Origin of the sequence: Winslowiella arboricola (assembly GCF_025527015.1) — a bacterium.
Classification (GTDB): domain Bacteria; phylum Pseudomonadota; class Gammaproteobacteria; order Enterobacterales; family Enterobacteriaceae; genus Erwinia; species Erwinia arboricola.
This window is the reverse complement of sequence record NZ_JAODIM010000041.1, coordinates 345742-403412: the sequence shown is the minus strand read 5'-3', so window position 1 is coordinate 403412 and position 57671 is coordinate 345742. Positions and strand designations below refer to the sequence as shown.

Sequence of the window (57671 nt, the reverse complement as noted above, 5' to 3'; positions counted from 1 at the left end):
ACCTGTCTGCGTATGGTGGCCGGGCTGGTAGCGCCAACCACCGGCGATATCATGGTCGGCGGCCGGTCGATTATGGAAACGGCGGTGCACCGCCGGAATGTCGGCATGCTGTTTCAGAACTATGCGCTATTTCCGCATATGAATGTCGCCGAGAACATCGCCTTCGGCCTGAAGATGCGCGGTCTGTCGCGCAGTGATACCGCGCAGAAAGTGAAAAAAGCGCTGGATATGGTGCAGCTTGGACAGTATCACGATCGTCTGCCCGCCCAGCTCTCCGGCGGCCAGCAGCAGCGCGTTTCACTGGCGCGCGCGCTGGTAATCGAACCCGATATGTTGCTGCTGGATGAGCCGCTCGGCGCGCTGGATAAAAGCCTGCGCGAAAGCATGCAGCTGGAAATCCGTCAGTTACAGCAGCGGCTGGAACTGACCACTATTATGGTGACCCACGATCAGGATGAGGCGCTGACGATGGCCGATCAGATCGCGGTGATGCAGGGGGGGCGCCTTGAGCAGGTGGCTTCCGCCGCCGAGATTTACCAGAAACCGGCCACCGCGTTTGTCGCTGGCTTTATTGGCGCATCCAACTTTTTACCGGCGCGGGTGGTGCAGCGCCAGGCGGACAGCGTGCAGTTAATCTCGGCTTCCGGGGTGAATTTGTCGGTGGCGCATTGCCCGTCTGACGCTGAATCGGTGACGGTGACTCTGCGCCCGGAGGCGATTCGCCTGTCGCCTTATCAAAACGGCGCGCCATTACCCGGCCATAACGCGGTGACAGCGCGTATCTCGCAGGTGGTTTATCGCGGCTTTATGCTGCATTACAGCCTGAAGCTGGCGGGCGGTGAAGAGATGATGGTCTGGCAGCAAACCAACGGCAACGGCACGCTGCCGACGTTCAGTGTTGGCGAGCCGGTATTATTGCAGTGGGAGATGGCCAGTAACCATGTAATTGCGGCCTGACGGGCAGGCTGTTGCACCAGCGCGGTGCGGCAGCCGCAGATTCAGGCGGCGTTATTCTGCGTTAAGCCTTGATGTGAAAGCCTTATGGCTGAGTTGTCACCCCTGGCACTGTTATTGCAACAACCTGATTATATTTGGTTCTCAGGAAGTGGTTATGAATCTGCGTCGGCTGAAGTATTTTATTAAAATTGTAGATGTCGGAAGTCTGACACAAGCCGCCGATATCTTGCATATCGCCCAACCCGCGCTGAGCCAGCAACTGGCGACGCTGGAAGGGGAGGTGAATCAACAACTGCTGATCCGCACCAAGCGTGGTGTGACGCCCACCGAAGCCGGAAAAATACTCTATACCCATGCGCAGGCGATTTTGCGCCAGTGCGATCAGGCGCAGAGCGCCATTGATGGCTCGATGCTGGCGCTGTCCGGCAGCGTTTCCGTGGGACTGGCGCCGGGCACTGCCGCTCAGCAGCTGGCGTTGCCGCTGATGGAAGAGGTTCATCGCCAGCATCCGGGGATCGTACTCTATTTTAATGAGAATTTTGGTACTACCCTGAGTGAGCTGATTATGAATGGTCGCATGGATATGGCGGTGATCTATGGTAATCGCGAGATCCACGGCCTGCGCTTTATGCCGCTGATGAAAGAGAATCTCTGTTTCGTCTGCCCTGATAAGCTGGCCAGCCCGGCGAAGAGCATTACGCTGGCGGAAGTGGCGCGCTATGACCTGTTCCTGCCGCGCATCTATAACATTATGCGCAAAGTGGTGGACGATGCCTTTATCCATGAAGGTCTGGCCTATCGGGTGAAATGTGAAATTGAATCCCAGACTACGCTGAACGCGGCGCTGGCTGCCGGACTGGGTTGCACCATCATGCCGGAGTCTGCCGCGCTGGCGATGCTGAAAGCATCCAATGCGTGGATGGCCAAAATCGTCGAGCCGGAAGTGCAGGCGTCACTGTCATTCTGTATGTCGGATCATCTGCCGCTGTCGCAACCGGCGGAAGCGGTAAAAGCGATCCTGCTGGCGCTGATGTCAAAGCGCACGGTAGATAACCGACCACTGACCTTAGTGGGGTAATAAGTCTCCCTTATTACTGCAAAGCGAAACCCTCTTACCTGGCGCGGAGAATGACACGATAGAGTGTCATTAACACTTCGACAAACCTGACGTTTGTCAGTCTCTTCGGCGGGATAAATATGCAAAACAAATCATTAGCGTTACGCGATTTGCGTAAGATCGCACAAAAAATGCGTGCTTCGGGGCTGGGGTGCATTGAATTTGGCGGCGACAACTACCGTGTGCGCCTCGAATATGCGCCGCAAGCCGCGCAGCTGATGCCGATTACTGCCGGTGCCAGCGCGCCCGAAAGCCCGGTGCTGGCCGACAGCGCGGCGCTATGTGCGCCAATGCCCGGCACCGTGCTGTTGCAACATCCCGCCAATGGTCTGCCGTTTACCTCGCCAGGCGCTGAAGTGCAGAAAGACGCGATGCTGGCGCTGCTAAAAGTGGGTTTGATCTATTTACCGCTGCGCAGCCCGGTTACCGGCGTGGTGGAGTCGCTGCAGGTGGCGCAGGGAGAGTGCGTGGAATATGGCAGCGAAATTATGTTGTTACGCAACGCGGAGCTGGCGGCATGAAATATATCGATCTGAATGCTGATATTGGCGAAGGCTTTGGCGACTACCAGATTGCTAATGACGCCGCCCTGATGCCGCGCATCACCTCCGCCAATGTCGCCTGCGGTTTTCACGCGGGCGATGCGGTGATTATGGCGAATACCGTGGCGATGGCGAAGGAGAACCAGGTTGATCTCGGTGCGCATGTCGGCTTTCCCGATTTGATGGGGTTTGGTCGCCGCCGCATGCAGATTGAGCCTGAGGTGATGGCCCATTACGTCACCTATCAGCTTGGCGCCCTGTCGGCTTTTGCCGCCGCCGCCCGTTATCCGCTGACGCATATGAGTTTTCACGGCGCGCTGGGCAATATGGTGTCGGAAGACGCCGCGCTGGCGCAAGTGCTATTGCAGGCGGTGAAGCATTTCGACCCGAATATGATTATCAGCACCATGTCAGGCAATGCGGTTGAGCGTGCGGCGCGCGAGCTGGATCTGCCGGTGGTCTGCACCTTCCTCGCCGATCGCGCCTATGAAAGTAACGGTCTGCTGGTCAGCCGCGCGAAGCCGGGTGCGGTGATCCATGATATCGCGCAGGTTCGCGCCCGCGTGCGCCAGTTTCTAAGCGAGGGAACGGTACAAACCATTGATGGCGCAACCCTGACGGTAAATGCTTCCTCGATTCTGGTGCATGGCGATAACCCGGAATCCATCGCGCTGGTGGATATCCTGCGCGAGATTATCGCTGAACTGGCTATCCCGTTGCTGCCGCCATCACGCCAGCTGCGCCAGCATACATGGGAAAGCACGGTGTTATAAGTCACCCTTATCGCCTCACACCGTTTATGTCTTATACCGGTTGGGGATAACTGGATAAAGTCAGATTACAAATCCAAATCGGCAACAATAACTGAGCCGATGATCCATCTACAGGAGAGGCAAAATGCCATTTGCAGATTATAAAACCGCATTGGTTACCGGAGCATCAGCTGGAATGGGCGAAGCCATTGTTGAGCGCCTTTGTCAGGAAGGGATTACGGTGCATGCGGTGGCGCGCCGTGAAGAGCAATTAACCGCGCTGGCGGCACGCACCGGCTGTATTCCGCACGCCATTGATGTCAGCGATCTTGATGCCCTGACGCGTCTGTGCAAAGAAATTAAGGTCGATATCCTGGTGAATAACGCCGGTGTCTCGCGGCCGGGTTCTATTTTAGATGCCGATGAAGAAGCGATTGATACCCAGGTGGATGTCAATCTGCGCGCGGTGCTGCATCTTTGCCGCCTGCTGGTGCCAGGGATGATGGAACGCGACTGCGGCCATGTCATCAATATCACCTCGATTGCCGCTATCTATAACTTCAATGGCAACTCCATTTATCACGCCACTAAAGCGGGCGTCCATGCGCTTTCACGCCAGCTGCGCGTGGATTGCTATGGCAAGCGCGTGCGGATTACCGAAATTTGTCCGGGCCGCGTGGCGACTGAGATCTTCGGTAATGTGCTGGGCGACCAGGAAGAGGCGCGTCGCCGCTTTATCGATGGCTTTGAACTGCCGCAGGCGAAAGATATCGCTGACTGCGTCGCCTTTGCCCTGTCGGCGCCAGTGGCGGTGAATATCGGCAATATCGAGATTACGCCAACCTTGCAGGTGCCCGGTGGGCTTTCCACCATGCGTCCCGGCGATCGCGCTGAATAATCATGGTTAACCACAGAGGGGTGAAACGATGACACTCGATTTTAGTGCCGTCATGACCGGCCAGTTTGGGCAGATGATCGTCGATGGTACGGTAGTCACCCTGAAGCTTGCATTAGGATCCTGGCTGCTGGCGATGTTTATCGCTCTGTTGCTGGTGGTGATCCGCTTAACCGAGAAACGCACCGCGGTATGGCTGGTCAAGGCTTATGTCTCCTGGCATCGCAATGTGCCAACCCTGGTGCAGTTAATGGTGTGGTATTTCGCCATCCCGACCTTGTTACCGGAAGCGGCGCAGATGTGGATCAATGACTTCGACGCCGAATTCCTGTTCGCCATGTTTGCGCTGGGTCTGTGCCAGGCGGCCTATTTCTCGGAAGATATTCGCAGCGGTTTACGCGCCATTCCTGATGGTCAGAACGAAGCGGCGCGTGCGCTGGGCATGGGTTATGTACGCGCCATGCGCTCGGTGATTTTACCGCAGGGTATTCGCAATGCGCTGCCATCACTGCTGAACCATACGGTGTTGCTGTTTAAAAATACCAGTCTGGCGATGGTGATTGGTGTCGCCGAGTTAACCTATGTCACCCGCGATATTGAAAACAAAACCTTCCGCACCTTTGAGTCTTACCTGGTGGCATCCGTCGGCTATCTGTTCTTTTCACTGCTGTTGATGGCTGTCGGTGCGCTGCTGGCGCGTCACTTCCAGCGCGCTTACGCGAGGTAATCCGATGTCTGATATCTTCACGATTCTGCATGATAACGGCATGCTGTTTCTGATGGGGCAGTATCCGAACGGGGCGCTGGGCGGCATTCTCTGTACCCTGTTGATCTCATTGCTGGCGGTGCTGTTTGCCTTTCCGATTGGCGTATTGCTGGGTCTGGCGCGCCTGTCGCCGTATCGCTGGCTGAGCTGGCCGGCGGCATGCTGGGTGTATCTGCTGCGCGGTATCCCGTTGTTAATGGTGGTGTTCTGGACCTATTTCTGTGTGCCATTATTAATTGGCCACAATATCAGCGGCTTTACCACCATGCTCTGCACGCTGGTGATTTATGAGAGTGCGTATATTGCGGAGATCGTCCGCGGTGGCATTCAGGCGCTGCCGGGCGGGCAATATGAAGCCTCGCGCGCACTGGGCATGAGTTATATGAAAACGCTGCGGCTGGTGATTTTACCGCAGGCGCTGTACAACACGCTGCCAAGCCTGGTCAGCCAGTTAGTGTCGATTATTAAAGACAGCACGCTGGGCTACGTGATTAATGTGCCGGAGCTGACCTATGCCGCCAACCAGGTCAATAACCAGTTACTGACCAAACCTTTCCAGGTGTTTGCCATTGTGGCGATTGGTTATTACATCATCTGTTTCAGCCTTACCTGGCTGGCGAATAAACTTGAAGAACGTATTGCGCGTAAGCGTCGTAATGATGGCCCGGAAGGGAACACTGCGGCAAAAGCCATGCTACTGACCAATACTCAATCGCAATAAGGATCGATAATGAGACCAATGATATTGTTCAATCAGGTCAACAAGTGGTATGGCGAATACCAGGCACTGACCGATCTGAGTGCTGAAATTAAAAGTGGCGAAGTGGTGGTGGTTTGCGGCCCTTCAGGTTCCGGTAAGTCGACCTTAATTCGCACCGTTAATCGCCTTGAGCCAATTGAGCAAGGGCAGATCCTGTTTGATGGCATTGATATTCACGGCACCAGCACACGCCTGAATCAATTGCGTACCCGCATTGGTTTTGTGTTTCAGAGTTTCAACCTGTTCCCGCACGTCTCGGTGATTGAAAATATTATGATGTCGCCGATCAAAGTGCTGGGCGTAAAACGTTCCGAAGCGCGCAGCCACGCCGGTGAGTTACTGGAGCGTGTCGGCTTATCGCATAAGGCCGATGCTTATCCGGCGCAGTTATCCGGTGGTCAGCAGCAGCGCGTGGCGATTGCGCGGGCATTAGCGATGAAGCCGCCGGTGATGCTGTTTGATGAACCCACGTCGGCGCTCGATCCGGAAATGGTCGGTGAAGTGCTGAATGTGATGCGCGGTCTGGCGCAGGAAGGGATGACCATGATGTGCGTGACCCATGAGATGAACTTTGCCCGCGAAGTGGCGGACACTATCTGGTTTATGGATCAGGGGCAGATTCTGGAGAAAGCGGCGCCTGAGCGTTTCTTTACCAATCCACAGCATGAGCGTGCGAAGCGTTTTCTTAGCGATTTGCGCCAGCATTAAGCTTAGTTACAGCCAGTGCGATTGCATATCTCAGAAATATTCCAGGGGAGCCGTTCCCGGCTCCCGTATAATCGCCTATGGTGTAAACTATCAGCCCGGGCGGCGAGAACGCCGCCCCTGGATAAAGCCACGCCTTATGACAATAAATTAAAATCGGACAACAAGCAGATGGATATGCATAACGAAACGGAAAAAAAACTTCTGGATAGCGGATTTAGCGTAGATGAAGTGTTAAAAATAACACAGAGCATAAAGGACAGAGAGGTAGTGAATGATAGTAGTATAAACAAAGAGATCAATGCACTAAGTGGTTTTTTTAAAATGGTGATTGGTCTTTTTTTATTTATATTGATAATAATGTTTTTTGATTTGTTTATTTCAAATCAGTTATCTTTCCCGCAGGTGGCGATAAGATTAGTCGTTGCTGCTTTTATCCTTTTTGCCGCTAATTTAGTATTGCCGCTTAAATTGGGTATTAAAGCATTCAGGTATATGAAGCGGAATAAAAAAAATAAGATTTAATTATTTTAGTCATTGTTGTAAAGATCGCTGATGACTCTTATGGTGTTTCCCGCACCAATGATGTTGAGAGACAGGGCAGCTTTGCTCATGGTGTTTATTTTTCTGAAATAATCTGAGCTAACATAGTTATATAATCGCCAGGCTTCAGGTCTGAGGCTCAGGCTTAATATGCCATAAAAAGATGTAGCCATATCAACTGCATTGTATGCGATTAAACCAGATGAATGACTGAAACCAAAATAGTTAGCGGTTTTAATATAGGCTATTTTCATAAACCCTTCCGCTTCCTTATCTCCCATCAGCTTTTGCATGTTTTCAATAACTGTACTGGAACCATTAAGTACAATTATACTGGCAGTTTCAAGTAAGTCGTAACTTGCGGACTGCGCCAGGGCAGCGTAATATTGCCTGGTCCTTTCTCTTCCGCTGAAATAGATCTCCATAACTCCACTTCCTGTGTTGTTTGATCGGTTATTTGCAATGTAATATTGCATAAAGTGCATGTCTAATGATTTTTTAAAATAATTAGCTGGCGATGTTTCTATGCGTAATGTGATTATTTTTTTTGGGGTTAAAATTGGATGCAGCCAGTGCTGTTACATATCTCAGAAATATTCCACGGGAGCCGTTCCCGGCTCCCGTGGAACATCGGGCACGATGTTACCCCCAGGCACGGGCGGCGAGAACTCCGACCCTACGAAACCACGTGGTGTTTGTGCATAGCCAGTTTCATCGGATTAACAATTTAAATACAATAAATAAAATTGCATTATTTTAGGGCACCACATTAAGTTATTCACCAAATAAGTGCGGTGTTTGTTGTTTTTATGAAAATCCGTTAATTTTAAAAAATCGTTAATTTTGCTGTTAAATTTCGCATTTTATTTATTTTTCGGTTTTTTATTTCAATAAAAATGCTGAATGGCAGTTATTATCGCTAATTTATTGGCTGTGTTGACAATAACACAGCAATCATTAATATCGACTGAAAACGAGGGTTATATATTTAGTCTGTTTAATTAAAAATCCATTTAATTAATCTTTCTCCTTATCGGTGAGGGTAATAATGAATATCAAAAAGCCTTATTTATTATTTCTGGGAGATGCCCACGATCAGTTAGCTGCCAAGGTGGCGATTGGCATTAAACAATGGCATCCGGAATATTGTATTGGCCAGTACCGAATGGAAGGTTGTCATGCTGACTGCGATCTACCCGATATGGATATCGGCGCCGCGCGTGCCGCAGGGGCGCAAACGCTGGTGATTGGGGTGGCCAATCGTGGAGGCATTATCTCAGAACAGTGGATTACCGTTCTCAGCGCGGCGCTGGAAAGTGGTATGGATCTCGCGGCTGGCTTGCACAATCGGTTATCGGATGTACCGCAACTCAGGGAACTGGCGGCAAAACTGGGACGTTCACTGTTTGATGTACGCCATCCTGCGCAAACCTATCCAGTAGCGAACGGCCGCAAACGCAGCGGGAAACGCCTGTTACCGGTCGGCACCGATTGCTCCTGCGGCAAAATGTATACCGCGCTGGCCATCGAAAAAGAGATTCTGTCGCGCGGCGGTAACGCGACATTCCGTGCTACAGGGCAAACCGGGATTCTGATTAGCGGCGCCGGGGTCAGTATCGATGCGGTAGTGTCCGATTTTGTCGCCGGCGCCGTTGAAACGCTGGCGCCAGCCAGTGACGAAAACCACTGGGATGTGATTGAAGGTCAGGGTTCGCTGTTCCATCCCTCCTTTGCCGGGGTAACCGCCGGTATTATCCACGGCGCTCAGGCGGATGCGCTGGTGCTTTGTCATGAACCCACCCGTAAAACCATGCGCGGCGTTGAGTACCCGATCCCCGATTTAGCCGCCTGTATGGCGCTGAATCTGACCATGGCCAGGCTAACCAATCCACATGCGCGGTTTGTCGGTATCTCAGTGAATAGCGCCGCGCTAAATAAAGACGAAGCACTGCAATTCATGGCCGATCTTGAGCAGCAATTTGCGCTGCCGGTGGTGGATCCCTTCCGTCAGGGGGTGGGGCGTATTGTTGATCAACTGGGAGGGTTGTAATGCAACGTCTGGTTTATGTTGATGGCGAGTATGTTCAGGAGCATAACGCGAAGATATCGGTATTCGACCGGGGCTTTCTGTTTGCCGATGCGGTTTATGAAGTCACCGCAGTGGTGAATGGCAAACTGGCTGAGTTTGATGGTCACGTTGAGCGCCTGCAACGATCCTGCCGTGAACTCTCGCTGACGTTGCCGGTTACCCCGGCGGAACTGAAGAGCATTCACCTGGCGCTTATTGCGCAGAATAAGCTGACGGAAGGCGCGATTTACCTGCAGCTGAGCCGGGGCAATGCGGGCGATCGTGATTTTTACTTTCCCGGCGCAGAGGTTAAACCCACGCTGGTAATGTTTACCCAGGCGCGCGCCATTATTGATAATCCTAAAGCAGAAACCGGCCTGCGGGTGGTGACCTGCCCGGATATTCGCTGGCATCGCCGGGATATTAAAACGGTTGGCCTACTGGCGGCCTGTATGGCGAAAGAGTATGCCCATCATCATCATGCCGACGATGCTTTTATGGTCGAAGATGGCTTTATTACCGAGGGAAGTTCCTGCAACTGCTATATCGTGCTGCATGACAATACCGTGGTCACTCGTCCGTTGAGTCACGCTATTCTGCACGGAATTACCCGCCATTCGCTGCTAAAGCTCGCCGCCAGTAACCATATCAAACTGGAAGAACGCCTGTTTACGCCGCAGGAAGCCTTGCACGCCAAAGAGATCTTTATCAGCTCGGCGACGACTTTTGTATTACCGGTGGTGGCATTAGATGGCGTCACTATTGCTGATGGTAAACCGGGCGTGATCACTCGTCGTTTGCGTGAAATCTATATCAGTATGGTGGAGTAGCAGGTTGCTGTTTAACAAACGCAGAAAAGCAAAAAACCAGCCGGAGGCTGGTTTCTTTAAAGATGGTGCCCGAACCCGGAATCGAACCAGGGACACGGGGATTTTCAATCCCCTGCTCTACCGACTGAGCTATTCGGGCAACGGGGCGCATTAAACCGTAAAGGCCGTCTGGCGTCAACGGCTTTCTGTGAAAAACACGCCAACTGCCTGATTTTTATTCAGCCAGAGTGAATCTTAATCAGGTGAGGGCACCATTTTTGCGACACAGGGCAAAACGTAGCACATCTTCCGCCAGTTGCCGTGCGGTAGCGACATCCTGCACTTTACGTTTTACCAGCAGCCGGCTCAGGCAACCTTCCAGAATTAACTCCATCTGTTCCGCCACCAGCGCGGGATTATCCGTCTCCAGATCACTCAACAATTGATGGGTGTACTCCCAGGAGGCGCGTTTTTGCTGTTCGGCCAGCTGGTGAATCGGATGGTCGGTCTGTGGATAGAAACTGCAGGCGGCGATAAACAGACAGCCAGGAAAGCGGCCATTATTCACTGACTCTTCCAGTACCTTATAACGTGCCAATAGCTTATCTTCAGCATTTAGCGTTTCATCCAGCAGCAGCTGACGGCGCCAGCCATCGATCTGCTGACCATGAAAACGCAGGGCGTCGTACAGCAGGGCATTGCGATCGGGCCAGAAGCGCAGTAGCTGTTCTTCGCTAAGGTCCACGTCGCCAGCCAGCATCGTTAATGATGTGGTCGCTGCCAGTCCGTTCTGCTCAAGCACGTTTAGCGCATGCTCGAGTACTTGTTCACGTTGCAAGTGAAGCTCCTCTTGAATGCGTGTTTCTCATTTAGCGCGCGACTTTCTGCACATGGGCAGCAAAGGTAGCGGCATTCATATAACCCGTAATGCGTGAATCCGGGATCTCATTACCGTTGGCATCAAAAAAAAGGATAGTCGGTAATCCCAACACCTGTAAACGCTGCAGTAACGCGCTGTCATTGCTGCTGTTGCGCGTGACATCGGCTTGCAGCAGCTGTAGCGGCGCCAGGAAGCGCTGCACCTGAGGATCGCTGAAGGTGTACTTCTCAAACTCTTTACAGGCAACGCACCAGTCGGCATACAGATCGAGCATACTGACTTTAGCCTGATTGTTTTGCAGCGCATGACTCAACTCTGCGCTACTGGTGATGCGGGTGAAGTTAACATGTGCGGCGTTACTGGCACTCTGCGGCGCACCAAATGCCCAGTCCTGTAGCGGACGCACGCTGATCAGCGCCGCCAGCAGCAGCAGAAGCTGCAATGCTCGCAGCCAGCCTTTAGCTGAACGCAGACTGATAATAAATGCCCAGCCAAAGAACGCGACGCCCAGCAGGCTCCACAGACGTAATCCCCACGCTTCGCCTGTCACCCGCTCCAGTAAAAATACCGGTAGCGCCAGAATGACAAAGCCAAAAGCTTCTTTCACGGTTTGCATCCACGGGCCGCTTTTTGGCAGCAGTTTATTGCCAAACAACGTCACTACAATCAGCGGCAGTCCCATACCGAGGGCATACATATAGAGCGTTCCTGCCCCTGCCAGCATATTGCCGCTCTGGGCGATATACAGCAGGATGGCGCTCAGTGGCGCGGTGGTGCAGGGCGAGCAGATTAAACCCGCCAGCGCCCCCATCAGCAGTACGCCCGGTAGCGAGCCGCCTTGCTGGCGATTGCTCCACAACGTCAGGCGGGTTTGCAGCGCAGAAGGCAGCTGCAGGCTGAACAGGCCAAACATCGACAGCGCCAGCAATACAAACAGCGCCGACAGGCCGATCAGCACATAAGGATGTTGTAATGCCGCCTGAAAACGCAGCCCGGCGGCGGCGACCACCACGCCCATCAGGGTGTAGGTCAGCGCCATCCCCTGCACATACACCAGCGCCAGCGCCAGCAGACGCGCGAAGGAGAGGCGCTGGCTGCCGCCGAGAATAATCCCGGAGATCAGCGGATACATCGGCAGCACACAGGGGGTAAAGGCTACGCCGATACCAATCAGCAGTGCCCACAGCGGCGAGAAGGGCAGTTTGCTCACCGGCGCGATGCTGGCCGGTGCATGCTGGCTATTACCGGCGGCAGGCGCTGCGGTGCTTACCGCCACTTTGCTCAGCGGAATATCGCGGCTTTCCGGCGGATAACAGAAGCCGGCAGCGGCGCAGCCCTGATAAGTCACGCGCACCGTGGCATCGCCGTCGGCCTGTAACAGGGTCAGCGGCAGGGTGATATCGTCAGGATAGATCTCGGTTTTGCCGTAGAACTCATCCTCATGGGCTTTGCCGGGCGGCAAGGTATAAACCGCCAGCCGGGCGGCATGCGGCTCGATGGTAATCTGCTGGCGATACAGGTAGTAGCCGGGTTTTACCTGCCAGCTAAGCGTTAGCTGATTCGCTTGCTGACTGAAATCAAAAGCAAATGCCTGATTGACCGGCACAAACTGGCTGTTGCCCTGTTGTCCGAACAGCGAGGCATTGGCCTGCAGGCTGAACAGGCCAATGAACAGAATAAAAACTAACTTAACGATGCGCTGAGCCATGACAGGTATTCACTCTCTCCATGTTGTACGGGCAAAACCAGCAGTTCCGGCGTCTGGTAAGGATGTGCGGCTTTCAGTAAATCAATCAGCGCCTGCTGATGAGTGACATCACTTTTCAACAGCATCTGCACTTCGGCAGTCTGCTCGAGTTTACCTTCCCAGTAATAGAGTGAGGTGGCGCCAGGCAGCAGGGTGACACAGGCGGCAAGCTTAGCCGCCAGCGCCTGCTCGGCTAACTCCTGGGCACTATCTTCATCCGGTGCGGTGCAGAGCACCACCACAGCAGTGGACGGGTTCATAAGGCACTCCTTCAGTGATATCGGCAGACTATAACATGAGCGGTTTGCGCAGGCTTTTTCAGGATGTAAATAGCGGCGACGGATGTTCCCTCACCCGCGTTGTCGGGGAGGGAACAGGAAGGCGATGTTGTTTACAGAATAAGATGACCAAAAATAAAGCCAAACAACACCGACAGCGTAATCGCAATCACCCCGGGGATCAGGAATGAATGGTTAAACACGTATTTACCGATGCGCGTCGAGCCGGTGTCATCCATTTCAACCGCAGCCAGCAGTGTCGGGTAGGTCGGCAGCACAAACAGCGCCGATACCGCAGCAAAGGAGGCGACAGCAGTGACCGGCGACACGCCAAGCATCAGCGCCGCAGGCATCAGCGCTTTGGTGGTGGCAGCCTGGGAATAGAGCAGGGTGGAAGCGAAGAACAGCACCAGCGCCAGCATCCATGGCGAGTTATGCAGCAGCTCACCGGCGACGGTCTGAATATCGCTGATATGCGCTTTGACAAAGGTATCGCCCAGCCATGCCACGCCCAGCACGCAGATACAGGCGCTCATGCCGGATTTAAAGGTGCTGGCGCTGAGAATTTCACTGGTATCCACTTTGCAGCTCACGCAGATCAGCGTCGCCACGGTCAGCATAAACACCACAATTGCTTCGTTGCGCGGCAGCAGCGGATTGCTGATCAGACCAACGGTGTCGCTGATGGCGGTGGCATAAAAGATCACCGCGATGATACCGAGTAAGAACAGCAGCACCGAACGCTTCGCGCCGGGTTTTTCGCTAAATACGCTGGCGCCACGCAGCACCACTTCACCTTTCGCCACCCGGGCCTGATAGATCACGTCATCTTTCAGCTCCTGACCGAGGAAGTTGGTAATCAGCGCGGCAATAAAAATCGCCGCCATAGTGGAGGGGATCGCCACCGCCAGCAGCGCCAGGTAGCTGATGCCTTTTGGCTCGAGAATACCGGCAAAAAAGACTACCGCGGCGGAGATCGGTGAGGCCGTAATGGCGATCTGTGAGGCGACGACGGCGATCGACAGCGGTCGCGAAGGGCGTACACCTTGCTCCTTCGCCACTTCAGCAATCACCGGCAGAGTGGAAAACGCGGTATGGCCGGTTCCGGCCAGCAGGGTCATCAGATATGTCACCAGCGGCGCGAGAAAGGTGATATAGCGTGGATGGCGACGCAGCAGACGCTCGGCAAGGCTCACCAGATAATCCATCCCACCGGCGACCTGCATGGCAGCGATAGCAGCAATGACCGCCATAATAATTTCAATCACATCGAAGGGAATGGCGCCGGGATTAATCTGGCAGCCAAGCGTTAAAACCATGACGCCCAGCCCGCCAGCGAATCCAATGCCAATTCCGCCTAGTCTGGCCCCCAGATAAATGGCCAGCAGAACGATGAGCAGCTCAACTGTGATCATAGTGTGCTCCTTAAGGTTATTATTGATAACTAACCGTTAATAATTTGTAGGTTGCGCCAATGAAAAAGGCACGTCGTTCTGAGAACTGACGTGCCTTTAAAATGGCTAAGGGGGAGATGTTTTATTGTTCGTTTTCATCGGTATAGCGTTTGGCTTTGTAGGCCGGATGCATCAGGTTCTGGATCGAGAAAATATCGTCGAGTTCCGCTTCGGTCAGCAGACCGCGTTCCAGTACCACTTCACGCACGCTCTTACCGGTTTCCGCACAGATCTTACCGACGATGTCGCCGTTATGGTGGCCAATATAGGGATTCAGATAGGTCACGATGCCGATGGAGTTAAACACATAGGCTTCACACACCGCTTTATTGGCGGTAATGCCGTTGATGCATTTTTCCAGCAGGTTGTAGCAGGCGTTGGTCAGGATGTGGATTGACTCAAACATCGCCTGGCCGATCACTGGTTCCATGACGTTCAGCTGCAACTGACCGGCTTCTGACGCCATGGTGACGGTGATATCGTTGCCAATTACCTTAAAGCACACCTGGTTTACCACTTCCGGCACCACCGGGTTGACCTTGGCAGGCATAATCGACGAACCCGCCTGCAATTCCGGCAGGTTGATTTCATTCAGACCGGAACGTGGGCCGGAAGAGAGCAGGCGCAGGTCGTTACAAATTTTCGACAGTTTTACCGCCAGGCGTTTCAGCGAGGAGTGCACCATCACGTAAGCGCCACAGTCGGAGGTCGCTTCAATCAGGTCTTCCGCCGGTATGCAAGGCAGGTTACTGACTTCCGCCAGCTTCTGCACCGCCAGCTGCTGGTAGCCTTCCGGGGTGTTCAGGCGGGTGCCGATGGCGGTGGCGCCAAGGTTGACTTCCAGCAGCAGTTCCGCGGTGCGCAGAATACTGCGGATCTCTTCATTCAGCAGCACGTTAAATGCGTGGAATTCCTGTCCAAGGGTCATTGGCACCGCATCCTGCAACTGGGTGCGCCCCATTTTCAGCACCGATTCAAACTCCACGGCTTTACGCTGGAAACCTTCGCCTAACTGGCCGATGGCATCCAGTAACTTAAGGATCGAGCTGTAGACCGCAATACGAAAACCGGTAGGGTAAGCATCATTGGTCGACTGGCATTTGTTGACATGGTCGTTTGGGTTGAGGAACTGATAGTCACCTTTCTGATGGCCCATCAGCTCAAGGCCAATATTGGCCAGCACCTCATTGGTATTCATATTCACCGAGGTTCCGGCGCCGCCCTGATAAACATCAACCGGGAACTGATCCATACATTTGCCGTTATTCAGCACTTCATCACAAGCCTGAATAATGGTGTTGGCGATATTACGTGGAATGGTCTGAAGTTCCTTATTCGCCATTGCCGCTGCTTTTTTCACCATAACCATGCCGCGCACAAACTCAGGGATATCACTGATTTTGCTGTTACTGATATAGAAATTTTCAATCGCACGCAGAGTATGAACACCATAATAGGCATCAGCCGGAACTTCCCGCATGCCTAGCAGGTCTTCTTCGATACGAATGTTATGAGTCATGAGAACCTTCTTGTTATTGCTACCGGTTAAGGATCTATCCCGTAGAGTTATCTGTCTGCAACAATGACGCTCTTCGGGATAGATCCTCACAAACGATGTGATTATTTTGTCGTGGAATACCTGCACCGACATTTTATCCATTAACGGTCAGGCGAGCACGATCATATGCTGTTATGTCAGAATTGCCGCAATCCAGATCACTTTCCGGCAATTTACTAACGAGACGGTGTTAACAATATGTGATATTAGTCCCAAAAATAAGTCAGTACAGGAAATTCAACATATCAGGTTGAAAAAGGCGCTTCGCGCTACCATCTATTTGGATACGATCGCTGAGATCGCCATTTTCTGCCGTCACGCATGATGCGGGATGGCCTTACCGCCAGGAGATTACTGTGCGCTGGTTACCGTTATTAGTGTTTTTTCTGCTGGCCTGGATCGAAATTTCGCTGTTTATCCAGGTCGCCCATGTGATGGGCGTACTGCTCACCATGCTTCTGGTGGTCTTCACCTCCTGCATCGGCGTGTCGCTGGTGAAAAATCAGGGCGTGAAGAACTTTATGCTGATGCAGCAAAAGATGGCGGCGGGTGAAAGCCCGGCTGCCGAGATGATTAAAAGCGTGTCGCTGATTATCGCTGGCTTCCTGCTGCTGCTGCCCGGCTTCTTTACCGACTTTATCGGTTTGCTGCTGTTGCTGCCGCCGGTGCAGAAACACCTGACGATTAAACTGATGCCGCACTTGCGCGTCTGGCGCGGCCCGGGCGCAGGTCCTGACAGCGGACAGACGTTTGATGGTGAGTTTGAGCGTAAAGATGTCGACCGCATCGGACATGACGATCATAAAGATCGTTAACATTAACGATATCAATCATGGGTGGGGCTTACTCCACCCATTTTTTTTTACTACTTGCCGCGTAAATGGCCGATTATTCGCGTGAAAAGAAAAAAATTATTTTTTTACCCTTGAAAGCGAGTAGTTCTGGCCCTATCTCTTCCGTCACGAGGCCGAAGGCAAATTTGCGCGGCTTTCATCCCAAATTAGATTGGACTTCTCAAAGGAGAGCTATCACATGAAAATTCGTCCATTGCACGATCGTGTAATTGTTAAGCGTAAAGAAGTTGAATCCAAATCTGCTGGCGGCATCGTTCTGACCGGCTCTGCGGCCGCGAAATCGACCCGTGGTGAAGTTCTGGCGGTGGGCAATGGCCGCATCCTGGAAAGCGGTGACGTGAAGCCACTGGACGTGAAAGTGGGCGATGTGGTCATTTTCAATGAAGGCTACGGTGCGAAAACTGAAAAGATCGACAATGAAGACGTGTTGATCATCTCTGAAAGTGACATCCTGGCGATTATTGAAGCGTAATTCACGCGTAACTCACTTAACGAAACCAATTTTAAGGGAATTTTAAAAATGGCAGCTAAAGACGTAAAATTCGGTAATGACGCACGCGTAAAAATGCTGCGCGGCGTAAACGTACTGGCAGATGCAGTCAAAGTGACCCTGGGCCCGAAAGGCCGTAACGTGGTACTGGACAAATCTTTTGGTTCACCAACCATCACAAAAGATGGCGTTTCTGTTGCACGTGAAATCGAGCTGGAAGACAAGTTCGAAAACATGGGTGCGCAGATGGTGAAAGAAGTGGCCTCTAAAGCGAATGACGCTGCAGGCGACGGCACCACTACCGCTACCGTTCTGGCACAGTCCATCATTAACGAAGGCCTGAAAGCTGTTGCTGCTGGCATGAATCCAATGGATCTGAAGCGCGGCATCGATAAAGCAGTTATCGCTGCTGTTGAAGAGCTGAAAAAGCTGTCAGTTCCTTGCTCCGACTCTAAAGCTATCGCGCAGGTAGGTACTATCTCCGCTAACTCCGATGAAACCGTCGGGACTCTGATCGCTCAGGCGATGGAGAAAGTGGGCAAAGAAGGCGTGATCACCGTTGAAGAAGGCACCGGCCTGCAGGACGAGCTGGACGTGGTTGAAGGTATGCAGTTTGACCGTGGTTACCTTTCCCCGTACTTCATCAACAAGCCAGAAACCGGTTCAATCGAGCTGGAAACTCCGTTTATCCTGCTGGCTGACAAAAAAATCTCCAACATCCGTGAAATGCTGCCAGTACTGGAAGCCGTTGCGAAAGCGGGTAAACCACTGCTGATCATTGCTGAAGATGTTGAAGGCGAAGCACTGGCTACTCTGGTGGTTAACACCATGCGCGGCATCGTTAAAGTGGCTGCGGTTAAAGCACCGGGCTTCGGCGACCGTCGTAAAGCCATGCTGCAGGATATCGCTATCCTGACCGGCGGTACCGTTATCTCTGAAGAGATCGGTATGGAGCTGGAAAAAGCTGCGCTGGAAGATCTGGGCCAGGCAAAACGCGTAGTGATCAACAAAGACACCACCATCATCATTGATGGCGTGGGTGAAGAAGCCACTATCTCTGGTCGTGTATCGCAGATTCGTCAGCAGATCGAAGAAGCGACTTCTGACTACGACAAAGAAAAACTGCAGGAGCGCGTAGCGAAACTGGCAGGCGGCGTAGCCGTACTGAAAGTTGGCGCAGCCACTGAAGTTGAGATGAAAGAGAAGAAAGCACGCGTTGAAGATGCCCTGCACGCTACCCGTGCTGCGGTTGAAGAAGGCGTTGTTGCTGGTGGTGGCGTAGCGCTGGTGCGTGTTGCCTCTAAACTGACTGGCCTGGTCGGTCAGAACGAAGACCAGACTGTCGGTATCAAAGTTGCGCTGCGCGCCATGGAATCTCCACTGCGTCAGATCGTTTCTAACGCCGGTGAAGAGCCATCAGTCGTGACCAACAACGTGAAAGCGGGCGAAGGTAACTACGGTTACAACGCGCAGACCGAAGAGTACGGCGATATGATCGCATTCGGTATCCTTGACCCAACTAAAGTGACCCGTTCTGCACTGCAGTACGCTGCTTCTGTTGCTGGTCTGATGATCACTACCGAAGCGATGATTACCGACCTGCCAAAAGGCGACGCACCTGATTTAGGTGCTGGCGGCGGCATGGGCGGCATGGGCGGTATGGGCGGTATGATGTAACCCCCCCCACGCTCTGAAGCGAAACCCTCTGTCAGTAATGGCAGGGGGTTTTTCTTTTGCGGGGGAAAATAGTATAAGTAGTGGCGCAGTTGTGAAACTGGACGGATGAATTGGCAAGGGATGTTTAAGAAAACCCTCGGTTTTCTGGTACGCTTCTGCCTGACTCTGATGATAATAAATGGGGAATAAAATGCGGATTAACGTCTTGCTGGGACTCTCTGTCGCGGCGATGCTGCTGACAGGTTGTAGTAGCACTAAAGAGCTGGGCTCAGCTGGCCAACGCGTGACTTTTACCGATCAGCAACCAGCCAGTAGCTGTCAGCTGCTGGGTAATGTAACCGGATCACAGAGTAACTGGCTGAGTGGTTCTGGTGGCGAAGGCAGTTCACTGCGCGGCGCAGCTAACGATCTGCGTAACCGTGCGGCGGAAATGGGCGGCAATGTGATTTATGGTGCCACCAGCCCTACGCAGAATATGTGGTCCAGCTTTGCACCGCTGGATAGCAAAATGAGTGGCCAGGTTTATAAGTGCCCGTAACCCTGTCATGGGCAGCGGACGGCGAGAACGCCCCCCTGGATCAATAATCTGTAGGGGCGGCGTTCTCGCCGCCCGTGTTACAGATGTGCAGTTATGGTATTGACGGCGTTTGCGCCGCCCTTTTCAATGCACTATTCCTGACGTAGCTGCAAATCCAGCGGCGTTTTACTCGGTTCACCGCCAATCTCACGCGCCAGCTTCGGCACCAGATAACCCGATACCATCGCCAGCAACTCACGCACAATCGCCCGCGCTTCGTTATCCGGCACGTAAAAGTGCGCCGCGCCCTGAACTTTATCCAGCACATGCAGATAGTAGGGCAGCACACCGGCATCAAACAGCGCATTGCTCAGCGCCGCGAGCGTGCTGGCATTGTCATTTATGCCGCGCAGTAATACGCTCTGATTAAGCAGTGTGACGCCCGCGCGTTTCAGCATCTGCATGCCGTCACGCAGTTCATCGTCAATTTCCTGCGCGTGGTTGATATGGGTCACCAGCAGCACTTGCAGCCGCGATTGCGCCAGACGCTGACACAGACCTTCGGTAATACGCGCCGGGATCACTACCGGCAGGCGGCTGTGAATACGCAGGCGCTTCAGGTGCGGAATCGCCTCCAGCTGACTAATCAGCCAGTCCAGTTCATGATCTTTTGCCATCAGCGGGTCGCCGCCGGAAAAAATTATCTCGTCAAGTTCCGCATGCTGGCGTATATAGTCGATGGCGTTTTGCCAGTTACGCTTATTGCCCTGGTTATCCTGATAAGGGAAATGGCGGCGGAAGCAGTAGCGACAGTTAACCGCACAGCCACCTTTTACCAGCAGCAGCGCGCGGTTGTTATACTTATGCAACAGTCCCGGCACCACGCTGCTCTGCTCATCGAGCGGGTCAGTACTGTAACCTGGCGCATCGACAAACTCCTGCTGCGCAGTGAGAACTTGCAGTAATAGCGGATCCTGCGGATCGCCTTTTTTCATCCGCCAGACGAAGGCTCGTGGCACGCGCAGGGCGAAAAGCCGACGCGCGTCACGTCCTGCAACCAGCTCCGGGTGCGAATCCAGCGCTAAAAGTTGCAATAATTCATTCGGTTCAGTGATTACATCAGCAAGTTGCTGTAACCAACCTTCTCTGTCAGGGGTATTTAGGGTTACAATGTGTGCCATTTTTTTGGCTAAGTACCAGTATTAATATTAGAGGGCCTTTATGGCGACTTATTCTAGCAACGATTTCCGTCCCGGTCTTAAAATCATGTTCGAAGGCGAGCCTTACGCTATCGAATCCAGCGAATTTGTTAAACCTGGTAAAGGTCAGGCATTCGCTCGTGTAAAAATGCGTCGTCTGCTGACCGGTAGCCGCGTTGAGAAGACCTTTAAATCTACCGACTCCGCTGAAGGCGCTGACGTAGTAGATACCAACCTGAACTACCTGTACAACGACGGCGAATTCTACCACTTCATGCACCCTGAAACCTTCGAACAGCATCAGGTTGAAGAGAAGGCTGTCGGTGATGCGGCGAAATGGCTGCTGGATAATGCGGAATGTATCGTAACGCTGTGGAATGGTAAGCCGATTCAGGTTCTGCCGCCAAACTTCGTTGAACTGGAAATCATTGATACCGATCCAGGCCTGAAGGGTGATACCGCAGGAACCGGCGGCAAGCCAGCTAAGCTGTCTACCGGCGCAACGGTTAAAGTGCCACTGTTCGTACAGATTGGCGAAGTGATCAAAGTTGACACCCGCTCTGGCGAATATGTGTCACGCGTAAAATAAGATTGCTGAAGGGCGTACTATCGGTACGCCTCTCTTTTTCAATGTGAGAACCGGACGATGATTAAGTGCGCTAAATTGATCGCCATCGCGTTGTTGATGACTACCGCGCTTAGCGCCTGCAATACGTTCCATGGCTTTGGCCGCGATGTGGAACACCTTGGCGGCGCCATCTCCCGCGCAGGAAAATAATTTCCTCTGTTCTGAAAAATTTCCTTTTAACCGCATGTAGCAGGCAAAGTCGCGATTCAGCGCCTATGCTTATCGTGCTGTACTTAGACTTCTACTTAAAAGGAAATTGTTATGTTAAAGAAGAGTATTGCTGCAATTTTTTCCGTGCTAATCCTGTCCAGCCTGCTTTCTGCCTGTAACACCACGCGTGGCGTTGGCGAGGATGTTGAAGCCGGTGGTCAGGCAATTCAAAAAAGCACAAACTAATCCGTTGTACCGGTACGGCGTCTGCCGTACTGGTTATTCCCTCTCTTAGCGCTGCTCAACCCAGATTAACTTCTCGACCGGGAAATCCGCCTGGCGCGCTTTCTCGACCAGCTGCTGTTTAACCGTGCTGTCCAGCTGCGGTGTGCGCGACAAAATCCACAGATAATCACGATTCGGGCCACAGACCAGCGCATGCTGATAGTTGTCATCCAGCGCAATCACATTGTAGCCGCCATAGAACGGGCCAAAGAATGACACTTTCAGCGCCGCCCGCTGCGGTTCGCCGGTAAAGTACGCTTTGCCGACGCTCTCTTTCCATTGCTGTTTCTTAAGGTTAAAGCCGCGATTCACCACCTTCAGACCCCCATCCTCACGCTTGCTGTAAGTGGCGGTGACCTGTTCCAGCCCGCGTTCAAAGGGATGGTCGAGACGGGCGATCTCGTACCAGCGTCCGAGATAACGTTCAGCATCGAAGCCTTCAACCACGGAGACATTTTTCGGCGGGGTGGTGCTACAGGCGACAGAGAGCAGGGCGCCGGTAACGGCTACCAGTGTTTTCCACAGTTGCATAAGCTATTCCTTTACAGATGAATAGCTTGAGTATAGATGATGATTGCATTGCGGGCGGCGAGAACGCCGCCCCTACAGGAAACGGTGGTTTTTGTAGGGGCGGCGTTCTCGCCGCCCGTGTTGATGATTTGCACCGACCGCAAGGCGTTCTCGCCGCCCGCAGAGCTAAAGCGTCACTATACCAATCACCGTCACCACGCTAAGAATGGTCGCCAGCCCATAAAACAGCCATTTTCCGGCAGGCAGATGAATCTGCAAATCATGCATGCAGTGATGCAGACGGTGCAGGGCGCACCATATCGGCAGGACAATCATCAGCAGCATAAACAGGCGGCCAAACCACGACTGCGCAAACGCCAGCAGACGCGGGTAGTCGAGCGCGCCGTCGGGATAAGCGCCCAGCGGCAGCAGCACGCCAATGATCAGCAGCAACGCCGGGGTGGCAATAGCCGCCCACATGCCGCCAGCGCCAAACAGCCCCCAGAAAATCGGTTCATCAGAACGACGAGGTTGCGATTCCATGGTTATCTCCTTATGCAAACAGCGCGATGGCGATAATCGCCAGCGTAAACAGCAACATCACCAGCCAGAGCGCGATCACCACCGGCGCAGGTCCCATTTTTTCCCCTTTAATCACGATAATCGCCGCTTTCGGCGCCAGATCGAACCAGGTTTTGCTGTGCAGCAACGCGGCCAGCAGCGCGACAATATTCAGCAGTAACACCAGCGGATGTTGCAGAAAACCGACAAAAGTGGCCCAGCTTTCGGCGCCGTTTTTCAGCGCAAACAGACCGAAAATCAGTTCAATACTGAACCACAGTGCCGGGATGGCGGTGCCTTCGCGCAGCATATAGAAACGATAAAATCCCAGCTGTTGCCACCAGTTGCGCGGCATGCTGTGGACCCAGGGTTTACGTTTAGTGAGCATCGGATTCTCCTTATTGTGGCCTCAGCATGGCGATCATAAAGTCTTTGCTGCTCTCGACTTTGCCCTGTTGAATGGCGGCGGCGGGATCGACATGCTTCGGACAGACTTCCGAACAGAAGCCGACAAAGGTGCAGCGCCAGACGCCATTTTCGCCATTCAGCTGCGGCATGCGCTGCGCCTTACCTTTATCGCGGCTGTCGAGGTTATAGCGGTGCGCCAGCGTAATCGCCGCCGGGCCGATAAACTCCGGATTGAGTCCGAACTGCGGGCAGGCGGCATAACAGAGACCGCAGTTGATACAGCCGGAAAACTGATGGTATTTCGCCATCTGCGCCGGTGTCTGCTGATGCGCTCCCTGATCGGGCGTGCGGTCGTTGCCAATAATCCACGGCTTAATTGCTTCAAGGCTTTCGATAAAATGGGTCATATCGACCACCAGATCGCGCTCGACCGGAAAGTTAGCCAGCGGCTCCACTCTGATGCCGTGCGGGTAATCACGCAGAAAGGTTTTGCAGGCCAGCTTAGGCACGCGATCGACCATCATGCCGCAGGAGCCGCAAATCGCCATCCGGCAGGACCAGCGCCAGGAGAGGTCATACGCGAGGTTATCTTTGATATAGCCCAGCGCATCCAGCAGTGAGGTCTGCTCATCGTAAGGCACCTGATAGATCTCGTGACGCGGCACCCGATCCTGTTCCGGGTTATAGCGCTGGATGGTCACTGGCAGGGTTTTTATCTCAGACATGGTTCTGCTCCTTTTTATCTGCCGCATCGGCTTCCCCGCCATACATTCGCTTCGCTGGCGGTAAGCGGGTGATATTCACCGCGTCATACGCCATACGCGGCGCGCCGTCAGGGTTGTAAAAGGTCAGGCTATGCTTGAGGAAGTTATTGTCGTCACGTTCGGTACAGCCTTCATCGAGACGCTGATGCGCGCCGCGTGACTCTTTACGATTGATAGCGGAATGCGCCATACACTCCGCCACCTCCAGCCCGTGCGCCAGTTCAATGCTGTACAGCAGCTCGGTATTAAATACGCTGGAGCTGTCGCTGATACGCACCCGCCGGAAGCGTTGTTTCAGTTCGGCCAGCTTATCGACGGTTTTCTGCATCAGTTCCGGTGTGCGATAAATGCCGCAACCCTCTTCCATCGCCATACCCATCTCATCACGCAGCGTTGACCAGTTTTCGCTGCCCTGCTGATTGACCAGCCCGTATAAGCGTTGCTGAATATCACTGGCCTGCGCATCCAGCAGCACGCCGTTAGCCGCTCCGCTGCTTTGCGCACGCCGGGCGGCCTGCTCACCGGCGAGGCGGCCAAACACCACCAGCTCCGCCAGCGAGTTGGAACCCAGACGATTAGCGCCATGCAGGCCGACTGACGAACATTCGCCCACGGCAAACAGCCCCTGAATGCGAGTTTCACACTGCTGATTGGTTTCGATGCCGCCCATGGTGTAATGCGCGGTCGGGCGTACCGGGATCGGCGCACTAACCGGATCGACGCCGACATAGGCTTTGCTTAGCTCACAGATAAACGGCAGCCGCTCATGCAGCTTTTTCGCGCCAAGATGGCGTAAGTCGAGATACACCACATCGCCACGCGGCGTGGCGACGGTGCGTCCGGCGCGCCACTCATGCCAGAAAGCCTGCGACACTTTGTCGCGTGGCCCCAGCTCCATATATTTATTGCGGGGTTCACCCAGCGGCGTTTCCGGCCCCATACCGTAATCCTGCAGATAACGGTAGCCATCTTTATTGACCAGGATGCCGCCTTCGCCACGACAACCTTCAGTCATCAGGATGCCGGAACCCGGCAGGCCGGTAGGGTGATACTGCACAAACTCCATATCGCGCAGCGGCACGCCATGACGAAACGCCATGCCCATACCGTCGCCGGTAACAATGCTGCCATTGGTGTTATAGCGGTAGACGCGGCCGGCGCCGCCGGTGGCCAGCACTACGGCGCCAGCGCGGATCTGCACCAGGCTGCCTTCCATCATATTCATCGCCACTATTCCGCGCGCCTGGCCATCATCGACCAGCAGGTCGAGGACAAAATGCTCATCGAAGCGTCTGATTTGCGGGTACTTTAGTGAGGTCTGAAACAGGGTGTGCAGCATGTGGAAGCCGGTTTTGTCGGCGGCGAACCAGGTGCGTTCGATCTTCATGCCCCCAAAGCGACGCACATTGACGGAGCCATCGGCTTTGCGGCTCCACGGGCAACCCCACAGCTCCATCTGGATCATTTCACGCGGACAGTGGTTGACGAAGTAGTCGACCACATCCTGCTCACACAGCCAGTCGCCACCGGCAACGGTGTCGTGGAAATGGGAATCGAAACTGTCTTGTTGTTGCGTGACGGCGGCGGAGCCACCTTCAGCAGCCACGGTATGGCTGCGCATCGGATACACTTTTGATACCAGTGCAATGGTCAACTGTGGATTAGCTTCAGCTGCGGCAATCGCTGCACGTAGCCCGGCGCCACCGGCGCCCACTATCACCAAATCGGCATTAAAGGTTTGCACGGTTCCTCCCTGTTCAGGTCGATGTAATCGGAAATATCCACCGTAAAAGGCTCTTTTCACGGTAAATTAGCTGGTTAAAGCGTGGAAACTCTTCTTACGACGCGGGCAGTATAAGCCGGTAAAAAGAGGGGAGATTTGATGTGTTCGGCTATTTAGGCGGGAAAATGCACAGAAGTTTGTCTGTTTACCACGATACGGGTAGACTTCATCCCCCTGTTTGACTGAGGAGTAAACCCCATGAGCGATACGGCAAGCTGGCAGCCGAGCGCATCTATTGCCAATTTGTTGAAACGTGCAGCAATTATGGCTGAAATACGACGTTTCTTTGCCGATCGTGGCGTGCTGGAGGTTGAAACTCCGGCGATGAGTCAGGCAACGGTGACGGATATTCACCTGTTCCCGTTTCAGACGCGTTTTGTCGGACCGGGCGCCGCTGCCGGGCTGGATCTTTATCTGATGACCAGCCCGGAATACCATATGAAACGCCTGCTGGCGGCGGGCAGTGGCCCGATTTATCAGCTGTGCCGCAGCTTTCGTAATGAAGAGGCGGGGCGTCATCATAATCCGGAATTCACTATGCTGGAGTGGTATCGCCCGCACTACGATATGTACCGTCTGATGAATGAAGTTGACGATCTGATGCAGCAGGTGCTGGAGTGCGATAGTGCGGAAACCCTCTCATACCAGCAGGCATTTATTCGTCACCTGGAAGTGGATCCGTTATCGGCGGATAAAACCCAGCTGCGGGAAGTGGCGGCTAAGCTGGGCGTCGGCGATCTGGCAAACGCCGAAGAGGATCGCGATACGCTTCTGCAACTGCTGTTTATGCTGGGCGTGGAGCCGAAGATTGGTCAGGATAAACCGGCGTTTGTTTATCACTTCCCGGCCAGCCAGGCTGCGCTGGCGGAGATCAGCACCGAGGATCATCGGGTTGCGGAACGCTTTGAGGTCTACTATAAAGGCATTGAGCTGGCGAACGGTTTCCGTGAACTGACTGACAGTCGTGAACAGCGTCAGCGTTTTGAGCAGGATAATCGTCGGCGCGCGGCGCGCGGTTTACCGCAGCAGCCGATCGACACCAATCTGCTGGATGCGCTGGCGCATGGCATGCCGGACTGTTCAGGCGTGGCGTTGGGTGTGGATCGTCTGGTGATGCTGGCGTTAAAAGCTGAGCGTTTAAGTGATGTGCTGGCGTTTTCGGTCGATCGTTGCTAATCATAAGGGCGGCGTTTTCACCGCCGGGCGCCGAAACGGCGCCCCTGCAGCGGTTTCAGATATTCCGTCGTAGGGGCGGCGTTCTCGCCGCCCGTGCTGATATGATGGTTTGCACCGCCATCTTTTGTAATTAACAAAAACAAAAAACATTATCATTAATTAAAAAACTAAAAATCTTCCAACCTGCTGGTAACAATATTTTAAACTTTGCTCACTTTTTAATTATCATCAAGCAACAAAGTGCAGATTTAAAATGAATAAAGCAACAAAAATCCTCCCTGGGCTTACCTTATCAGCACTGCTGATTTGTTCAGCAACACACGCTGAAACCACACCACAGAAAACCGACGTACTGTTAGTTGGCGGCGGCATCATGAGTGCCTCGCTGGGAACCTGGTTAGAAGAACTGCAACCGGGCTGGAAACAAGTGATGGTCGAGAAGCTCGACGGCGTGGCGCTTGAGTCCTCCAATGGCTGGAACAATGCCGGCACCGGTCACTCCGCCAATATGGAACTCAACTACACTCCCGAGCGTCCGGACGGCAGCATTGATGTCAGCAAAGCGCTGGAGATCAACGAAGCCTTTATGATTTCCCGTCAGTTCTGGACCGCGCAGGTTAAAAACGGCGTGATGAACAACCCGCACTCCTTTATTAACTCAACGCCGCATATGAGTTTTGTCTGGGGCGATAAAAACGTCGATTATCTGACTAAGCGTTACGAAGCGCTGCAGAAAACCGCGCTGTTCCAGGGGATGAAATTCTCTACCGATCACCAGCAAATCCAGCAGTGGGCGCCACTGGTAATGGAAGGCCGTGATCCACAGCAGAAAGTGGCGGCAACCTGGACGCCGGTAGGTACTGACGTCAACTACGGTGAAATTACCCGTCAGCTGATTGGCAGCCTGAAGAAGAACAGCAACTTCACCCTGCAGACCTCTTCAGAAGTTACCGACTTTAAACGCAATAGCGATAACTCCTGGCATGTCACCATCAAAGATGGCAAAAGCGGCGAAGAACGCGCGATTGATGCAAAATATGTCTTTATTGGTGCAGGTGGCGGCGCGCTGAAGCTGCTGCAGAAAACCGGTATTCCTGAAGCTGATAACTATGCCGGCTTCCCGGTGGGCGGCTCCTTCCTGATGACCGAAAATCCGGCCATCACCAGCCGTCATTTGCAGAAAGTATATGGTCAGGCTTCAGTCGGCGCACCGCCGATGTCAGTACCGCATATCGATGCCCGCAATCTGGATGGCAAACGCGTGGTGCTGTTTGGACCATTCGCGACTTTCTCCACCAAATTCCTGAAAAACGGTTCGCTGTTTGATCTGCTGAGCACCACCACTACCAGCAACTTTATGCCAATGACCCATGTTGGTCTGGATAACTTTGATCTGGTTAAGTATCTGGTGGGTCAGGTGATGTTATCTGATGATGACCGCTTCGCTGCGCTGAAAGAGTACTATCCGGACGCGAAGAAAGAAGACTGGAAACTGATTCAGGCTGGTCAGCGTGTGCAGATTATAAAGAAAGATGCAGATAAAGGCGGTGTACTGAAGCTGGGTACCGAAATTGTTACCGACCAGCAGAAAACCGTGGCGGCATTGCTGGGCGCATCTCCGGGTGCTTCAACTGCCGCACCGATTGCGCTTAACGTAATGCAGAAGTTGTTCCCGGAAGAGTTCAAATCGCCAGAGTGGCAGAGCAAAATCCGTAAAATTATCCCGAGCTACGGTCAGAAGCTGAATGACAATGTTGGTCTGACACAGCAGGTCTGGGATGATACCGCAGCTACACTGGGACTGACCAAACCACCGGTTATCCAGATGACTGAGAAAGCAGCCGCAGCGCCGACTCAGGAAAAAACCACCAGCAGCCCACAGCACGATATGGCGCTGTAAGTTGTCCTCCCGCGCTGCTGCAACAGCAGCGCGGGAAGTTCTGCCGTTACAATCCCCCTGACTTAAAGTTCCTTGCCGCCGGAGAACCATTACTGGCCGGTGTTTTGCGTCCCAGCGTTTCCATACGCACCTGGAAAGGCGGGAACGGCATCTCAATACCATGCTCACGGAAACCGTGCAGAATCAGCTGATGCAGCTCATGACGCAATGGCATCCGGTGACCCATCTCCGCCGCGTGAATACGCAGTTCAAACAGCTGGATCCCCTGTTGCAGATCAACGAGGAACACTTCCGGCTGCGGCATATCCAGCACGTAAGTACAGCGCTCGGAGGCCTGTAGCAGGATATTGCTTACCTCTTCACTGTTTGCTGAAGCTGGCGCCGGAATGGTCAGCACCACGCGCGTTACCGAGTCAGACAGCGACCAGTTAACAAACTGCTCGGTGATAAAGGCCTTATTCGGCACGATAATCTCTTTGCGGTCCCAGTCGGTAATGGTGGTAGCGCGGGTATTGATACGGGTAATGCTGCCGGTTAAGTCGCGAATGGTAACGGTATCGCCGATACGAATCGGTTTCTCAAACAGAATAATCAGGCCGGAGATAAAGTTGGCGAAGATCTCCTGCAATCCAAAACCTAAACCAAAACCGAGCGCGGCCACCAGCCACTGCAATTTCGACCACTCAAGGCCGATCATTGAGAACACCGACATGCCGCCAATTAACAGCAACAGATATTTGGTCAGGGTGGTAATCGCATAACCGGTGCCGGGCGTTAAGTTCAGATGCTGCAACAGCGCCAGCTCCAGTAACGCGGGCATATTACGCACCAGCTGGGCGGTGATAATAATCACCAGAATGGCGATTAACACTGCGCCAAGGGTGATTGGCTCAATGCTTTCCACTCCCTGCACCGTGGTGCTGGCATCCCACAGTTTAATATTCTCAAGGAAGCCAAACGCGGAGTGGATCTCCGACCACAACACAATCACCGAAATCAGCGCGATAAGCGTCAGAATCGAACGCACCAGCCGCAGCGACTGGGCGCTAATCGCATCGAGATCAATCACCGGCTCATCAATCTCGACGCCATCGGCATTATGCGGCGGCGCCTCTTCTTCGCCACGGGCGCGATGGGCCAGCATATCGGCACGACGCTGACGGGCGCGGTCAAAGGCGATGCGACGGCGCTGAATCAGCATCCAGCGGCGGATAATATGGTAGATAATCAGCAGCAGGAACCAGATTGCCACTGAGGTTTCCAGCCTGGCCAGCAGCGCCTGCGCGGTGGCCAGATAACCAACACAGGAAGCCAGTGCGGCGAACAGCGGGATGCAGATCATCAGATTCCACAGAATCTTATTGATGATATTTTCGCTGTTGCCCTCTTTATCGAGATACAGCGGCAGTCCGGCGCGCTTCAGGCTGATGGTCACCAGGCTTAATGCACCGCAAATCAGCACAAAGCACAGGCGACCAAGCGTGGCAGAGAACTGGCGATCGTCCAGATTATCGAAGGCTATCAGCAACATAATCAGCGGCACAATAAAGCCAATCGACAGCGAGTAGTAACGCATCGCGCGCGCCACCCGCTGTTGCGGCCAGCGGAAATGCACCACAAACAGACCCTGCGGGCGGGCAAAGGCGGCGCTGATCATAAACGCCCACAGCACGGGCAGGGTGGCGGTAACGCCATCACCAATCGCCACGGCGATCGGATAAGGCCAGGCGTGCTGTAAGCCATAACCCAGCGCCGCCCATAGCACCGGCAGCGGCAGAGCGGCGATAATCGACCAGAAGACGGTGCGCACGGTCAGGCTGAACTGATCCTGCGTTACTTTACCGACGCGGCTGGTGGCCCGCTCAAGAAACGCATGGTAGTGACGCCGTGAACTGATACTGATACCGACCAGCAGCAGGGCGGCAAATATTGGCACCACCGTTTCACGGCTGGTAAACATCATTACAAACGCCCCGCCGAGCTGGCCGAGGGTATCCAGTGACAGCAGACGATTCAGGTCGTGCGCCAGATCGAACGGGAAACTCAAGTTGATCGGGCTGACATCGGCGGTCCAGAACAGATAGCGGTGGGTGGCCTCTTTAATTTCCGTCAGCGCGTCTTCCAGCTGGCTGTTGGCCACTTTCAGTTTGGTGACTTCGAGAATCAGAGTGTCAGAACCCGAGATCAGCGAGCCCAGCAGTTCACGCTGGGTACGCAGTTGCGCTTCCAGAATCCGCTTCTGCTCGCTGGTCAGTTCGGCGCCGTTTTCCTGCTTCTGCTGTCGAAGTTGCGACTGGCGGTTAAGCAGATCTTCGTAGTGCAGACGCTGCACCCGCAGCTGACCCATATCGCTGTCCAGCTGCTGGGATTTTGGCATCTCGGGCAGCCGTGAAACCTGCGCGCGCAGCGCTTCACCCAGCAGATTAGACGCGCCGAGCCACTGTGACTGTTCGCGGATGGTGCTTAGCGCCTGACGTACCTGAATGGTCTGATTGGTGGCCTGGCGCTGCTGCGAGGCCATCAAATCCATCCGTTGCGCCTGCTGGTTCAGCGCGCCGGAAAGCTCGCGGTTAACGCGGAACTGCTCGGTAATGCCCGGCGGCAGGTCGCCGCTATTTTCGGCCAGTTGCTCGGTGCGTTCCAGCGCCAGTTCAGCTTCGCGCTGGCGCTGGCTGTTAAGCTGATTACGCAACGCCTGCAGATAGTTATCCAGCTGGGCGGCGCGTTTCTGATGGACTTCGGCGCGCATACGCGCCAGTTCCTGACGATTATTGGCCGACAGCTGCGCCAGCTCCAGCTCATCCACCCGCGCTTTTTGCGCGGCGGATTCCGCCTGGCGGGCGTAAATCTGCGCCTGCGCCATCGGTGTTGCCGGACTGGGTTGTCCCTGCAGGCGGCGCTCAATTTCACTGAGCGCGCGCCGTGCTTCGGTTTGTTGCTGGGGCAGTTGTGACAGTGAGTCACTGATTTCGCGTGCGCGATCCTGCTCCTGCTGCGCCTGCCGTCCCTCTTCCAGCAGCTGGCTGCTGACCTGCAGGATCTCCTGATCCAGTTCAGCGCCGGTCATGCTGGCGCGTACCTGTCGGGTGCTGTCGGTCAGGGCGGTGATTTGCTGACGCAGTTCACGCGACAACTTTGGGAAGTCGTCGATCACCTGCTGATACTGTTCAGTCAGTTCAAGCGAAGCTTTGCGTTCGTTGAGCCAGTTAAGGGCAGTTTCCAGCGTTTGCACCAGCTCCGCCTGATTCGGCGTGTTTTTGCCGGATTTGGCCTGGTCAAGCTCCTGCTTAACCTGGGCGTCATCCGGCAGGCTGGCGGCATAAACGGGCAAACTTAAACAGCAGCCCAGCAAAATTGAGAAAATCAGGCGCACAATATTGATCTGCTATGAGTGATGTAACACGGTTTCCGCATCGGTTTTCTGCAATGAGATCGCCAGCGGTTGACCCAGACGGGTTTTTGATTCTGGCGCCAGGCTCTCCGCCAGTTTCACCCGACCCGGGGCAAACAGGTTGATAACTGTTGAGCCTAACTTAAAGCGGCCCATCTCCTGTCCTTTTAACAGCACTACCGCACCTTCTTCATCGGCGCCCGGCCAGGTCCAGCGTTTAATCACGCCAGTACGCGGTGGCGTCACGGTGCCGGACCAGACGGTTTCGATGCTGCCGACGATGGTCGCGCCTACCAGAATCTGCACCATTGGGCCAAATTCAGTATCGAAGTAGCAGATGACGCGTTCATTACGCGCAAACAGGTTTGGCACGTTCTGCGCGGTCAGCGGGTTAACCGAGAACAGATCGCCCGGCACATAGATCATTTCACGCAGGATGCCGTTACATGGCATATGTACACGGTGATAGTCACGCGGCGCGAGGTAAGTGGTGACAAACTCGCCGTCACGGAACTGATCGGCCATCTGATAGTTACCGGCCAGCAGTGCTTCCAGTGAGTACAGATGTCCCTTCGCCTGGAAAATATTGTCGCCGTCGATATGACCGAGCTGGCTGATCGCGCCATCGGCTGGCTGCAGCAGCAGATTAGGGTCGGTATCGAGCGGGCGGGCGTCATCACGCAGCGGGCGCACGAAGAAGTCATTGAAAGTACGGTAGGTCGCGGTGTCTGGCTTCTGCGCTTCAGACATATCGACTTTGTAATACCAGACAAAGCTGTCAATTACCGCTTTGGTCAGCCAGCCGGCGCGCTTGCTGGCGCCCCATCCGGCGAGTTCAGTCAGCCATTTTTTTGGCAACAGATAGTTCAGGCCGAGTTTAATACGATCCAACACGTTAGCCTCCTGGCTTAATTCACGACGTTGAGAGAAAAAGGGGGCGAATTGTAGCAGTGCCCCATCCTTGTGGCTATGTAGCAGAGATTACTGCCTGATAACGTCAACATCAGTCATCACTGGCAAAGTTCTTACGCGTCTTCATTTCCGCCATGCTTTCCAGAATACGATGGTAATTATAGAAGCGGGACTCATTGATCGTGCCGTTCTCTACTGCCGCACGGATGGCGCAGCCTGGATCGGTATCGTGCTTGCAGTCGCGGAATTTGCAATCACCTAAAAACTCACGGAATTCGACAAATCCACGGGTGATTTGTTCCGGCTCCAGATGCCAGAGACCAAATTCGCGCACGCCGGGGGAGTCGATAACATCGCCGCCGGTCGGGAAGTGATAAAGACGCGCAGCGGTGGTGGTGTGCTGACCAAGGCCCGAGGCATCAGAAATTTCATTTGTCAGGATCTCATCGCGACCGAGGTCGAGGCCAAGTAGCGCGTTCAGCAGGCTTGATTTACCGACGCCGGACTGACCGGCAAAGATACTGATGCGATCGGTCAGCGCCGCTTCCAGCTCTTCCAGACCCTGTTTTTCATGGCTGGAGACCATCAGCACGTTGTAACCAATATTACGATAAATCTCCATCTGCTCATCAACAAAGGCGCGGCCTTGCTTGTCCAGCAGATCGGTTTTATTCAGCACCAGCAGCGGCTGCACTTCCAGCGTTTCGCTGGCCACCAGATAGCGGTCGATAATATTCAGCGACAGCTCAGGCAGAATGGCGGAAACAATCACGATCTGATCGATATTGGCGGCAATCGGCTTCACGCCGTCATAAAAGTCCGGGCGTGTCAGCACAGAGGTGCGTTCATGCACCGCTTCGACAATACCTTTAACCATGGTGCCCTGACCGGGGCGCCAGACGACGCGGTCGCCAGTGACCAGTGAACGGAGGGTGCGACGAATGTTGCAGCGATGCACCGACCCGTCAGCATCTTCGACATCGGCGTGCATGCCAAAACGGCTGATCACCACCCCGTCACGCGCTTCACCAAACATACTGTCGTCTGGTTCTGGCTTGCCTTCACGTTGTTTCAGGCGGCGATCGTGGTTGGCGCTGACGCGACGTTGCTGACCTTTGGACAGTTTATTTTTGCTCACTCTTCCTCTCAGGACTGACGGCTTGTTCGCCCATAGCGGGCAAAACGTCTATGATACACCCTTATTCGTGATTATGACGACTTTGGCAACTGCGGGATCAACCATGAGCGGAAACGAAAACAACCTGATTTGGATCGACCTTGAAATGACCGGCCTCGATCCGGAGCGCGATCGCATTATTGAAATCGCCACCCTGGTCACCGACGCCAACCTGAATGTGCTGGCGGAAGGTCCGGTGATTGCCGTGCATCAGAGTGATGAGCAGCTGGCCTTAATGGATGACTGGAATGTGCGAACCCATACCGGCAGCGGTCTGGTGGCGCGCGTAAAACAGAGCCAGTTTGACGATCACGCCGCGGAGCTGGCGACTATCGCGTTTCTGCAGCAGTGGTGCCCGGCGAATACCTCGCCGATCTGTGGCAACAGCATCGGCCAGGATCGTCGTTTTCTGTTTAAATATATGCCCGAGCTGGAAGCTTACTTCCATTACCGCTACCTCGATGTCAGCACCCTGAAAGAGCTGGCGCGCCGCTGGAAGCCGGAGATTCTGCCGGGCTTTAAAAAGCAGGGCACGCATCAGGCGATGGATGATATTCGTGAATCGGTGGCCGAGTTGTCTTATTACCGCGAGCATTTTATTCAGCTCTGAGACTGCGGGCGGCGAGAACGCCGCCCCTACGAATGACGGCGGGCGCTTGTAGGGGCGGCGTTCTCGCCGCCCGTGCCGATGATTTCCACCAATAGTTAAAATTTTTCTATTTAGCTATTGCGCACTTACAGAATCCTCGTATAATGCGCACCCCGTACCGATGAAGAATTTTATCGGCTACGCTTAGCGGGAATAGCTCAGTTGGTAGAGCACGACCTTGCCAAGGTCGGGGTCGCGAGTTCGAGTCTCGTTTCCCGCTCCAGATTAAGTCTTATCGTGGTGTCTGCCGCTGTAAGCACAGTAAAAAAAGGACCTTCGGGTCCTTTTTTGCGTTCTGCATTAACCTTAATTGCCATCAATAAAAAAACCACTTGCGCCTGTCCGGTTATTTCCCTTTCTTATATCCAATATTCGGGTTTACTTATCTGATTTAATCATTTGCCAGAAAATGGGATATGCCGTCAGAATGAATTTCCAGGTAGTTCCTGACTGATCTACCGCAATTAATTCGATTAAAACAGCTTATGCAATTCGATGTTTTTTTCGTTGTGTTTATCACGGCGAACGTGATTTTTTTGGCTATATCAGGAAAAGGCTCCCCTTATGAAGTTATCCACATTAATGCTGCCGCTATTGATGGCGGGAAGTTTATCTTCGGCATGGGCGGCAGAACAGAATGTTCCGGCGCACACCACCTTTAACGTTACTGCAGATAATCAGCTGAAGAGTAAGCTGCCTGAGGATATTCTCAAGCGCGGATATATTCTGGCCGGAACCAATCCTAATACGCCACCCACAACTTTTTATCAGGAAGATAATAAAACTCTCGCCGGACGCGAAATTGATATTATGAGTGCCGTCGCTGCCCGTTTAGGCGTTGCGGTGCACTGGCAGGATACCGGTGGTTTCGACAATATTATTCCTGGCCTGAAATCTGGCCGCTACGATGTAGCGCTATCCAATATTAATGCCACCAAAAAACGTATGGACCAGGTCGATTTCGTCAGCTATTACGACGCTTCACGTCTTGGCGTGATTTCACGTAAAGACGCGAATATCGCGCCCTTTACCTCCTTCCTTGAGGTCTGTGGCAAAGAGATTGGCGCCGGCGCGGGCACCACTCAGCTGACTCGCCTGGATGATGCCAGCAAAGCGTGTCAGGCAGCAGGCAAACAGCCGATTAAAATCGCCGTATTCCCGGATCGTCCATCAGGTGTGCAGGCGGTAGTCAGTGGACGCGTGCCGTTGTTCTTTGGTCCGTATGAGGGCCTGACCTGGCAGGTGCAGCAGGTTAAACCGCTGACCATGAGCGGTGAGATCCATGTCAATGACGCGCCGGTCTCTATTGCTTTCCCGAAAGCGTCTCCGCTGGAAGAAGCGGTGCAGGCTTCACTGAACTCGCTGATCAAAGATGGCACTTATCAGAAGATCCTCGAAAAGTGGTCAATTGGTTTTGGTGCGGTGAAAGAAGCGAAGCGTAACGAAGAGATTCTATGATGAGTGCCGGGCAACCAGAGCAGCATACTGAAGAGCTACGGATAGTCGGTAAGAAGTATATCGGGCGCTGGATCAGCGCCCTGATAGTCGCGCTGGTGCTGTTAGCCATCGCTCACTCGATGATGAACAACCCCCGCTTTGAATGGTCGGTGATTGCCGCCAGCTTTACCGAAGAGTCGATTTTGCAGGGGGTGCTGATGACCCTGAAGCTGACGGCGATTTCGGTGGTGCTCGGTTTTGCTGGCGGTACGGTGCTGGCGCTGATGCGTCTCTCCGCCAATCCGGTGCTGGTGGCCGTCAGCTGGGCTTATACCTGGTTTTTCCGGGGCGTGCCAATGCTGGTGCAACTGTTCCTCTGGTACAATATCGCAGCGCTCTATCCCAATATTTCCCTCACCCTGCCTTTTGTCGGCGAGGTCTGGAGCGCATCGGCCAATTCCTTAATCAGTCCGTTTAGCGCGGCGGTGATTGCGCTGGTCATGCATCAGTCTGCCTATGCCGCCGAGATTGTCCGCGCCGGTATTCAGAGTGTTGGCACCGGACAACTTGAAGCCGCCCGTGCGTTAGGTTATCGCCCGGCGCAGATTTTCCGCCATACCGTATTGCCACAGGCGATGCGCGCGATATTACCGCCCGCCGGTAATGAAGTTATCGGTCAGCTGAAAACTACCGCAGTAGTATCGGTGATTTCGCTGCAGGACGTATTGTTCTCCGCGCAGATTATTTATCAGCGCACCTATGAAGTGATCCCGTTATTACTGGTCGCCACGCTATGGTATCTGGTGATGACCTCGCTGCTGTCGATTGGTCAATATTATGTTGAGCGCCATTTCAGTCGCAGCAGCACACAACGCAAAGTAAAGCGTGAAAGCGCGAAAAGCAGTGCGCCGGCATATAGCATTGAATCAGGGAGAACCAGCAATGGGTGAGGCGATTCAGTTACGTAAAGTCACCAAGCGTTTCTCCGGTAATACGGTGCTGGATGGCATCGATCTCGATATTCCCGCCGGTTCGGTGACGGTGATCCTCGGGCCTTCCGGTTCCGGCAAATCGACGCTGCTGCGTTGTATTAACCATCTGGAAAAACTGGATGGCGGCACGATTCGTATTGGTGGCGAGCTGGTGGGTTATAAACAGGTCGGTCAGTTGCTGTATGAACTGAGCAGCCGCCAGATTGCTGAACAGCGCAGCCGTACCGGTATGGTGTTTCAGCAGTTCAATCTGTTTCCGCATCGCACGGTGCTGCAAAATATTACCGATGCACCGCAGCGGGTGAAAAAGCAGAGCCGCCAGCAGGCGACGGCCAAAGCCCGTTCGCTGTTGCAGCAGGTGGGCCTGGCGGCGCGCGAAGATGACTGGCCGCAGCAACTCTCCGGCGGCCAGCAACAGCGTGTGGCGATTGCGCGCGCGCTGGCGATGGATCCTGAAGTGATGTTGTTTGATGAACCGACCTCCGCCCTCGATCCTGAACTGGTGGGCGAAGTGTTGCAGGTAATCAAAAAACTGGCGCACTCTGGCATTACCATGGTGGTGGTGACCCATGAAGTGGGCTTTGCCCGCGAAGTAGCCGACAACATTATTTTTATGGAAGAGGGCAAAATTGTGGCGTCCGGCCCGGGTAAAACGGTGCTGGATGACACGCAAAACGTTCGTTTCCGCCACTTTCTGTCGACGGTGTTATAACGCCGTCTGTACCCCTCTGCCGGACCGCCTCTATGACTGACCGATCCCACAGTTCACACTGGGGCGCGTTTAGCGCCCGCTTGCTTGATAATCGCCTGACGGTGACCCCTTTCGCCGGCGATCCCGATCCCAGTCCGCTGTTAAAAAACTTTGAAAATGTGCTGAATCATCCGGTACGCGTTACGCAGCCAATGGTGCGTCGCGGCTGGCTGGAAGATGGCCCGGGCGCCGATGAACGGCGTGGGTCCGATGACTATATCGCCATCAGCTGGGAGCAGGCGTATCAGCTGGCAGCTGACGAGTTGCGGCGTGTCAGCAGCGAATCTGGCCCCGAAGCGGTGTTTGGCGGCTCTTACGGCTGGTCGAGCGCCGGACGTTTTCATCATGCCCAAAGTCAGGTGCATCGCTTTCTGAATACCGTGATCGGCGGCTATGTCCGTTCGGTCAACAGCTATAGTTCCGGCGCTGCCTCGGTGATCCTGCCGCATATTGTCGGCGATATGAATGAAGTGGCGCGCCGTGGCGTCAGCTGGGAAGAGATTTCACAACATACTGAAGTGCTGCTGTCGTTTGGCGGTCTGGCGCTGAAAAACTCCCAGGTTGCCAGCGGCGGCCTGAGTGAACATACCGAACGCGGCTTTATCCACGCCGCCGCCACGCGCGGCACGCAGTTTCTTTCGGTCAGTCCGCTGCGCAGCGATCTGCCGCAGGAAGCGCAGGGCGAGTGGATCGCGATTCGTCCGGGCACCGATGCGGCGCTGATGCTGGCGCTATTGCATACGCTGGTGGAAAATGGCTGGCACGATCGGGCGTTTCTGGATCGTTACTGCGTCGGCTGGGAAACGCTGTCAGCCTATATCAGTGGTGAAGCCGACGGGCAGGTGCGTGATGCAGACTGGGCAGCGGCGATCTGTGGTATCACTGCGCAACGTATCACGGCGCTGGCGGCACAGTTGCAGGGGCGACGGGTGCTGGTCAGCGTCGCTCACGCCTTACAGCGTGCGCAGCATGGCGAACAGCCGGTATGGTTAGGACTGGTGCTGGCGGCGGCGCTAGGCCAGCCGGGGTTGCCAGGCGGTGGTTTTGCCTATGCGCTGGGCGCGCTTGGTCATTATGGCAAGCACCATAACCTGGTGTCGTTTCCCGCTCTGCCGCAGGGCAGGAATGGCATTGACCGTTTAATCCCGGTGGCGCGCATCGCCGATATGCTGCTGCATCCCGGTGAGTCATTCCGCTATAACGGCCGCGATCTGACTTATCCGACGATTAAACTGGCCTGGTGGGCCGGTGGCAATCCGTTCCATCACCATCAGGATCTGGCGCGTTTACGCCAGGCGTTCAGTAAGCTGGATACCTTAATCGTCCATGAAGTCGCCTGGACTGCCACCGCCCGCCACGCCGATCTGGTGCTGCCCTGCACCATGACGCTGGAGCGTGAGGATATTGGCGGCGCACCGACCGATCGTCATCTGGTGGCGATGCAGCAGGTGGCGCAGCCGCATGCGCAGGCGAAAGATGACTACAGCATTTTTGCCGAACTGGCGCGGCGCTTAGGGCGTGAAGCGGCGTTTACCGAAGGGCGCACGGCGCGCCAGTGGCTGATTTACCACTATCAGCAGTTGCAGCAACGGCTGGCGGCGCAGGAGGTGGTGATTCCTGATTTTGAGCAGTTCTGGCAGCAGGGCGTGCTGGCGTTGCCACAAATCAAGGATGGCGGCCGCATGCTGAAAGCGTTTCGCGCCGATCCGCTGCAACATCCTTTGCCGACACCGAGCGGCAAAATTGAGATTTTCTCGGCCACTATCGCCGCTTTTGCTGATGCGGATTGTCCCGGTCACGGCCAGTGGCTGACGCCGCTGGAACAGCCAGATGCCCGGCATCCGCTGTATCTGATTGCCAATCAGCCTGCGTCGCGTCTGCACAGTCAGCTCGATTTTGGTCAGCACAGCGTCGATATGAAACGGCGTGGCCGCGAAGTGTGCCGTATGCATCCGCATGATGCGCGCAGCCGCGGCATCAGCGATAACGATGTGGTGCAGATTGTGAATACCCGGGGTATTGCGCTGGCGTGTGTTGAGATCAGTGAGGCGATTATGCCCGGCGTAGTGCAGTTGCCGACCGGCGCCTGGTATGATCCGGTTGATCCGCTGGCGGCGCGACCGATGTGCCGTCATGGCAACCCGAATGTGCTGACGCTGGATATCGGCACGTCGTCATTAAGCCAGGGCTGTAGCGGGCAGATTACGGTGGTCGATGTGCTGCCGTTTAGCGGCGACCCCCCGGAGGTGCAGGCTTTCCTGCCACCGCTGGCAGGAAAACGCTGATTACTTTACCGTCAGCCATGCACAGAGCGCGGGCAGATCGTCTGCCGCGTGCAGCTGGCTGCGCGTCACTATCTGTTGTAGCTGGCTTTCGCTGCGATTCGGCAGGCAGCTGCGCAGCTTGTTGGTCAGATCGAGCGGAATAGCGAGGCTTTGCTGACGCGTGACGCGCTGTTGCAGACGTTCGCCACTGCTTAACCACAACGTCACCTGATGAAAGCGCTGGCCGGGATTTAACTCATCCGGCGGCGCACTCTTATCCGGGCAGCGCACCACCTTCTCTGCCAGCGCGGCAATCTCCGCGTCCAGCGGCCCTTCGGCAAAATCTCCGACCCGCAGGTTGTCGCGCAACAGGGCGATAGCCACCACATACTCCAGACTGAAGCGCGCTTCGACCCCGTTCTGCGGATGGCGGATAAACGCGGCTATATCACCGCCCGGTGGAAAGGCGATGTCAATGCGCTGAATCGCCGCTGCCAGCGCTGCGATACTGTTGCCCTGTTGCAGCCATGCCGTACGCAGCTGACGCGCCGCATCGGCGGCGCTGTGGGTACCGGAGCAGGTGGGATAAGGTTTAAACTCCAGTCCTGGCGCGACGATACGCCACGGCTCGCCCCAGCTGGCGGTCAGTTTTTGCGGCTGCTGTTGCCCGGCGCAATATGCGTGCAGAAAACTCTCCAGCACCTGTTGCGGCTGACCATCAAAACCGGCCAGCGTCAGCAGAGTGGCGCTGACCGCCGCCTGAGCGGCAAGCCCGGCGTGCAGCGGTTTCACTGCGCTGCCAAATTGTGCCCGCAGACCGCTGGCCTGCGTTGCCGCCAGACCAAGGATCACCGCGGTTTGCTCCGTGCTGGCATCCAGCAGACGCGCGCTGGCCGCCGCCGCCGCGATCACACCAAGGGTGGCGGTATTGTGGAAGCCGAGAATGTAGTGCTGCGGCCCGGCCGCCAGCCCCAGACGACCAGCCACTTCGACACCCGTCACATAAGCATCGAGAAAATCGTCGCCGCTGATTGCCGCCTGCTGCGCTGCCAGCGCCAGCAGGGCGGGCAGAATGACCGTGCCCGGATGACCACGAAAGTCGGCATGAAAATCATCAAAGTCCAGCGCATGTCCGGCATAACCCAGCAACAGCGCCTGGGTCTGGCTGTCGTGATGGCGATAAACCTGGCGCAAGCTGCGCAGCCCGGAATCGGCAATCTCACCGCTGACAACCGGCAGGGTGACGGCAATAAAATCCAGCAGGCCGCTACGCGCTCTGGCGCGCGCCTCTTCTGCAGGGCGAGTGCTGACAATCAGCGTGGCGAGCTGCTGCGCTAAACTCATGCTTTCACCAGTGCCTTAACCGCCAGTTGCACCAGATAGCTGGCGGTGGGAAACAGGGCGCGATCGTCAACGCGGAATTCAGGGTGGTGCAGGGCAAACGGGCCGCCGGAGCCAACCATCACAAAAGCTCCGGGGATCTGCTGCTGATAGAACGCAAAGTCTTCGCCAATCGGACTGGCTTCTACGCGCCGCGCCTCAAAACCAACCGCCGCCGCCTGCTGTAAGGCAAAATCCACCCAATCGGCATCATTAACCACCGATGGCGGACCCGGCTGCCAGTTAAGCGTGATATCACTGGCGAAAGCAGTGCCGATACCCTGTACCACCTCGCGGAAACGGCGCTCGATCAGCTCGCGGGTCTGCTGGTCAAAACTGCGCACCGTGCCTTCCAGCCAGGCGCGATCCGGGATCACATTCCAGGTGCTGCCGCTGTGGATCTGCGTAATCGACACCACTGCATTCTCACTGGACTGCACATTACGCGCGATCAGGGTTTGCAGCGCGGCAATCAGCTGTCCGGCAATCACTATCGGATCGTTGCCTTCATGCGGACGTGCTGCATGGCTGCCGGTGCCTGCGACGGTGATATCAAAGCGATCGACCCCGGCGGTCAATGCCCCGGCTTTGCTGCCGAGTACGCCAACCGGCAGGGTGGGATCGTTATGAATGCCAAAGATCACCCGCGCATTATCCAGCGCACCGGTCGCCAGCAGTGCAGGCGCGCCATGGCCGGTCTCTTCCGCCGCCTGGAACAGAATACGCACCGTGCCGGGCAGGCTCTCTTCCTGCGCTTTCAGCATAATCGCCGCGCCGAGCGCCGCTGAAGTATGGAAATCATGTCCGCAGGCATGCATCACGCCAGGGTGTTGTGAAACGTACTCCACACCTGATTTTTCTTCGATCGGTAACGCATCGATATCGGCGCGCAGCACCACCAGCGGGCCTGCCTGCTGGCCGCCGATTTCCGCCACCAGACCGGTGGCTAACGGCAGATCGAGCACGCGGATATGGTGACTTTCCAGCACTGCTTTAATCCGCGCGGTGGTAGCAAACTCCTCGTTGGAGAGCTCAGGATAGCGATGCATTTCATGGCGGAAATCCTGAATAAAGCGCGCCAGATCCTGATGTCGGGAGGGGATAGCTAACATTTTAAGCTCCTGTTAATGTGCGCGTTTCACGTAGTGGCTGATGCGCCAGCCACTCGGCATGACTGGCTTCATCCAGCACTTTCTTCATATACAGTGTGATATGTCCTTTGCCGAGATCGGTTTCATGCATCGGCTGAAAACCGCGCTTCAGATACATTGCGCGTAGCCACGGATGGCTGGTGGCGGTGCCCAGCGACACCGCAGGCGCTTTCAGTTCGCCACGCAGCACCTCCTGTTCCAGCCAGTTAAGCAGCTGGTTGCCGTAACCCTGGCCGTTAAACGCCGGATGGGCGCCAAACCAGCCGATGTGCGGCAGGCCAAAAGGCCCGGGCAGCGGTCCCCAGGGATAACGAATGGTTACCGAAGCGACCATCTGCTGATCGATAAACAGGGCGTACACCCCATGCTGCTGCAGATGGCGCGTGACTTTCGCCAGATCCGCCGTCGCAGCATCAAAATGAATTCCCAGCGCTTTAACCGGGGCATAAGCCGCCAGCATCAGCGCCAGATAGTCATCATGGTCGGCAGTGGTAAGCGCACGGTAGTGTGCTGTCATGGGGTAAATTCCTCTTGCGGCGATAAATGACCGGACTGACGGGCAACGTTAATCACCTCATCGACTTTTTGCGGCGCGCTGCCGATGTAATTGGCCGGATCGAGCCAGCGCTCCAGCTCGGCCCCGGTGACGCTGGCGGCGATCAGCGGCTGTTCCAGCAACACCGCCTGGAAAGCGCGCTGCTGCTCCCAGGCCTGCATGGCGCACTGATAAATCAGATGATGCGCGCTCTGTTTGCCGAGTTTTTTGCCGATTTCAAACATCACTTTTTCCGATAACAACAGACCCTCCTGCATTTGCAGATTGGCCAGCATGCGCGGCTTATTGACGGTGATATCCGGCAACACAGTGCGCGCGCTCTGCAACTGGGCGGAGAGATAGATGCAGATCTCCGGCAGCGCCAGCCACTCTGCACGCCAGCTCATCGCATCGCGTTCGTGTTCAACATGCATCGAGTGATAAATCAGACTGGCGCTGCTCAGCAGCGGCGCGGTTAAGCTGGCTAATCCTTCCAGCGCCGCCGGATTGCGTTTATGCGGCATGGTGGTGGAGCCAATTTTACCGATGCTGAACGGCTCTTCGATCTCGCTGATTTCTGTGCGCATCAGGTTATAGAGTTCGTTACCGATTTTGCCCAGCGTACCGCTAATCAGCACCGCGACGGAGGCAAATTCGGAGAAGCGATCGCGTGCCGCCTGCCAGCCAATATTCGGGGTGTTTAATCCCAGCTGTTGCAGCGCCAGACGTTCAACCTGCGGACCTGCCTCGCCCAGCGCGGCATGGGTGCAAATCGCGCCACTGAGATTACCGGTCAGCAGACGGGGGGCAATCTGTTGCAGACGATCAAGATGACGGATAAATTCATCCAGCCACACCGCGACCTTAAAACCAAAGGTGGTCGGCTGCGCCTGCATACCGTGAGTGCGACCGGCCATCAGGGTGTACTGGTGCTTTTTCGCCAGCTGGATCAGGATTTCACTCAGCGCCGCACAGTCGCGCACAATGATCGCCAGCGCCTGCTTCAGCTGTAACACCGTGGCGGTGTCGACAATGTCCTGGGTGGTGACGCCGTAATGAATATATTCGCCGGCCTCGCCGCACTGCTGCTGTAGCGCCTTTAGCGTCGGCATCAGTGAATGCTTCATCTGCGCCGCGGCACTGGCAATGGCGTCAATATCCAGCAGGCTGGCATCCGCCCGGCTGGCAATCGCGTCGGCCGCCTGTTGTGGAATAATGCCCAGCTCACCTTCGGCCGTCGCCAGCGCGACTTCCACCCTGACCTGTTGCGTCAGTCGGTTATGCTCTGACCAGATATTCCGCATTTCCGCTGTGCCAAAATTATTGCCAATTAAAAGATAATCGATTGGATGTGAGGCCATTTATATCTCATTATTTTAAGGGTTAATTAAAAGGTGTGGGAAGACGTAAGTTAATACCGTTTCCGCTACCTGAAATTAGCCTTAGTTGCCCCTATCATTTCTTTGATCCAGCACAGCGCGCAAGTGTTTTACTGGCTATAGCTGAATTTCATCTATGCTTTTGCGAATTTATGGAAAGCAAATAACCAGTCTGTTATTGCTTATTTTTTAATTTCTCGTAGCATGATGAAAAAGAACTATTTCCCAGACTGTCTGCACCCTGATTGTCCCTCTTTAATTAGGTCATATTCTTTCTCTCTGCCGGGAACGGGATTTTTGCGCCCGTTATTTTATGAATAAATAAACAGGTTATTATCGTGCTTGCCATAAAATCACCGCACAGTTATTACCAACAGGCCGGTCTGGTTGCCCGGGTGGGTGAATATATCGCGCCACTGGCGACCCGCATCGCTATTATCACCAGCCCTCAAGCCTGGCTGGCGGTTAACCCGCAGCTGGAAGCCAGCCTGCGCCAACACAACATTGATTATCAGATCGATTTCCTCGCTGGCGAGTGCAGCGATACAGCGGTTGATCATCATCAGGCACGCACAGAGCAGTATGGCGCGACCCTGGTGCTGGGGATTGGCGGTGGCCGGGTAGTGGATTGCGCCAAAGCGGTGGCTAACCGTTTTGCTCAGATGGAACTGGTGACCCTGCCGACGGTGGCCGCGACCTGCGCCGCCTGGTCGCCGGTCAGCATCATCTATAACCCGCAAGGCGGGCAGGAGCGCAGCGTACCTTTAGCACGGATGCCTGCGATGGTGCTGGTCGACCCGGAAGTGATTGCGCAGACCGATGTGCGTTTTCTCAAGGCCGGCATTGTTGACGCACTGGCCAAGTGGTACGAATTTGTCCCTTATCAGCAGCAAGATCCTGACAGCCTGTCGCTGAAGCTGAAAGTTCAGGCGGCGCGGATGGCGGTCGAGGTGTTTGAGCAATATGGCGCTGAAGCGGTACGAGATAATCAGCGGCATACAGTGACACCGGCGCTGATCAAGGTGATTGACGCCAATATCGCGCTGGCCGGGCTGGCCAACAGTATGCGCGATGAAACCCCGACGCCTGGCGTGGCCCATGCGATTCATAACCGTCTCACACACCAGCCGGAACTGCATGACTGGCTGCATGGCGAAAAAGTGGGATTCTGTCTGCTGGTGCAGTCGCTGCTGGAGAGCCAGAACGGTCAGCCCGATGAAAAACTGCTGGCGTTGCTGCGTCAGTATGATGCGCCGCTGACGTTGTCACCTTTGCAGGGCGATCGCGCCGCCATCCTGGCGACCATTGCGCAGGAAGTAAAATTCTCTGCCGCCAATGCTGCCCGTTTACCTTTCTCCCTTGCCGCCAGCGCCATTGAACAGGCGCTGCTGGCAACCGATCGCGCTTTTTGATTTTTAAGGATCGAATATGTCTGATACCTCAACAAGCCGCCGCCAGCTGCGCCTTGGACTCTTTGTGCAGCCGCTTGGGCACCATGTCAGCGGCTGGCGTATGACGCAGCAACTCGGCTCGCCGACCGATATTGAATGGCTGACGTGGATTGCGCGCAAAGCCGAAGAAGGCACCTTTGATATGTTTTTTGTCGGCGATGCGCTGGCGACCAGCGTCTATCGTCTGCCGTCAACCATGGCGCGTCTGGAGCCGCTGACGCTGTTATCTGCACTAGCGGTGCAGACCAGACATATCGGGCTGGCGGCTACCGCCTCAACCACCTTTAGCGACCCGTTTAATCTGGCGCGTATTTTCTCCTCGCTGGATCATATCAGTCACGGGCGTGCAGCCTGGAATGTGGTGACCTCGTTTTCCACCGATGTGGCGCGCAATTTTAGCCGTGACGATATGCCGAGCCATGCGGAGCGTTATGCCACTGCCCATGAATTTCTTGAGGTCACCTTTAAGCTGTGGCAGGGCTGGCAGGAAGGCGCGGTGCAGCCGGACAAAGAGAGCGGGCAATATTTTGTCAATGAGAAGATCCAGCCGATCAACCACCAGGGCAAGCATTTCCAGGTGCAGGGACCGCTGAATATTACCCGCTCGCCGCAGGGCCGTCCGGTGATTATTGAGGCGGGATCCTCAGCCGATGGACAGAAACTGGCGGCGGCCACTGCCGAAGTAGTGTTTACCGCTGCCGCCACGCTGGAAGAAGCACAGACTTTTTACCGTTCGCAGAAACAGCTGGTGGTGGATGCCGGGCGCAATCCCGATCATGTGCTGATCCTGCCGGGCGTAATGCCGATTGTCGGTCGCAACCGTGAAGAAGCCTGGGCGACCTGGCGTGAACTTAATCAGCTGGTGGATATCGATAACGGTATCAAACAGCTCTCCACTCGCTTTGGCATGGATTTAAGTCAGTTCCCGCTGGATGGCCCGGTGCCGGAAGCGCCGAATATTGAAGGGGGACAGAGCCGGGTGAAACTGCTGACCGATTTAGCCGAGCGCGAAAATCTGACGCTGCGTGAACTGGCGGCAATCGCCGCCGGATCCCGAGGTCACCGGGTGCTGGTCGGCACTGCCGAAGAGATCGCCGATGATTTCCAGCACTGGCTGGAGCAGGGCGGCGCCGATGGCTTTAATATCATGCCAGCGATTATGCCGGAGCAGCTGTCGCTGTTTGTCGAGCTGGTGATCCCGGAGTTAAGACGTCGTGGTCTGTTCCGTGAGGAGTACCAGTACAGCACGCTGCGGGAAAACCTTGGCCTGCCGCTCAGTTAATTCCGGGTTTTATTGACGAGCGGCGAGAATACCCCCCCCCTTAAAATGTAGGGGCGGCGTTCTCGCCGCCCGTGCCGATGATTCCCACGAAATGAGATGACGGCGTTCTCGCCGCCCGTGCCGATGATTCCTACGAAATGAGATGATGGCGTTCTTGCCGCCCGTGCCGATGATTTGCAGTATGGAGGAGTAACCTGTGACCCTGGTATTATCACAACGAGTGCAACGCGTCTCGCTGTCCGCCAATGCGGCGGCGCGGGAGCGCACCCGCAGCCTTCAGCAAGCGGGCGTCGATATTATTGATCTCACCATTGGTGAGCCGGATTTCGACACGCCAGAACATATTAAGCTGGCGGCGCAGGCGGCCATTGCACGCGGTGAGACCAAATATACGCCGATTCCCGGTGTACGCGCGCTGCGTGAAGCTATTCAGCAGAAGTTACAGCAGGAGAATCAGCTGACCTTTGGCATCGAGCAGATTATGGTGGCCAATGGCGCTAAACAGGTGATTTTCAATGCGTTTGCCGCGACGCTGAATCAGGGGGATGAGGTGATTATCCCGGCGCCGTACTGGCCAACGTTCCCCGACAGCGTGCGCTTTAATGGCGGTACGCCGGTGATTGTGCCATGCCATCTGGAACAGGGTTATAAGCTGCAACCGCAGCAGCTGGCGGCGGCGATTACACCGCAGACGCGCTGGCTGGTGCTGAATAATCCGGGCAACCCAAGTGGCGCGCTCTATTCTCGCGCTGAGTTACAGGCGCTGGCGGAGGTGCTGCGTCAGCATCCGCAGGTGTGGCTGCTGCTGGATGAACTGTATGAGCAGATTTTGTTTGACGGTCAGCAGCACTGCGGCCTGTTAAATGCCGCTGACGATCTTAGCTCACGTACGTTATTGGTGGGTGGAGTATCGAAAACCTATGCGATGACCGGCTGGCGTATCGGCTTTGGCGCCGGACCACAGCCGCTGATTAAGGCGATGGTGGTGGTGCAGTCGCAAATCAGTTCTGGCGCCAGTTCAGTCAGTCAGGCTGCGGCACTGGCGGCGTATAGTGGCGGACTGGCATTTCTGACGCCGCAGATTAGCGCTTATCAGCAACGCCGTGATCGGTTAGTGGCTATCTTGCAGGATATCGACGGCGTTGAGTTGCAGTCGCCGGATGGCGCCTTTTTCCTGTTCTGCCGCTGCGCAGGATTGATTGGGCGCATTAAGCCGGACGGCACACGACTGGAAACTGAAGCGGATGTGCTCGACTATTTCCTTGAAAACGGGGTGTCGGGGGTGGCTGGCAGCGCTTATGGCCTCTCTCCCTATTTCCGTTTGTCGACGGCAGCCGACGAAACCAGCGTGGTTGAGGCCGGGAAGCGAATCGCCGCTGCCTGCGCCGAATTACGCGTAACTCTATGATTCTGCCGCCCTTCAGCCATTCTGGTTGCGGGCGGTGTTCGCATGCTGTGTCGAACTTTTAGGCGTTCGCACTGCCTTTGTGAACAAAGGACTTGCCATCATTTTCGAACAAGGCCATAATAGCGTCCATTCCTGATAGGGGAATGGTTAAAAACCTTTTTTAATCAAGAGGTTAGAGATCGAGTTTGGGTCTCAGGTTGTAAAAAAAAATGATTTTTGCTGTTTACAGCAACCAGTTCCAAAGCGGGAATAGCTCAGTTGGTAGAGCACGACCTTGCCAAGGTCGGGGTCGCGAGTTCGAGTCTCGTTTCCCGCTCCAAAATATGATTTTGCTGTGTTACAGCACACCAGTAGTTCCTAAGCGGGAATAGCTCAGTTGGTAGAGCACGACCTTGCCAAGGTCGGGGTCGCGAGTTCGAGTCTCGTTTCCCGCTCCAGTTTTCTTCCTACCTTTTCCAGATGAATTATCCACAGCGATAACCCACCTGCGCATCCGTATGTTTCCAGATTGTCAAAAACTTTTAAACAGAGTTATCCACAGCTGTACTGTTTTTCTTCGCGATTGAACTTATCAGCATTTTCTTACATATACTTATTACTCTGCTGAATTTAAAAGAAAAATTTTTATGTCAATTTGTTAACTGGATCACTTATTGAGCCTGTGACAGTTGAATGACAACGCTTTTTTATTTTTATTCACAGCGTGTGGAAAACGTTTTTCTGTCCGCAGCGCAACTATTTGTCTGTTTATGCATCACGCGGTAATCCCTTCTCAATGGCGCGAACCAGTCGTTTTTGCTGTGGGCGTTGTACTTCAATCCTGTGCTCGGCACGTTTGTTCTGCTGCTGACTGATAGCCCAGTGGATATGTTCATCCAGCATCGCGTTTTCACCCAGTCGCGATTCAAGCAGGGTGATGATTTCATTATCCCAGGGCGCATTACCCAGCGCTACCGCTACATTGCGCAACCAGCGCAGATGGCCGATGCGGCGTATTGCCGATCCTTCGGTAATACGTAAAAATTTCGTTTCATCCCAGGCAAAAAGCTCGGTTAGCGGCGGGGCATGCAATATTGCGCGTGGGCTGAAGTCATCTTCATCCGTCAGCTGGCCATAGCGGTTCCATGGACAAATCAGCTGGCAATCATCACAGCCATAGATGCGGTTGCCAATCAGCGGGCGAAATTCTTCCGGGATCGCGCCTTCCAGCTCAATCGTCAGATACGAGATACAGCGTCGCGCATCGACCACATAGGGTTCGACAATCGCGCCGGTCGGGCAGGTAGTGATGCAGGCAACGCAGCGGCCACAGTTCTCTTCCTGCGGCTGATCCACCGGTAGTGGAATATCAATTAACAGCTCGCCAAGAAAAAACCAGGAACCTGCTTCACGATTAAGTATCAAAGAGTGTTTGCCGGTCCAGCCTAAACCGGCTTTGGCGGCCAGCGGACGTTCCAGTATCGGGGCAGAGTCGACAAACGGCCGATATTGCGTGTCGCCGCAGCGTTCGCGGATCATATCGCCAAGCTTTTTCAGGCGATTGCGCAATACTTTGTGATAATCACGGCCCAGCGCATAACGACTAACATATCCCATACGCGGATTTTTTAGCGTACTGGCAAACGCCGCTTTGGCAGGCAGATAGTTCATCCGCACGCTAATCACGCGCAGCGTGCCGGGCAGCAGTTCATGCGGACGGGCGCGCATCATACCGTGGCGCGCCATCCAGTCCATTTCGCCGTGGTACTGTTTGTCCAGCCATGCCTGCAGGCGCGGCTCTTCCGCGGTTAAATCGGTATCACAAATACCGACCTGCTGAAAACCGAGCGAGAGTCCCCACTGTTTTATATCTTGAGCAAGCTGATGGAGATCGAGAGGATGCGACATGACTGACCATAACCAAAAAGAAAACCAGCGCAGTTTACCACACTCTGTCTGGCCTGCGCAGGCGCTGAGCCAACTGGAGATCAGCGCCGCCGATACCCTTGGCATTACGCTGTTCGAGCTGATGCAGCGCGCCGGTGGCGCAGCCTTTGAACATATTCGCCGTCGCTGGCCTGCGGCGCAGCACTGGCTGATTTTATGCGGCCACGGCAATAACGGCGGTGATGGTTATATCGTCGCGCGACTGGCGCAGGCGGCAGGGTTTGAGGTGACGCTGCTGGCCTGTGAAGGCAGTAAAGCGCTGCCGGAAGAGGCGCAGGCCGCGCGCGATGCCTGGCTGGCGGCGGGCGGGGTGATCCACGCCGCTGATGCTCTCTGGCCAGAGCGGGTTGAGGTGATTGTTGATGCGCTACTGGGCACCGGGATAAACCGTGCGCCTGAAGTGCCTTACGATGCGCTGATTAAGAAAGCTAATCAGCATCAGGCGCCGGTGTTTGCCGTTGATATCCCTTCCGGTTTGCAGGCCAGCAATGGCGTTGCCAGTGGTGAGGTGATTACGGCGGCGGAGACGCTGACATTTATTGCGCTGAAGCCCGGCCTGCTAACCGGCAAAGCGCGCGACTATGTCGGTGAATTGCACTATCACGCGCTGGGGCTGGAAAGCTGGCTTAGCGCGCAGCAGGCGCCGATGGCGCGTTACGATGCGCAGTGGTTATCGCACTGGCTGAAACCCCGACGCGCCACGTCCCACAAAGGCGATAATGGCCGCTTATTGATTATTGGTGGCGACCACGGCACCGCTGGCGCCATCCGCATGGCCGGTGAAGCGGCGCTACGCACCGGTGCAGGTTTAGTGCGAGTACTCACTCACAAAGAGAATATCGCTCCGCTGCTGACGGCGGTGCCGGAACTGATGGTGCAGGATTTAACCTCACAAAGCCTTGATGACGGGCTGGAATGGGCCGATGTGATCGTTATCGGTCCCGGTCTGGGGCAGGGGGAATGGGCTAAGAAGGCACTGAAAAAGGTCGAAAACAGCCGGAAACCGATGCTTTGGGACGCAGATGCGCTTAACCTGCTGGCAATCAGCCCGGAGAAGCGTCAGAATCGGGTCATTACGCCGCATCCGGGCGAAGCAGCCCGGTTGCTTAACGTCAAAACAGCTGAAATTGAGAGTGACCGCTTACATGCGGCGCAACGCCTGGTAAAACGCTATGGTGGTGTGGTGGTACTGAAAGGTTCCGGCACCATTATTGCCAGTCAGCAGGGCGAAATCGCCTTTGCCGATGTCGGCAATGCCGGTATGGGCAGTGGTGGTATGGGCGATGTGCTTTCCGGTATTATCGGCGCGCTATTGGGCCAAAAGCTCGCGTTGTATGATGCTGCCTGTGCCGGTTGTGTAGTCCATGGCGCCGCCGCCGACGCCAGAGCCGCACATTATGGTACGCGCGGGATGTTAGCGACCGATCTGATTTCCGAGCTGTACCTGTTTGTCAATCCTGAGATCTCGAATACTAAAGCATGAATACCAGTGTTATCGCATTGCCCGATGAGGCAGCCACCCTTGAACTGGGGGCCCAACTGGCCCGCGTCTGCGACAGCGCGGCGGTCATCCATCTTTATGGCGATTTAGGTGCCGGTAAAACCACCTTTAGTCGCGGATTTTTACAGGCGCTGGGTCATCAGGGCAATGTGAAAAGCCCGACCTACACGCTGGTGGAACCCTATACGCTACCCACGCGTACGGTTTACCATTTTGATCTCTATCGGCTGGCCGATCCTGAAGAGCTGGAGTTTATGGGCATTCGTGACTATTTCGCTGAAGATACCCTTTGTCTGGTGGAGTGGCCGCAGCAGGGGGAAGGCGTATTGCCGCCACCTGATTTAGCCCTGCATTTACACTATCAGGCGCAGGCGCGCCTGGCGGAAATCACCGCCGTTTCTCCTGCAGGCGTGCGTATGTTGCAGCAGTTCACCGCGAACAAGGACCGCTCATGATGTTTCGCGTTAAAGTAGCGTTTATTCTGGCATGTTGTCTGTTTTCATTTTCTTCATTTGCAGCAAATCTGTCTGATATTCAGGTCTCCAATGGTGACAGCCAGGCGACGGTGACACTGAGTTTTAACGGGCAGCCGGTATATGGTTTCTTCCCGCTCAGCAAACCCGACCGGGTGGTGCTGGATATTCGTCAAAGCGGTGTGATTCAGGGGATCCCGCTGAATTTTAGCGGCGACAATATCGTGAAGCGCATCCGTTCCAGTACGCCAAAAGACAATAAAAGCATTCGTCTGGTGTTTGAACTGACCCAGCCGGCGCGTACCCGCGCGATAACGCAACGCAACGGCAGTCATTACAATGTGGTGTTCACCATCAATGGCACGCAAACCGCGAAACGCAGCAGTTCGCGTGCGGCGGAGGTGAGTAGTGCAACGCGCAATCCGGTGACCTCGACCGCCCCGGCGGAACCGGTCAGTAATCCGTTTGATGGCAATAAAGTCACAGCGGTGACCAGCGGCAATACGCGCGCGGCGCCGGGCCGTCGCGCCAGCGCTAACGATACTGTGGTGGTGGCGATCGATGCCGGACACGGCGGGCAGGATCCGGGTGCGATTGGCGCTAACGGCCTGAAAGAGAAGAATGTCACTATCGCCATTGCGCGTAAGCTAAAAGCGCTGCTGAATGACGACCCGATGTTTAAAGGGGTGTTAACACGCGATGGCGACTACTTTATTTCGGTAATGGGCCGCTCGGACGTGGCGCGTAAGCAGAATGCCAATGTGCTGGTGTCGATTCACGCTGACGCCGCGCCAAACCGCAGCGCCTCCGGCGCATCGGTCTGGGTGCTGTCGAACCGTCGCGCCAACAGTGAGATGGCTAACTGGCTGGAGCAGCATGAGAAGCAGTCAGAGCTGCTGGGCGGTGCCGGTGACCTGCTGGCTAACAGCCAGGCTGACCCCTACCTGAGTCAGGCGGTGCTGGATCTGCAGTTTGGTCATTCGCAGCGCGTCGGTTATGACGTGGCGGTAAAAGTGATTGCTCAGTTACAAAGTGTCGGTTCACTGCATAAACGCCGTCCTGAGCATGCCAGCCTTGGCGTGCTGCGTTCGCCAGATATTCCGTCTCTGCTGGTGGAAACCGGCTTTATCAGTAACCCTTCGGAGGAGCGACTGCTTGGCAGTAGCGCGTATCAGGAGAAGATTGCCCAGTCGATTTATAAAGGACTGCGTAACTACTTCCTGTCACACCCGCTACAGTCGTTCCCAAAGGAGGAAAACCGACCGTTGCAGTCAGCAGCGGCGGTTAATGTCGAGGCAAACAGTGCGCCAGCGGGCACCATATACAGCGGCGCTACCACGCGCCATGTGGTGCAGCGCGGTGAAACGCTGTCCGGTATTGCTGCGCGCTATGGCGTCAGTATGGCGACCATGCGTTCGCTGAATAATCTGAAAAAAGATGGCGTCTGGGTCGGCCAGCGTTTGAAAGTGCCGGCAGGTAGCGCCAGTACTGCCGCTGCCAGCAGTAAACCGAAAAAGCATAAAGTGGTGCGCGGTGACTCACTGACGGCAATTGCCGCCCATTATGGCGTCAGTTCGAAAGCCATTATGCAGGCGAATAATATGAAGAGCGCCAATGTGATGCTGGGGCAGACGCTGACGATACCGGCTTCATAAACGCTCTGATTCACTGTAGGGGCGGCGTTCTCGCCGCCCGTGGCGTACTGCATTGTTGTTGGATGGGAGGCGAGAACGCCTCCCCTACGGTTAGCCCGAGTCATAATACAAGGATAAACCATGCCCATTCAGGTGTTACCTCCTCAGCTGGCTAACCAAATCGCGGCGGGTGAGGTCGTTGAGCGTCCGGCGTCGGTGGTCAAAGAGTTGGTGGAAAACAGCCTGGATGCCGGCGCCACGCGTATCGAGATTGATATCGAGAAGGGCGGCGCCAAACTGATTCGCATCCGTGATAATGGTTGCGGCATCAATAAAGATGAGCTGGCGATGGCGCTGGCGCGTCATGCCACCAGTAAAATCACCAGCCTCGACGATCTGGAAGCGATTGTCAGCCTCGGTTTTCGCGGTGAAGCGCTGGCCAGTATCAGTTCGGTTTCCCGTCTGACGTTAACCTCCCGTACCGAACAACAGAGCGAAGCCTGGCAGGCCTATGCCGAAGGGCGCGAGATGGCGGTGACGGTAAAACCGGCGGCGCATCCGGTTGGAACCACGCTGGAAGTGCTGGATCTGTTTTATAACACCCCGGCGCGGCGCAAATTTATGCGCACCGAAAAAACCGAGTTCACCCATATCGATGAAGTGGTGCGACGCATTGCGCTGGCGCGTTTTGACGTTGCCATTGCTCTGACCCATAACGGCAAGCTGGTGCGCCAGTATCGCGGCGTCACGGAAGCCAGCCAGCAGGAGCGGCGTCTCGGCGCCATCTGCGGCAGCGCCTTTATGACCCACGCGCTGGCGATTGAGTGGCAGCATGGCGATCTCAATCTGCGCGGCTGGGTGGCGGATCCGGCCGGTTCACGTCAGGTGACAGAGTTACAGTATTGCTATGTTAACGGCCGCATGATGCGCGACCGTTTAATCAACCACGCCATTCGCCAGGCGTATCAGGACAAGCTGGGTGATGATCATCAACCGGCCTATGTACTCTATCTGCAAATCGATCCGCATCAGGTGGATGTCAACGTCCATCCGGCCAAGCATGAGGTGCGCTTTCATCAGTCGCGGCTGGTACATGATTTTATCTATCAGGGCGTGCTGAGCGTATTGCAGGAGAGTGTCGCGCCACAAGCAGAGACGCTGGCTAGTGATGAGGCGCCGGTCGAACGGCGGCAGCCGGAAAACCGTCAGGCAGCCGGTGGCAATCATTTTGCCACGCCGTTACCGGCCTCTGTTCCTGCAGTAAAAAGCAGCGGCGGTGGCAGAACAGCCGCGGGCGCTAACTGGCAGCGTCAGGAGCCGGTCTATCAGCCGCGTGAAGGGACGGTTTATCAGCAGTTGCTGAAAACGCCGGAGCCGCCACGCGCTCGTGAAGCCACTGCGCCACTTAAACAGGAAGAGCCCTTACAGAGCCACAGCAACAGCTTTGGCCGGGTGCTGACGGTGGTACGTGAGCAGTACGCAGTGATTGAGCGCGGCAACGGCCTGGCATTGCTGGCGCTGGCGGTGGCGGATCGCTGGCTAAAACAGGCTCAGCTCGATCCCGGTGAAGAGGGGCTGAAACCGCAACCGTTGTTAATTCCGGTGAGATTGAAAATGGCGAAGCCGGAACGTGAGGCAATTAGCCGTTTTGCCGCATTATTAACCATGATGGGCATGGATTTGCAGGTTGACGCGCACCATGTGACTTTGCGCGCGGTGCCTTTACCATTACGCCAACAAAATTTACAAAACTTGATTCCAGAACTGTTAGGCTATCTCGCCCGGCAGCAGGATGTTGCGCCAGCCTCGGTTGCACAATGGTTAGCGCGCCACACGATGGCAGAACATCCGCACTGGAATCACTCGCAGGCGATTGCGCTGCTGGCGGAGGTCGAACGACTCTGTCCGGCGCTAATTAAATCGCCACCTTCTGGATTAGTGCAACCGATCGATATTGATACGGCGCAGAACGCCCTGAAGCATGAGTGACAGAACAATGGCGAGCCTGCCTGAGGCAATTTTTTTGATGGGGCCCACGGCCTCCGGTAAGACCGCGTTAGCCATTGAGCTGCGCAAACATCTGCCGGTTGAGCTGATCAGCGTTGACTCCGCACTGATTTACCGCGGGATGGATATTGGCACTGCCAAGCCTTCCGCCGCTGAGTTAGCGCAGGCGCCTCATCGACTGCTGGATATTCGCGATCCTGCGCAAGCTTACTCAGCGGCGGAGTTTCGACGTGATGCATTAGCAGAAATGGCGGAGATTAGTCGTGAAGGCCGAATTCCGTTGCTTGTTGGTGGTACCATGCTCTACTACAAGGCGTTATTAGATGGGTTGTCGCCGTTGCCCTCGGCCGACCCGGAAGTACGTCAGCGTATTGAGCAGATGGCGAGTGAAAAAGGTTGGGAAGCCTTACACCGTCAATTATGTGAGATAGATCCCGTTGCTGGTAGTCGTATTCATCCGAATGATCCCCAGAGACTCTCGCGAGCACTGGAAGTTTTTTTCATTTCGGGTAAAACTTTAACGGAGCTGACAAAAACTTCGGGCGAAGCGTTGCCTTACGATGTCAGTCAGTTTGCGATCGCTCCGGTAAATCGCGAACTGATACACCAGCGTATTGAGCTGCGTTTTCAACAAATGTTAGCGTCAGGTTTTGAAGCGGAGGCTCGGGCACTGTTTGCACGAGAAGATTTGCATACGGACTTGCCTTCCATTCGTTGTGTGGGATATCGCCAGATGTGGTCATATCTGGCGGGTGAAATCGATTACGACGAAATGGTTTATCGGGGAATTTGCGCGACCCGGCAGTTGGCTAAGCGTCAGATCACCTGGTTACGCGGCTGGCAGAATGTTCACTGGCTTGACAGCGAACAGCCTGAATTAGCCCGTGATGCGGTATTACAGGTTCTTAGTGCGAAGCATGGGTGATTGTGTACAATTGGTGCGTTATCGTGCGCGAATTTTTTACGTAGTATTTCAGAGTCGCAGGGCTCTTAAGTAACAAACAACAAGCATATAAGGAAAAGATAGAATGGCTAAGGGGCAATCATTGCAAGATCCGTTCTTGAACGCGCTGCGTCGTGAACGTGTTCCGGTTTCGATTTATTTGGTGAATGGTATCAAACTGCAGGGTCAGATTGAGTCTTTTGATCAGTTTGTTATTTTATTGAAAAACACGGTCAGCCAGATGGTGTATAAGCACGCAATCTCTACCGTGGTTCCGTCCCGTCCGGTTTCCCAT

General features: G+C 54.9%; 54 protein-coding genes and 4 tRNA genes (2 of these 58 only partly in view). 37 read left to right on the top strand and 21 right to left on the bottom strand.

Going from position 1 to position 57671, the window contains the following annotated elements:
* The 9 genes from N5923_RS13635 to N5923_RS13595 form a co-directional block, all read left to right on the top strand.
* Positions 1 to 957, top strand: the 3' portion of a protein-coding gene (locus N5923_RS13635; RefSeq protein ID WP_267141539.1) for an ABC transporter ATP-binding protein. The gene continues 138 nt to the left of window position 1, outside the view; the window shows 957 of its 1095 coding nt (coding positions 139-1095); its start codon lies beyond the left edge, outside the window; the stop codon is at positions 955 to 957.
* Between the two features lie 154 nt (positions 958 to 1111).
* Positions 1112 to 2035, top strand: a complete 924-nt coding sequence (nac, locus tag N5923_RS13630) for a nitrogen assimilation transcriptional regulator NAC (protein ID WP_267141540.1) — start codon at positions 1112 to 1114, stop codon at positions 2033 to 2035.
* Positions 2036 to 2154: 119 nt separating this feature from the next.
* Positions 2155 to 2595 carry an acetyl-CoA carboxylase biotin carboxyl carrier protein gene (locus N5923_RS13625; RefSeq protein ID WP_267141541.1) on the top strand — a complete coding sequence of 147 codons (441 nt, stop codon included), beginning with the start codon at positions 2155 to 2157 and terminating at the stop codon, positions 2593 to 2595.
* The gene (locus N5923_RS13620) at positions 2592 to 3389 is read left to right on the top strand and encodes a LamB/YcsF family protein (protein ID WP_267141542.1); all 798 of its coding nucleotides are present in this window, start codon (positions 2592 to 2594) and stop codon (positions 3387 to 3389) included. The genes N5923_RS13625 and N5923_RS13620 overlap by 4 nt, the downstream gene beginning before the upstream one ends.
* A gap of 124 nt (positions 3390 to 3513) precedes the next feature.
* The gene (locus tag N5923_RS13615) at positions 3514 to 4266 is read left to right on the top strand and encodes an SDR family oxidoreductase (RefSeq protein WP_017798943.1); all 753 of its coding nucleotides are present in this window, start codon (positions 3514 to 3516) and stop codon (positions 4264 to 4266) included.
* Between the two features lie 28 nt (positions 4267 to 4294).
* Positions 4295 to 4990 carry an amino acid ABC transporter permease gene (locus N5923_RS13610; protein ID WP_267141543.1) on the top strand — a complete coding sequence of 232 codons (696 nt, stop codon included), beginning with the start codon at positions 4295 to 4297 and terminating at the stop codon, positions 4988 to 4990.
* 4 nt (positions 4991 to 4994) lie between these two features.
* On the top strand, positions 4995 to 5750 hold the full coding sequence (locus N5923_RS13605; RefSeq protein WP_267141544.1) for an amino acid ABC transporter permease: 756 nt from the start codon (positions 4995 to 4997) through the stop codon (positions 5748 to 5750).
* A gap of 9 nt (positions 5751 to 5759) precedes the next feature.
* Positions 5760 to 6497, top strand: coding sequence for an amino acid ABC transporter ATP-binding protein (locus tag N5923_RS13600; RefSeq protein WP_323372703.1), 738 nt, complete (start codon positions 5760 to 5762; stop codon positions 6495 to 6497).
* A gap of 174 nt (positions 6498 to 6671) precedes the next feature.
* Entirely contained in the window at positions 6672 to 7019 is a 348-nt protein-coding gene (locus N5923_RS13595) for a hypothetical protein (RefSeq protein ID WP_267141545.1), read from the top strand.
* Between the two features lie 5 nt (positions 7020 to 7024).
* Here the strand turns inward: N5923_RS13595 and N5923_RS13590 are convergent, their stop codons facing one another.
* Positions 7025 to 7462 carry a DUF4225 domain-containing protein gene (locus tag N5923_RS13590; protein WP_267141546.1) on the bottom strand — a complete coding sequence of 146 codons (438 nt, stop codon included), beginning with the start codon at positions 7460 to 7462 and terminating at the stop codon, positions 7025 to 7027.
* Between the two features lie 623 nt (positions 7463 to 8085).
* Between N5923_RS13590 and dgcN the strand changes: the two genes are divergently transcribed.
* Both dgcN and N5923_RS13580 read left to right on the top strand, forming a co-directional pair.
* Positions 8086 to 9087 carry an N-acetyltransferase DgcN gene (dgcN, locus tag N5923_RS13585; RefSeq protein WP_267141547.1) on the top strand — a complete coding sequence of 334 codons (1002 nt, stop codon included), beginning with the start codon at positions 8086 to 8088 and terminating at the stop codon, positions 9085 to 9087.
* Complete coding sequence (locus N5923_RS13580; RefSeq protein ID WP_267141548.1) at positions 9087 to 9935, top strand: D-amino-acid transaminase; 849 nt, start codon at positions 9087 to 9089, stop codon at positions 9933 to 9935. The genes dgcN and N5923_RS13580 overlap by 1 nt, the downstream gene beginning before the upstream one ends.
* Positions 9936 to 9998: 63 nt before the next feature.
* On the opposite strand, the gene N5923_RS13575 is transcribed toward N5923_RS13580, so the two are convergent.
* The 6 genes from N5923_RS13575 to aspA all read right to left on the bottom strand — a co-directional run bounded on the left by N5923_RS13575 (position 9999) and on the right by aspA (position 15792).
* A tRNA-Phe gene (locus tag N5923_RS13575) sits at positions 9999 to 10074 on the bottom strand.
* Positions 10075 to 10173: 99 nt separating this feature from the next.
* The gene (gene dicD / locus N5923_RS13570; protein WP_267141549.1) at positions 10174 to 10752 is read right to left on the bottom strand and encodes a division control transcriptional repressor DicD; all 579 of its coding nucleotides are present in this window, start codon (positions 10750 to 10752) and stop codon (positions 10174 to 10176) included.
* Positions 10753 to 10783: 31 nt separating this feature from the next.
* Positions 10784 to 12502: a protein-disulfide reductase DsbD gene (locus N5923_RS13565; RefSeq protein WP_267145237.1), complete on the bottom strand. Its 1719-nt coding sequence runs from the start codon at positions 12500 to 12502 to the stop codon at positions 10784 to 10786.
* Entirely contained in the window at positions 12478 to 12801 is a 324-nt protein-coding gene (gene cutA, locus N5923_RS13560; RefSeq protein ID WP_267141551.1) for a divalent cation tolerance protein CutA, read from the bottom strand. The genes N5923_RS13565 and cutA overlap by 25 nt, the downstream gene beginning before the upstream one ends.
* Before the next feature lie 131 nt (positions 12802 to 12932).
* Positions 12933 to 14234, bottom strand: coding sequence for an anaerobic C4-dicarboxylate transporter (locus N5923_RS13555; protein ID WP_267141552.1), 1302 nt, complete (start codon positions 14232 to 14234; stop codon positions 12933 to 12935).
* 121 nt (positions 14235 to 14355) lie between these two features.
* The gene (aspA, locus tag N5923_RS13550) at positions 14356 to 15792 is read right to left on the bottom strand and encodes an aspartate ammonia-lyase (RefSeq protein ID WP_267141553.1); all 1437 of its coding nucleotides are present in this window, start codon (positions 15790 to 15792) and stop codon (positions 14356 to 14358) included.
* Positions 15793 to 16187: 395 nt separating this feature from the next.
* Between aspA and N5923_RS13545 the strand changes: the two genes are divergently transcribed.
* The 4 genes from N5923_RS13545 to N5923_RS13530 all read left to right on the top strand — a co-directional run bounded on the left by N5923_RS13545 (position 16188) and on the right by N5923_RS13530 (position 19390).
* Positions 16188 to 16646: an FxsA family protein gene (locus tag N5923_RS13545; RefSeq protein WP_267141554.1), complete on the top strand. Its 459-nt coding sequence runs from the start codon at positions 16188 to 16190 to the stop codon at positions 16644 to 16646.
* Positions 16647 to 16863: 217 nt separating this feature from the next.
* The gene (locus N5923_RS13540; protein WP_267141555.1) at positions 16864 to 17157 is read left to right on the top strand and encodes a co-chaperone GroES; all 294 of its coding nucleotides are present in this window, start codon (positions 16864 to 16866) and stop codon (positions 17155 to 17157) included.
* Between the two features lie 48 nt (positions 17158 to 17205).
* Entirely contained in the window at positions 17206 to 18852 is a 1647-nt protein-coding gene (groL, locus tag N5923_RS13535) for a chaperonin GroEL (protein ID WP_267141556.1), read from the top strand.
* 190 nt (positions 18853 to 19042) lie between these two features.
* Complete coding sequence (locus N5923_RS13530; RefSeq protein ID WP_267141557.1) at positions 19043 to 19390, top strand: DUF4156 domain-containing protein; 348 nt, start codon at positions 19043 to 19045, stop codon at positions 19388 to 19390.
* A 131-nt stretch (positions 19391 to 19521) separates the two neighbouring features.
* Here the strand turns inward: N5923_RS13530 and epmB are convergent, their stop codons facing one another.
* Complete coding sequence (epmB, locus tag N5923_RS13525) at positions 19522 to 20550, bottom strand: EF-P beta-lysylation protein EpmB (protein WP_267141558.1); 1029 nt, start codon at positions 20548 to 20550, stop codon at positions 19522 to 19524.
* A 40-nt stretch (positions 20551 to 20590) separates the two neighbouring features.
* Between epmB and efp the strand changes: the two genes are divergently transcribed.
* The 3 genes from efp to N5923_RS13510 all read left to right on the top strand — a co-directional run bounded on the left by efp (position 20591) and on the right by N5923_RS13510 (position 21592).
* Positions 20591 to 21157: an elongation factor P gene (efp, locus tag N5923_RS13520; RefSeq protein ID WP_267141559.1), complete on the top strand. Its 567-nt coding sequence runs from the start codon at positions 20591 to 20593 to the stop codon at positions 21155 to 21157.
* Between the two features lie 57 nt (positions 21158 to 21214).
* A complete protein-coding gene (locus tag N5923_RS13515) occupies positions 21215 to 21346 on the top strand; it encodes an entericidin A/B family lipoprotein (protein WP_267141560.1) in 132 nt (43 codons plus the stop codon).
* A gap of 111 nt (positions 21347 to 21457) precedes the next feature.
* Complete coding sequence (locus N5923_RS13510; protein ID WP_267141561.1) at positions 21458 to 21592, top strand: entericidin A/B family lipoprotein; 135 nt, start codon at positions 21458 to 21460, stop codon at positions 21590 to 21592.
* A gap of 45 nt (positions 21593 to 21637) precedes the next feature.
* Here the strand turns inward: N5923_RS13510 and N5923_RS13505 are convergent, their stop codons facing one another.
* From N5923_RS13505 to frdA, 5 genes are all read right to left on the bottom strand, one after another.
* Positions 21638 to 22162 carry a lipocalin family protein gene (locus tag N5923_RS13505; RefSeq protein WP_267141562.1) on the bottom strand — a complete coding sequence of 175 codons (525 nt, stop codon included), beginning with the start codon at positions 22160 to 22162 and terminating at the stop codon, positions 21638 to 21640.
* A 165-nt stretch (positions 22163 to 22327) separates the two neighbouring features.
* The gene (gene frdD, locus N5923_RS13500; RefSeq protein ID WP_267142919.1) at positions 22328 to 22684 is read right to left on the bottom strand and encodes a fumarate reductase subunit FrdD; all 357 of its coding nucleotides are present in this window, start codon (positions 22682 to 22684) and stop codon (positions 22328 to 22330) included.
* 10 nt (positions 22685 to 22694) lie between these two features.
* A complete protein-coding gene (frdC, locus tag N5923_RS13495; protein ID WP_267142920.1) occupies positions 22695 to 23090 on the bottom strand; it encodes a fumarate reductase subunit FrdC in 396 nt (131 codons plus the stop codon).
* Between the two features lie 10 nt (positions 23091 to 23100).
* The gene (locus N5923_RS13490; RefSeq protein ID WP_267142921.1) at positions 23101 to 23835 is read right to left on the bottom strand and encodes a succinate dehydrogenase/fumarate reductase iron-sulfur subunit; all 735 of its coding nucleotides are present in this window, start codon (positions 23833 to 23835) and stop codon (positions 23101 to 23103) included.
* Entirely contained in the window at positions 23828 to 25618 is a 1791-nt protein-coding gene (frdA, locus tag N5923_RS13485; RefSeq protein WP_267142922.1) for a fumarate reductase (quinol) flavoprotein subunit, read from the bottom strand. Before frdA ends, N5923_RS13490 begins: the two co-directional genes overlap by 8 nt.
* A gap of 237 nt (positions 25619 to 25855) precedes the next feature.
* Here frdA and epmA point away from each other — a divergent pair, with 237 nt between their 5' ends.
* Complete coding sequence (gene epmA / locus N5923_RS13480; RefSeq protein WP_017801122.1) at positions 25856 to 26833, top strand: elongation factor P--(R)-beta-lysine ligase; 978 nt, start codon at positions 25856 to 25858, stop codon at positions 26831 to 26833.
* Positions 26834 to 27086: 253 nt separating this feature from the next.
* Complete coding sequence (gene mqo / locus N5923_RS13475; protein ID WP_267142923.1) at positions 27087 to 28733, top strand: malate dehydrogenase (quinone); 1647 nt, start codon at positions 27087 to 27089, stop codon at positions 28731 to 28733.
* A 46-nt stretch (positions 28734 to 28779) separates the two neighbouring features.
* Here the strand turns inward: mqo and mscM are convergent, their stop codons facing one another.
* The 3 genes from mscM to rsgA all read right to left on the bottom strand — a co-directional run bounded on the left by mscM (position 28780) and on the right by rsgA (position 34174).
* Positions 28780 to 32109, bottom strand: a complete 3330-nt coding sequence (gene mscM, locus N5923_RS13470) for a miniconductance mechanosensitive channel MscM (protein ID WP_267143038.1) — start codon at positions 32107 to 32109, stop codon at positions 28780 to 28782.
* A 9-nt stretch (positions 32110 to 32118) separates the two neighbouring features.
* On the bottom strand, positions 32119 to 33018 hold the full coding sequence (asd, locus tag N5923_RS13465) for an archaetidylserine decarboxylase (RefSeq protein WP_267142924.1): 900 nt from the start codon (positions 33016 to 33018) through the stop codon (positions 32119 to 32121).
* A gap of 109 nt (positions 33019 to 33127) precedes the next feature.
* Complete coding sequence (rsgA, locus tag N5923_RS13460) at positions 33128 to 34174, bottom strand: small ribosomal subunit biogenesis GTPase RsgA (RefSeq protein WP_267142925.1); 1047 nt, start codon at positions 34172 to 34174, stop codon at positions 33128 to 33130.
* A 103-nt stretch (positions 34175 to 34277) separates the two neighbouring features.
* Between rsgA and orn the strand changes: the two genes are divergently transcribed.
* The 6 genes from orn (at position 34278) to N5923_RS13430 (ending at position 40327) form a co-directional block, all read left to right on the top strand.
* Positions 34278 to 34823 (top strand): oligoribonuclease, encoded by a 546-nt coding sequence (gene orn, locus N5923_RS13455; protein WP_267142926.1) that lies wholly within the window; start codon positions 34278 to 34280, stop codon positions 34821 to 34823.
* A 186-nt stretch (positions 34824 to 35009) separates the two neighbouring features.
* A tRNA-Gly gene (locus tag N5923_RS13450) sits at positions 35010 to 35085 on the top strand.
* A gap of 341 nt (positions 35086 to 35426) precedes the next feature.
* Complete coding sequence (locus N5923_RS13445) at positions 35427 to 36320, top strand: ABC transporter substrate-binding protein (protein WP_267142927.1); 894 nt, start codon at positions 35427 to 35429, stop codon at positions 36318 to 36320.
* Positions 36320 to 37249, top strand: coding sequence for an amino acid ABC transporter permease (locus N5923_RS13440; protein ID WP_267143039.1), 930 nt, complete (start codon positions 36320 to 36322; stop codon positions 37247 to 37249). The genes N5923_RS13445 and N5923_RS13440 overlap by 1 nt, the downstream gene beginning before the upstream one ends.
* Positions 37242 to 38003 carry an amino acid ABC transporter ATP-binding protein gene (locus N5923_RS13435; protein WP_267142928.1) on the top strand — a complete coding sequence of 254 codons (762 nt, stop codon included), beginning with the start codon at positions 37242 to 37244 and terminating at the stop codon, positions 38001 to 38003. Before N5923_RS13440 ends, N5923_RS13435 begins: the two co-directional genes overlap by 8 nt.
* Before the next feature lie 32 nt (positions 38004 to 38035).
* Positions 38036 to 40327 carry a molybdopterin-dependent oxidoreductase gene (locus N5923_RS13430; RefSeq protein ID WP_267142929.1) on the top strand — a complete coding sequence of 764 codons (2292 nt, stop codon included), beginning with the start codon at positions 38036 to 38038 and terminating at the stop codon, positions 40325 to 40327.
* Here N5923_RS13430 and N5923_RS13425 read toward each other — a convergent pair whose 3' ends face one another.
* The 4 genes from N5923_RS13425 to purB are packed head-to-tail and all read right to left on the bottom strand — an operon-like array spanning position 40328 to position 44733.
* A complete protein-coding gene (locus N5923_RS13425; protein WP_267142930.1) occupies positions 40328 to 41650 on the bottom strand; it encodes an MmgE/PrpD family protein in 1323 nt (440 codons plus the stop codon).
* The gene (locus tag N5923_RS13420; RefSeq protein WP_267142931.1) at positions 41647 to 42798 is read right to left on the bottom strand and encodes an amidohydrolase; all 1152 of its coding nucleotides are present in this window, start codon (positions 42796 to 42798) and stop codon (positions 41647 to 41649) included. Before N5923_RS13420 ends, N5923_RS13425 begins: the two co-directional genes overlap by 4 nt.
* A gap of 1 nt (position 42799) precedes the next feature.
* Positions 42800 to 43354: a GNAT family N-acetyltransferase gene (locus tag N5923_RS13415; protein WP_267142932.1), complete on the bottom strand. Its 555-nt coding sequence runs from the start codon at positions 43352 to 43354 to the stop codon at positions 42800 to 42802.
* The gene (gene purB / locus N5923_RS13410) at positions 43351 to 44733 is read right to left on the bottom strand and encodes an adenylosuccinate lyase (RefSeq protein WP_267142933.1); all 1383 of its coding nucleotides are present in this window, start codon (positions 44731 to 44733) and stop codon (positions 43351 to 43353) included. The genes N5923_RS13415 and purB overlap by 4 nt, the downstream gene beginning before the upstream one ends.
* Positions 44734 to 45089: 356 nt before the next feature.
* On the opposite strand from purB, the gene N5923_RS13405 reads away from it, so the two are divergent.
* From N5923_RS13405 to N5923_RS13385, 5 genes are all read left to right on the top strand, one after another.
* On the top strand, positions 45090 to 46163 hold the full coding sequence (locus tag N5923_RS13405; protein ID WP_267142934.1) for an iron-containing alcohol dehydrogenase family protein: 1074 nt from the start codon (positions 45090 to 45092) through the stop codon (positions 46161 to 46163).
* 16 nt (positions 46164 to 46179) lie between these two features.
* Complete coding sequence (locus tag N5923_RS13400; RefSeq protein ID WP_267142935.1) at positions 46180 to 47484, top strand: LLM class flavin-dependent oxidoreductase; 1305 nt, start codon at positions 46180 to 46182, stop codon at positions 47482 to 47484.
* A gap of 196 nt (positions 47485 to 47680) precedes the next feature.
* Positions 47681 to 48892: an aminotransferase class I/II-fold pyridoxal phosphate-dependent enzyme gene (locus tag N5923_RS13395; RefSeq protein WP_267142936.1), complete on the top strand. Its 1212-nt coding sequence runs from the start codon at positions 47681 to 47683 to the stop codon at positions 48890 to 48892.
* A gap of 243 nt (positions 48893 to 49135) precedes the next feature.
* Positions 49136 to 49211 (top strand) — tRNA-Gly (locus N5923_RS13390).
* Positions 49212 to 49253: 42 nt separating this feature from the next.
* A tRNA-Gly gene (locus N5923_RS13385) sits at positions 49254 to 49329 on the top strand.
* Between the two features lie 310 nt (positions 49330 to 49639).
* On the opposite strand, the gene queG is transcribed toward N5923_RS13385, so the two are convergent.
* Positions 49640 to 50779 (bottom strand): tRNA epoxyqueuosine(34) reductase QueG, encoded by a 1140-nt coding sequence (gene queG / locus N5923_RS13380; protein ID WP_267142937.1) that lies wholly within the window; start codon positions 50777 to 50779, stop codon positions 49640 to 49642.
* On the opposite strand from queG, the gene nnr reads away from it, so the two are divergent.
* From nnr to hfq, 6 genes are all read left to right on the top strand, one after another.
* Positions 50778 to 52301, top strand: coding sequence for a bifunctional ADP-dependent NAD(P)H-hydrate dehydratase/NAD(P)H-hydrate epimerase (gene nnr, locus N5923_RS13375; protein ID WP_267142938.1), 1524 nt, complete (start codon positions 50778 to 50780; stop codon positions 52299 to 52301). The genes queG and nnr overlap by 2 nt on opposite strands.
* The gene (tsaE, locus tag N5923_RS13370; protein ID WP_267142939.1) at positions 52298 to 52774 is read left to right on the top strand and encodes a tRNA (adenosine(37)-N6)-threonylcarbamoyltransferase complex ATPase subunit type 1 TsaE; all 477 of its coding nucleotides are present in this window, start codon (positions 52298 to 52300) and stop codon (positions 52772 to 52774) included. Before nnr ends, tsaE begins: the two co-directional genes overlap by 4 nt.
* On the top strand, positions 52771 to 54447 hold the full coding sequence (gene amiB / locus N5923_RS13365) for an N-acetylmuramoyl-L-alanine amidase AmiB (protein WP_267142940.1): 1677 nt from the start codon (positions 52771 to 52773) through the stop codon (positions 54445 to 54447). The genes tsaE and amiB overlap by 4 nt, the downstream gene beginning before the upstream one ends.
* Positions 54448 to 54567: 120 nt before the next feature.
* The gene (gene mutL / locus N5923_RS13360; protein ID WP_267142941.1) at positions 54568 to 56415 is read left to right on the top strand and encodes a DNA mismatch repair endonuclease MutL; all 1848 of its coding nucleotides are present in this window, start codon (positions 54568 to 54570) and stop codon (positions 56413 to 56415) included.
* On the top strand, positions 56408 to 57358 hold the full coding sequence (gene miaA, locus N5923_RS13355) for a tRNA (adenosine(37)-N6)-dimethylallyltransferase MiaA (protein ID WP_267142942.1): 951 nt from the start codon (positions 56408 to 56410) through the stop codon (positions 57356 to 57358). Before mutL ends, miaA begins: the two co-directional genes overlap by 8 nt.
* 103 nt (positions 57359 to 57461) lie before the next feature.
* On the top strand, positions 57462 to 57671 hold the 5' portion of the coding sequence (gene hfq / locus N5923_RS13350; RefSeq protein WP_267142943.1) for an RNA chaperone Hfq. Its footprint extends 105 nt past the window's final position; the window shows 210 of its 315 coding nt (coding positions 1-210); it begins with the start codon at positions 57462 to 57464; its stop codon lies beyond the right edge, outside the window.

Bases quoted from the DNA above. Each gene is read 5' to 3' on its own strand.
- nac (WP_267141540.1), top strand. From the start codon at position 1,112: ATGAATCTGCGTCGGCTGAAGTATTTTATTAAAATTGTAGATGTCGGA.
- N5923_RS13625 (WP_267141541.1), top strand. From the start codon at position 2,155: ATGCAAAACAAATCATTAGCGTTACGCGATTTGCGTAAGATCGCACAA.
- N5923_RS13620 (WP_267141542.1), top strand. From the start codon at position 2,592: ATGAAATATATCGATCTGAATGCTGATATTGGCGAAGGCTTTGGCGAC.
- N5923_RS13615 (WP_017798943.1), top strand. From the start codon at position 3,514: ATGCCATTTGCAGATTATAAAACCGCATTGGTTACCGGAGCATCAGCT.
- N5923_RS13610 (WP_267141543.1), top strand. From the start codon at position 4,295: ATGACACTCGATTTTAGTGCCGTCATGACCGGCCAGTTTGGGCAGATG.
- N5923_RS13605 (WP_267141544.1), top strand. From the start codon at position 4,995: ATGTCTGATATCTTCACGATTCTGCATGATAACGGCATGCTGTTTCTG.
- N5923_RS13600 (WP_323372703.1), top strand. From the start codon at position 5,760: ATGAGACCAATGATATTGTTCAATCAGGTCAACAAGTGGTATGGCGAA.
- N5923_RS13595 (WP_267141545.1), top strand. From the start codon at position 6,672: ATGCATAACGAAACGGAAAAAAAACTTCTGGATAGCGGATTTAGCGTA.
- N5923_RS13590 (WP_267141546.1), bottom strand. From the start codon at position 7,462: ATGGAGATCTATTTCAGCGGAAGAGAAAGGACCAGGCAATATTACGCT.
- dgcN (WP_267141547.1), top strand. From the start codon at position 8,086: ATGAATATCAAAAAGCCTTATTTATTATTTCTGGGAGATGCCCACGAT.
- N5923_RS13580 (WP_267141548.1), top strand. From the start codon at position 9,087: ATGCAACGTCTGGTTTATGTTGATGGCGAGTATGTTCAGGAGCATAAC.
- N5923_RS13565 (WP_267145237.1), bottom strand. From the start codon at position 12,502: ATGGCTCAGCGCATCGTTAAGTTAGTTTTTATTCTGTTCATTGGCCTG.
- cutA (WP_267141551.1), bottom strand. From the start codon at position 12,801: ATGAACCCGTCCACTGCTGTGGTGGTGCTCTGCACCGCACCGGATGAA.
- N5923_RS13555 (WP_267141552.1), bottom strand. From the start codon at position 14,234: ATGATCACAGTTGAGCTGCTCATCGTTCTGCTGGCCATTTATCTGGGG.
- aspA (WP_267141553.1), bottom strand. From the start codon at position 15,792: ATGACTCATAACATTCGTATCGAAGAAGACCTGCTAGGCATGCGGGAA.
- N5923_RS13540 (WP_267141555.1), top strand. From the start codon at position 16,864: ATGAAAATTCGTCCATTGCACGATCGTGTAATTGTTAAGCGTAAAGAA.
- groL (WP_267141556.1), top strand. From the start codon at position 17,206: ATGGCAGCTAAAGACGTAAAATTCGGTAATGACGCACGCGTAAAAATG.
- N5923_RS13530 (WP_267141557.1), top strand. From the start codon at position 19,043: ATGCGGATTAACGTCTTGCTGGGACTCTCTGTCGCGGCGATGCTGCTG.
- epmB (WP_267141558.1), bottom strand. From the start codon at position 20,550: ATGGCACACATTGTAACCCTAAATACCCCTGACAGAGAAGGTTGGTTA.
- efp (WP_267141559.1), top strand. From the start codon at position 20,591: ATGGCGACTTATTCTAGCAACGATTTCCGTCCCGGTCTTAAAATCATG.
- N5923_RS13515 (WP_267141560.1), top strand. From the start codon at position 21,215: ATGATTAAGTGCGCTAAATTGATCGCCATCGCGTTGTTGATGACTACC.
- N5923_RS13510 (WP_267141561.1), top strand. From the start codon at position 21,458: ATGTTAAAGAAGAGTATTGCTGCAATTTTTTCCGTGCTAATCCTGTCC.
- N5923_RS13505 (WP_267141562.1), bottom strand. From the start codon at position 22,162: ATGCAACTGTGGAAAACACTGGTAGCCGTTACCGGCGCCCTGCTCTCT.
- frdD (WP_267142919.1), bottom strand. From the start codon at position 22,684: ATGGAATCGCAACCTCGTCGTTCTGATGAACCGATTTTCTGGGGGCTG.
- frdC (WP_267142920.1), bottom strand. From the start codon at position 23,090: ATGCTCACTAAACGTAAACCCTGGGTCCACAGCATGCCGCGCAACTGG.
- N5923_RS13490 (WP_267142921.1), bottom strand. From the start codon at position 23,835: ATGTCTGAGATAAAAACCCTGCCAGTGACCATCCAGCGCTATAACCCG.
- epmA (WP_017801122.1), top strand. From the start codon at position 25,856: ATGAGCGATACGGCAAGCTGGCAGCCGAGCGCATCTATTGCCAATTTG.
- mqo (WP_267142923.1), top strand. From the start codon at position 27,087: ATGAATAAAGCAACAAAAATCCTCCCTGGGCTTACCTTATCAGCACTG.
- orn (WP_267142926.1), top strand. From the start codon at position 34,278: ATGAGCGGAAACGAAAACAACCTGATTTGGATCGACCTTGAAATGACC.
- N5923_RS13445 (WP_267142927.1), top strand. From the start codon at position 35,427: ATGAAGTTATCCACATTAATGCTGCCGCTATTGATGGCGGGAAGTTTA.
- N5923_RS13440 (WP_267143039.1), top strand. From the start codon at position 36,320: ATGAGTGCCGGGCAACCAGAGCAGCATACTGAAGAGCTACGGATAGTC.
- N5923_RS13435 (WP_267142928.1), top strand. From the start codon at position 37,242: ATGGGTGAGGCGATTCAGTTACGTAAAGTCACCAAGCGTTTCTCCGGT.
- N5923_RS13430 (WP_267142929.1), top strand. From the start codon at position 38,036: ATGACTGACCGATCCCACAGTTCACACTGGGGCGCGTTTAGCGCCCGC.
- N5923_RS13425 (WP_267142930.1), bottom strand. From the start codon at position 41,650: ATGAGTTTAGCGCAGCAGCTCGCCACGCTGATTGTCAGCACTCGCCCT.
- N5923_RS13420 (WP_267142931.1), bottom strand. From the start codon at position 42,798: ATGTTAGCTATCCCCTCCCGACATCAGGATCTGGCGCGCTTTATTCAG.
- N5923_RS13415 (WP_267142932.1), bottom strand. From the start codon at position 43,354: ATGACAGCACACTACCGTGCGCTTACCACTGCCGACCATGATGACTAT.
- purB (WP_267142933.1), bottom strand. From the start codon at position 44,733: ATGGCCTCACATCCAATCGATTATCTTTTAATTGGCAATAATTTTGGC.
- N5923_RS13400 (WP_267142935.1), top strand. From the start codon at position 46,180: ATGTCTGATACCTCAACAAGCCGCCGCCAGCTGCGCCTTGGACTCTTT.
- nnr (WP_267142938.1), top strand. From the start codon at position 50,778: ATGACTGACCATAACCAAAAAGAAAACCAGCGCAGTTTACCACACTCT.
- queG (WP_267142937.1), bottom strand. From the start codon at position 50,779: ATGTCGCATCCTCTCGATCTCCATCAGCTTGCTCAAGATATAAAACAG.
- tsaE (WP_267142939.1), top strand. From the start codon at position 52,298: ATGAATACCAGTGTTATCGCATTGCCCGATGAGGCAGCCACCCTTGAA.
- amiB (WP_267142940.1), top strand. From the start codon at position 52,771: ATGATGTTTCGCGTTAAAGTAGCGTTTATTCTGGCATGTTGTCTGTTT.
- mutL (WP_267142941.1), top strand. From the start codon at position 54,568: ATGCCCATTCAGGTGTTACCTCCTCAGCTGGCTAACCAAATCGCGGCG.
- miaA (WP_267142942.1), top strand. From the start codon at position 56,408: ATGAGTGACAGAACAATGGCGAGCCTGCCTGAGGCAATTTTTTTGATG.